The organism is Thauera sp. 2A1 (assembly GCF_009469595.2).
Classification (GTDB): Bacteria; Pseudomonadota; Gammaproteobacteria; order Burkholderiales; family Rhodocyclaceae; genus Thauera.
The window spans coordinates 1-56,523 of record NZ_SSXV01000026.1 but is presented as its reverse complement, the minus strand read 5'-3'; the positions used below and the strand labels follow the sequence as shown (position 1 = coordinate 56,523).

The following is a 56,523-nucleotide window of genomic DNA, read 5'->3' as shown; positions in this document are numbered from 1 at the left end:
GGCTTTCTGGTGGCGCAGTGGGCGGGAGGTTCGCCGACGGTCGCGAACCACGGTCTGGGCGACGCTTACAACGGCCGCATCAAGGTCATGATCGACGGCCGCACGGTCAACAGCCCGCTGCGCGGCAACACCAACTGGCGCGAGTTGCCGATCCGCGTCGACGACGTCGAGCGCATCGAGGTGGTGCGCGGCCCCAACGGCGCGGCCTACGGCGCGAATGCCTTCCAGGGCGTGGTCAACATCATCACCCGTGCGCCCTCGACCGAGGATGGGGCGACGCTGATCTCGCGCCTTGGCCAGGACGGCTTCTACGACCATGGCTTTCGCCTCAGCGGCGCGGCCGGCGGCGCCGTCGACTGGCGGCTGTCGGGCTCGCGGCGGGCGGCCACGACCTTCCGCTCCTTCGCCAGACGGGATGGCTCGGCGACCCCGGCCGAGCACCTGCTGGTCGATACGGTGAATTTCACCGCGTCGACCCAATTGACCCCCCACGACGAACTGCGCCTGCAGCTCGGCACCAGCGACGGCACCTACGAACGTGGCGTGCCGGGGATCCTGTCCGATGCGGACAATCAGGTGCGGTCTCGCGCCGACTACATCCACATGGCGTGGCTGCACAGCTTCGGCGCCGAGTCCAGCTTCGCGCTGCAGTATTACCGGCAGACCGAACATTCACGACCGGGCAGTCTCGCAGTGGTCGAGCTCGGCGGGAGCCAGACGAGGCTGGCGATGGTCGACGTCGACGTCGACACGACGCGCGACGATCTCGAGCTGCAGTATTCGACGCGGCTCGGCGCAGCCTGGCAGATCATGATGGGCGCCGGCGTGCGGCAAGAGAGCGCACGCTCGCCCGATACCTTCAACACCCGCGACACGCTGTACGCGCGGCATGCGCAGGTCTTCGGCAGCCTTGGCTGGCAGCCGCTGGAGTGGCTCAAGATCGATGTCGGCGGCACGTTCGAGAGGCACGACTACAGCGGCGAGCTGTTTTCGCCGCGGCTGGCGGTCAACCTTGCGCTGTCGCCACAGTCTTCGATGCGCCTGTCGGGAGGGGTGGCCTACCGTGCGCCGACGCTGCTGCAGTCCGACGCCGAACAGGTGTACCGCGAGGGCGGAGTGATCAAGGCCCTCGGCCTGCGCGCCACGCAGCAGCTTCAGCCGGAGCGGGTGCGCTATGCAGAGATCGGCTATGTCGCGTTGCTGGCGGACCTGGGGCTCAACCTGGATGTGCGCGTCTTCCACGAGCGCTACGACCGCTATCTGGACGATCGGACCTGCTGGAATCCGATCATCGCGCCCGACGGCAGCGTGGTCGCGCTGCGCCCCGGTGCCACCCCACGCCGACCGGACTGCAATGCGCCACCGCCGGCCGGCTATGTACCCTACCTGCAGAGCGGGCAGCAGCGTGCCTCGGAGTTCCTGAACTCGGGCTCCTTCGTCATGGACGGGGCCGAGTTCAGCATCGACTGGCGGCGACCCGGCTGGGGCCGCATCGTCCTGTCGCAGGCCTTCATCGAGATCGATGCCGGCAAGGGCGTGCTCGACCCGGATATCGTCGTAAGCGCGCCGCAGGCGGTGAGCTCGCTGCTGCTGATCAAGGACCTTCCCGATCGCTGGCGGGCGAGCATCGGCTACTACCACAACGAGAAGATGATGTGGCTCAACCAGGGCGACGTCGTGCCGTCGCGCGACCGGGTGGATGTCAAGCTCGCGCGCAGCTTCGGTCCGGCACGCTCGGACAATGAATTCGCGATCACCGCGCAGAGCGTGGGCGGGCGCTATCCCGAGTTCCACGAGGGCCGCTACCGCGCCGAGCCGCAACTGTTCGCGAGCTTGCGCTTGTCCTGGTAGGGCTCATGTCGCCAAGCCTGTGGCCGTCCCGGATCTGCAGCAGCCTTGCGGCCTGGGGACGGTCCGTGGGCGCGTTTCGCCGCGCCATCGTGCTCCTTCTCTTCGTCGTCTGCCTGCTGGCACCCGGGCTCGCGGCGCCGGCGCTGGCGATGCAGGTGGCGCTGGCGCTGCCGCAGGCGGGTGGCGTCCACCAGACTTTTGCCGAGGCGCTGCAGCGCGCGCTCGCGGGCAGCGGCCATACGCTGCTGGCGGCGGGCAATCTCGCCGACGGTCTGGATCAGGCGGTGCTTGAGCGGGCGGACCTGATCATTGCTGCCGGCTCGCAGACGGCCGCCACGGTGCTCGAACACTATCGCCGTCCCACGCTGGCGGTGATGCTCAGCCGCGGTCAATGGGAGACGCTGCGCGCGCGTCACCCGCATGCGGCGCTGTCGGCGATCTACCTCGACCAGCCGGCCGAGCGGCAGATGCGCCTGGTCGGCGCGGTGTTGCCGCGCGGTGGACGCATCGGCCTGCTGTACAGCAGCGGGAGCGGCGAGCCCGATCCCGAACTGGCGCGCGCCGCCACCGCTGCCGGCCTCAAGCTCGTGCCCGAGGGCGTTGCGCAGGCGGGCGAGGTCATCGCCGGCCTGGAGCGTCTGCTGCCGAACGTCGATGCCCTGCTGGTGCTGCCCGATCCGATACTGTCGGCGTCCAATCCGGCGCGCTCCATCCTGCTCACCAGTTACCGGTTCCGGCGGCCGATCTTCGCCTTTTCGCGCGCCTATGTCGAAGCCGGCGCGCTCGCCGCCGTGTTCAGCACGCCCGAGGATGTGGCGCTGGATGTCGCCGACTGGCTGCGCAAGCCCGCTCCGGGCACCGGCCGCCTGCCGCCGGCGCGGCCTGCGTCGTCCTGCGAGCTGGCGGTCAATCGCCAGGTGGCGCGCTCGCTCAACATCGGCGTTCCGCCCGATGCGCAGTTGCGGGAGCTGGTGCAGGGGTGCGCGTCATGAAGCCGCTGCGCACGATGACGCTCACGCAACGCGTGCTCATCACGGTGCTGGCGCCGGTCTTCCTGCTCGCGCTGCTGATCAGCGCGCTCTACCTCGACCGCGATGCCGAACTCGCCGAGCAGGCGACGCGCGAGCGCGGCCTGGCCATCGTCAGTTTCCTCGCCCCTGCCGCCGAGTACGGCGTGATCTCGGGTAACGCGGCAAGCATGCGCGGTCTGCTGGACGCTGCGCTGGCACAGCAGGACATTGCCGCGGCAGCGATCTATGGGCGTGATCGCGCGCAGGCCGCACTCGCCGGCACCGCGCTCATCGCCAACCTGGAAGCGCTGGCGGCTGCCAGCGCGCCGCATCTCATCTCCCATGGCGCCGGGCGTTACGGTTTCGCAGCGGCCGTCACCTCGCAGCCGGTCGCAGTGGACGAACTCGATTCCGGTGCGCTCGCCGCCAGGGCGGATGTCGTGCCGGAAGTGATCGGCTGGGTCTATGTGGAACTGGACACGAAATCCTACGTGGCGCGTCGGCGCGCGACGGTGCTGACGGTGCTCGCCGTCGTGCTGGCGACGATGATCGCCACCGGCGTGCTGGCGGTGCGCCTGGCGCGTTCGGTCGGCCAGCCGGTGAGCCGCCTGGTGGAAGCGGTGCGGCGCATGGCGGCGGGCGATCTCGACGTGCGCGTGACGGTGGGCGGTGGAGGCCAGGAGATCAGCGAGCTGCAGCAGGGTTTCAACAACATGGCGCGTTCCATCGCCGACGCCACCCACAACCTGGAGGCCCGCATCGCCGAAGCCACCGGCCAGCTCGCGCACCAGGCGCTGCACGACGCGCTCACCGGCCTGCCGAACCGGCGCGCCTTCGAGCAGGCGCTGGAAGAGGCGGTCAGGGCCTCGCGGCGTGCGGCGGACCACGGCGCGCTGTGCTTCGTGGATCTCGATCGCTTCAAGCAGGTGAACGACACCTGCGGCCATGCGGCCGGTGACGCGCTGCTGCACGAGATCGGCGAGCTGGTGCGGCATCGGGTGCGCGCCCAGGACCTGATCTGCCGCATCGGCGGCGACGAGTTCGCGCTCATCTTGCGCGGCTGCAGCCCGGAGGATGCGCGGCGCATCGCGGGGGATTTGCTCGAGGCCGTCGAAGGGCATGTCTTCACGTGGGAGGGGCAGATCTTCCGCGTGGGCGCGAGCATCGGCCTGACCTACATCGACGATCACGCGCAGAGCCCCTCGGCGGTGCTCAAGGCCGCCGACAGCGCCTGCTATGAGGCCAAGCGCGGTGGACGCGGCCGTGTGGTGGAGCGGGGCATCGGCGGCCCGCCGGCGGGGCAGCCTGCCTGAGCGGCGGATGGCACAATGGCGCCCTTCAGCAAGCGCCGCGCCGATGCTCCACCTCGCCTTCTCCAACCGCTTCGAGATCCTGCTCGACATGCTGCTTGACCGCCTGGGCGACGAGCAGCCCGGGCCCTTCGGCCTGCGCCATGTGTTGGTGCCCAGCAGCGCCCTGCGGCGCCGCGTCGAGCTGGCGCTGGCCGCGCGCGAGGGCGTGTGTGCCAACCTCGACTTCTCCTACCTGGCGCAGTGGCTGTGGGCGCAGATGGGCCGTGTGGTGGACGTGCCCGAGCGCTCGCCCTTCGCGCCGGCGCTGCTCGCCTGGCGCATCCATGGCCTGCTGGAAAGTGCGTCCGCCGACGGCTGGCTGGCGGCGCACCCGCGGCTGGCGGCCTACCTGGAGGGGGCGGATGCGCCGATGCGCTTCGAGCTGGCCGGGCGCATCGCGCGCGTCTTCGACCATTACCTGACCTACCGGCCGCGCTGGCTGGCGCTGTGGGTCGAGGGCAGGACGGCGTTGCAGGGCGGGGCGAGCGACGTCGAGCGCGCCGACGAAGCCTGGCAGGCCGAGCTGTGGCGGCGCATCCGCGCCGGCCTGCATCTGCGCGAAGAGCATCCTGCCGCGCTCTTCCTGCGCCGCGTCGGCGCCATGAGCGAGGACGGGCTGGCGGCCGCCGGCCTGCCGCGCACGGTGCATGTGTTCGGTTTGCCAGCCTTGCCGCCGCTTTACCTGGACATGCTGCGCGAGCTGGCGCGGGTGGTGGAGGTGCGCCTGTACGCGCTCAATCCCTGTCGCGAGTACTGGTTCGAGATCGTCGATGCGCGCCGCCTGTCCTGGCTCGCGAGCCGCCAGCAGGACATGTTCCACGAAACCGGCAACCGCCTGCTGGCGGCCTGGGGGCAGCAGACGCAGGCGCACCTCGGGCTGCTGTTCGAAGGCGAGCACGTCGTCGACGAGGAGGCGGTGTTCGCGCCGCATCCCGGACGGCACCTGCTGGCGCGGCTGCACAACGCCGTCCTCGACCTGCAGGAACTCGAGCCGGGCAGCGTGGCGCTGGCCGAGCGCGATCGCAGCGTCGAACTGCACGTCTGCCATTCGCGCACGCGCGAGCTGGAAGTGCTGCACGATAGGCTCCTGGGGCTGTTCGCCGGGCGCAACCCGCCGCGCCTGGACGACATCGTCGTGCTCACGCCCGACCTCGACGCCACCGCGCCGCTGATCGAGGCGGTGTTCGGCACCGCGCCCGTCGGGCGTCGCATCCCCTGGCGCATCACCGGCCTCGGCGGCACGCGTGAGAACCCGGTAGCGCAGGTGCTGGACCGCCTGCTGACGCTGCTGGCCGGCCGCCTGCCGGCGAGCCGGATCTTCGACCTGCTGCAGCAGCCGCCGGTGGCGGCACGGTTCGGGCTGGACGAGGCGGCGCTGGAAGCGGTGCACGACTGGATGCGTGCCGCCGGTATCCGCTGGGGCCTCGCGCATGACGCACCGGGCGGCGAGGACGCCGGGGCCGCCCGTCATACGCTGGAGGAGGGCCTGCACCGCCTCTACCTCGCCTGGGCCGCCGGCGACGCCGCGCAGGTGGCGCCGCTGGCCGGCCGCATCGGCGCCGCGGCGCCGGAGGGCAACGCTGCGCTCGCCCTCGGCCGCTTCTGGCGCTATGCGCAGACCTTGCGCACGCTGCGCGACGGCCTGCGGCGCCCGCATGACGCAGCAGGCTGGCGCAGCGCATTGGGCGAGGCGCTCGACGCATTGGTGGGCGACAGCGTGGCTTGGGCCGACGACCTGCGTGAAGTGCGTGCCGCCATCGCCGCGCTGGCGGACGCGATGGCAGGCGGCGACCTGTCCGCGCCGGTGCCGCTGGAAGTCGTCCATCCCGCGCTGTCGGCGCTGCTCGACGATCCGGCGCGCGGCGGCGTGCCGGGCGGCACGGTCACTTTCTCTGCGCTGTCTGCACTGCGCGGCCTGCCCTATCGGGTGGTGTGCGTGATCGGGATGGATCATGGCGCCTTTCCAGGCAGCGACCGCCCGGCCGAATTCGACCTCATGGCCGCACGACCCCAGCGCGGCGACCGCCAGCGCCGGCTCGACGACCGCAACCTGTTCCTCGACGTGCTGTTGTCGGCGCGCGAGGTGCTGCACCTGTCCTGCGTCGGGCGCAGCGTGCGCGACGGCAGCGCGTTGCCGCCGTCGGTGCTGGTGGACGAACTGCTCGACACGCTGGCCGCGGCCTGTGCGGCCGATCCCGCCGACCCCGGATCGATTGCCGCCGCGCGCCGCCGGCTGACCGTGGAGCATCCGCTGCAGGCCTTCGCCGCCGATTACTTCCTGCCTTCCGCGCAGCGCGATCCGCGCCTGGTCAGCTTCCACGAGGAGTACGCCCGGGCCCTGGCCGCCCGCCTGGCCGCGCCGCAGCGTGGGCAGGAGGACGCTTGGGGAATGGAAGAGGGTGAGATGGAAGCGGGCGAGGCGGAGGCTGGCGAAGCGGACGAGGGCGGCGGACACGCGGCGGCCGACGCGCAGCAGTCCGTCTTCTTCGCCGCGCCGCTGCCGCCGCCCGGCGAGGAGTGGCGCGAGGTGGCGTTGGAGCAGTTGATCCGCTTCTTTCGCAATCCCTGCCGTTACCTGCTGCGCGAGCGTGTTGGCCTCGACCTGCCCGAGGCGGACGAGGAGCTCGCGGATGTCGAGGGCTTCATCCCCGACTGGCCGGCGCAGCAGGCGCTTGCGCAGCGCCTGCTGCCGGTGCTGCTGGCCGGCGGCGATGCTGCGGCGGGCGAGGACGCTGCCGTGCCGACGCAACTGCTGGCGCTTGCGCGCGCGGGTGGCGAGTATCCGCCCGGCGTGCTGGGCGACGGTGCGCTGCAGGCCGAACTACACCGTCTGCGCGGCTTCGCCGCAGCGGTGTCGGCGGCGAGTGCGTCGCCTGCGCTGGCCCCGCAACTGTCCCGCATCGAAGTCGCACTCGGTGAGGAACGCTGGACGTTGACCGCGCCATTTCCCAGCCTGCGCCGCGACGGTCTGCTGCGCCCCCGCTATGACGACACCCGCGCGGCGGACTACCTGGCCGCATGGTTGATGCACCTGGCGCTCTGTGCGGCGCCGGTCGCCGGCGTCGCGTGCGCGACGCGCGGCCTGTCGCGCGACGGCGAATTCCGCTTCCGTGCCGTCGACGCGGGCGAGGCGCACCGCCTGCTGCGCGACGCGCTGGCGCTGTACCGCGAAGGCCTGATGCGGCCGCTGCATTTCTTTCCCAAGTCGGCGTGGGCGTACGTGACCAACGGTGACAGCCTCGCCAAGGCGCAGGCGCGCTGGATGGGCGGGCGGCCGGGACATGGCGAGGCCGGTGATCCGGCTTGCCGCCTCGCCCTGCGCGGCGTCGCGGTGCCGCTGGACGACAGCTTCCGCGCACTGGCCACGGGCGTGCTCGGCCCGCTGCTGCAGCACCTCGACGACGCGCGTCTGTAGGGTCCCGCATCGGTCGCGTGGCGGCCTGGAGGTCGACAGCGCAGCGCGCACGCACTACGGTTAGATCGACGGGCCGGCGCGAGCTGGCCAGGTTGTTGCCGCCACTGCGCGGCACGGAGGCAACGATGTCATCCCCCAGCGAACAGATAGTGCAGACGGTGGTGGCCGTGCGCCCCGAGCGCGAGATCCTCACCCATCAGCGCCTGCCGTATTTCGTCGGCATTTCCGGCGAGACGGCCGGCAGTCGTGGCCTGTCGATGCACATGGTGGTCATCCCGCCCGGCGGCGTGGCTGCGCCGCACCGGCACCGCGGCTACGAGACGGCGATCTACGTGCTTGAAGGCCGCGTCGAAACCCGTTACGGGCCGGGCCTGCAGCAGCGCGTCGTCAGCGCTGCCGGCGACTTCCTCTTCATCCCGGCCGACATGCCGCACCAGGCGTTCAACCTGAGCGACACCGAAGCGGCGCGTGCCATCGTCGCGCGCAATGATCCGGCCGAACAGGAGAACGTCGTACCGTACGATCCGGCCGCGGGCGGTTGAATCGGGACGCCCACCGGCTGCCGCTGCCGCCATCGCCAGCGAAGGAGCGGCCGATGCGGGATTAGTTCGCGCATTGCAGACTTTCGTCCGGGTAGAATCCGGAGCAATCGAAAGAATATGCAAAGGGCCGCCCCATGGCCGTCAAGCCCGGCGACAAGCCGTCCGAACTGCGCGCCGCCCTCGACGCGCAGAAGTCCCTGGTCAAGCAGGTCGTCTTCTTCAGCTTCTTCACCAACCTGCTGGTGATGACGCCGACCCTTTACATGCTCGAGGTGTATGACCGGGTTGTGAACAGCCGCAGCGGCATGACGCTGGCGATGCTCACCTTGCTGATCGTCCTCGCCTACGCGGTGATGGAGCTGCTCGAATGGGTGCGGAGCCGGATGCTTCATGAGGCCTCGCTGAAGTTCGATGCGCGCATCGCCAGCCGCGCCTTCGATGCGCTGTTCGAGGCGAGCCTGCGGCGCATGCCGGGGGTCAGCGCGCAACTCTTGAACGATCTGCGCACGGTACGCGAGTTCTTCCACAGCCCGGCCGCGACGGCGCTGATCGACGTACCCCTGGCCCTGCTCTACATCGTGGCGATCTTCCTCATCGATGCCGCGCTCGGATGGCTGTCCATCGCGGGCGCGCTGCTGCAGGTGGGGCTGGCCTGGCTGACCGAGCGCGACACCCGGCCGCCGCTGGAGCGGGCCAACAAGGCCGCGATCGCGGCGCAGAACTATGCCGCCAACAGCCTGCGCAATGTGCAGGTGATCGAAGCCATGGGCATGCAGGGAGGAATCCTGCGGCGCTGGCTGACGCGGCAGAACGAATTCCTCTCGCTGCAGGCGGATGCTTCCGACAAGGCGGGGTCCTACGCGTCGATGGCCAAGTTCGTGCAGCTCACCCAGTCGTCCTTGCTGCTGGGCGGCGCGTGCTGGCTGATCATCGCCGGCGATTTCCCCGGCGGCGGGGGCATGATGATCGTGGCCTCCACGCTCGGGGTGAGGGTGCTGGCGCCCATCGTGCAGGTGATCGGTGCCTGGCGACAGGTGGTCAACGCGCGCGATGCCTGGGCGCGGGTCGACCGGCTGCTCACCGCCGTCCCGGCGCGTGAGCCGGGCATGCCGTTGCCCGCGCCGCGCGGCCTGCTGTCGGTGGAAGGCGTGGTCGCGGCGGCGCCCGGATCGCAGCTTCCCATCCTGCGCGGCATCAGCTTGGCGGTGCCGCCCGGCAAGGCGCTGGCGATGATCGGCCCGGCTGCCTCGGGCAAGTCCACGCTGGCACGACTGATGGTCGGGGTGTGGCCGGCGTCGAGCGGCAAGCTGCGGCTCGATGGCGCCGACCTCTTCGCGTGGAACAAGGCCGAACTCGGCCCCCAGGTCGGATACCTGCCGCAGGATGTGGAGCTCTTTGCCGGCACCGTGGCCGAGAACATCGCCCGCTTCGGCGAGCCCGATGGCGACGCGGTGGAAACCGCGGCGCGCCTGTCGGGCGCGCACGAGCTGATCATGGCGCTGCCCGACGGCTACGACACCGACATCGGTGACGACGGCGCCATCCTGTCGGGCGGCATGCGCCAGCGCATCGGGCTGGCGCGGGCGATCTACGGCCAGCCGCGGCTGGTGGTGCTCGACGAGCCCAATTCCAACCTCGACGAGGCGGGCGAGCAGGCGCTGCTGCAGATGCTGCTTGCGTTGAAGGCCCAGGGCACGACGGTGGTCATCGTCACCCACCGCACCTCGGTGCTGCCGGCGGTCGACCTCATCCTGCTGCTGCAGGACGGCCAGGCCAAGGCCTTCGGCCCGCGCGACGAGGTTCTCGCCAGCCTGCAGCGCGGTGCGCAGCCGACTGCCGCAATGCCGCGACCGGTGGCCGCATGAACCGGTCGCCCGAGTCATCGAGGATGAACATGCCCGCCGCCGCCCTGCGCAGCCCCCTTGCCACGACCCTGTGGGGATTCCGGCGTGAGTTCGCCGCATGCATGGCCTTCTCCGTGGTCGTCAATGTGCTGATGCTGACGCCGACGATCTACATGCTGCAGGTGTACGACCGGGTGATGGTCAGCCACAGCAGCCTCACGCTCGCCGCGGTGACGCTGGTCATGCTGTTCTGCTTCGCGGTGATGGCCTTCGCCGAGTGGGTGCGATCGCGTCTGCTGGTGCGCATGGGCGTGCGCTTCGACGCGCTGCTGGGCACGCGCGTGTTCCAGGCGAGCTTCCAGTCCAGCCTGGGCGAGCGCAGCCGCAACCCGGCGCGCACCTTTGGCGACCTCACCAACCTGCGTCAGTTCATGACCGGCAACGGCCTGTTCGCCTTCATGGATGCGCCCTGGACGCCGATCTACATCGCCGTGCTGTTCATGCTGCATCCTTCGCTCGGCCTGCTGGGCGTGGGCTTCGTGCTGCTGCTGGCGGTGCTGGCCTGGCTGTCGCACCGCATCACGCAGCAGCCGGTCGAGGCGGCCGTCGAGGCCGGCTCGCAGGTCGGTGCCTATGTGCATGGCAAGCTGCGCAATGCCGAGGTGATCGAGGCGATGGGCATGCTGGGCAGCCTCAGGCGGCGCTGGCAGGTACGCCACCATCGGCACCTGGCGCTCAACGGACGGGCGGCCGATGCCAGCGCGCGTGTGCTCGCCCTGACCAAGTTCGTGCGCTACACCCTGCAGTCGCTCACGCTGGCGGCCGGCGCGGTGCTGGTGATCGAGGGCGAATTGACCGCCGGCGCGATGATCGCCGCCAACGTGCTGATGGGGCGTGCGACACAGCCGCTGGACCAGATCGTCGCGAGCTGGAAGCCCTTCCTCGCGGCGCGCCAGGCCTTCCGCAACCTCGATGCGCTGCTCGCCGCGCATCCGCTGCCCCAAGACGCGCCGCGCCGCGGCCTGCCCCGCGGGGACGTGCGCATCGAGAATCTGGTGGCGACGGCGCCCGGGCGTGCGCAGCCCATCCTGAAAGGCCTCACGGCCGCTTTCGAGCCGGCGCAGGTGACCGCCATCCTTGGCCCGTCGGGCTCGGGCAAGTCGACCCTGGCGCGTGCACTCGTCGGCATCTGGCCGCAGCGCGAGGGGTGCGTGCTGGTGGACGGTGAGCCCATCGAGGAATGGGACCGCGAGGAGCTCGGCCCCGCCCTCGGCTACCTGCCGCAGGATATCGAACTGTTCGAGGGCAGCATTGCCGAGAACATCGCGCGCTTTGGCGAGGTGGACGCAGAGAAGGTCATCCGCGCCTGCCAGCGCGCCGGCGTGCATGACATGATCCTGCGTTTCCCCAAGGGGTACGACACCCAGATCGGCGAGGCGGGCAGCATGCTGTCCGGCGGCCAGCGCCAGCGCATCGGGCTGGCGCGGGCGATGTACGGCGATCCGCGCATCATCGTCCTCGACGAGCCCAACTCCAACCTCGACGACGTCGGCGAGGCTGCCCTGGTGCGTGCGGTGCGGGACCTCAGGGAGCAAGGCAGCACGGTGTTCCTGATCACGCACCGGCGCGGCATCGTCGGCATTGCCGATCGCGTGCTCGTCCTCGATGACGGCGTGATCACCCGTGACGGTCCGCCTGCCCAGGTGCTGCCTGGCGGGGGGGCGGCCACGGCGTCGGGTTTCCCCGCCGGCGGTGGCATGGCGCCACAACCGGCCTGAGCCTGGCGGGCGGCAGGGCGCCGGATTCCTCAATCCCATACTCGGAAGTTCCTCATGGCAATTCGCAACATCGATCCTGGCAGGCCCGTGGGCGCCGATCGGCAGTCCCCGGCGCAGGTGGTCGACGCCGAACCGGGCCTGCCCACCGACACCGGGCGGCCGGCACGGCTGGGCATGTGGGTGCTGGGCCTGGGCTTCGGCGGATTCCTGCTGTGGGCCGGGCTGGCGCCGCTCGACGAGGGCGTGCCGACGGCCGGCATGGTCGCCATCGACACCAAGCGCAAGGCCGTGCAGCACCTGTCCGGGGGCATCGTCAGCGAGGTGCATGTGAAGGAAGGCCAGTACGTGCGCAATGGCGATCCGCTGTTGCGTATCGACGATGCGATGGCGGTGGCCAACTACGAATCGGTGCGCCAGCACTACCTCACGCTGCGCGCGATGGAAGGGCGCCTGCTGGCCGAGCAGGCGGATCGCGCGAGCGTCGCCTTTCACCCCGACCTGCAGGATGCGCCGGCCGATCCGCTGATCCGGCAGGCAATGGACAACCAGCAAAGCCTGTTCGCCGCGCGCCGCAGCGCGCTGAAGGCGGAACTGGACGCCATTCGCGAGAACATCCAGGGCGAGGAGGCGGCGATCCGAGGTTACGAGGGCATGCTGTCGGCGCGCCGGACCCAGCTCGAGCTGCTGCAGGACGAACTGAAGGGCCTGCGCGAACTGGTGCAGGAAGGCTATGCGCCGCGCAACAAGCAACTGGAGATCCAGCGCCTGGCGGCCGAGGCAGCCGGATCGATCGCCGACCTGCAGGGCAACATCCAGCGCGCGCGTCGCTCGATCGCCGAGATGAAGCTGCGTGCAGTGCAGCGCACGCAGGAATACCGCAAGGAGGTGGATGCGCAGCTCGCCGAGATCCGCCGCGAAGTGCAGGCCGATGCCGAAAAGCTGAAGGCTGCGGGCAACGAGCTGGCGCGCACGACGATACGTTCGCCCGCCGAAGGCCAGGTCGTCGGCCTGGTGTCGCAGACGGTGGGTGGCGTCATCGCGCCGGGCCAGAAGCTGATGGACGTGGTGCCGCGCGACGAAACCCTGCTGCTCGAGACCCGGGTGCCGCCGCACATGATCGACCGCGTGCAGCCGGGCATGGAGACGGACGTGCGCTTCTCGTCCTTCGCCCATTCCCCGGCGCTGGTCGTGCAGGGCAAGGTCGACTCGGTGTCGACCGACCTCATCACCGAGCCGGAGACCAAGCAGTCGTACTACCTCGCCCGCATCTCGTTGACGCCCAGGGGCATGAAGGAACTCGGCGACCGCCAACTGCAGGCGGGCATGCCTGCCGAGGTGGTGATCCGCACCGGCGAGCGCACCGTGCTGACCTATCTGCTGCATCCGCTGCTCAAGCGCATGGCCGCGTCGATGAAGGAGGAATGAGTCATGCCGAGGCGCAAGACCGGCCCCGCGGCCTTCATGTCGTGCCGGGCCGCCGCCGCGCTGGCCGGCGGCCTTGCACTGTCGCTGCTCGCCGCCCCTGCGGCCGCGCTCGATCTGCTCGACAGCTACCGGCTGGCGCTGCGCAACGATGCGCGCCACCAGGCGTCGATCGCGCAGGCGGCGGCAAGCCGTGAGGCCTTGCCGCAGGCGCGTGCGCAGCTCATGCCCAATGTGTCGGCAAGTCTCGCGCGCAGCCGTAACAGCACCGATCGCCAGGCGCTCGACATCTTCGGCCGCCCGAGCAGGGAGAATTTCGACTACATCAGCAGCAACTACGTGCTGTCGCTGCGCCAGCCGGTGTTCCGCATGTACAACTTTGCGCTTTACCGCCAGGCGCAGCGCCAGGTGGACGGGGCGGAGGCGACACTGGACCGCAGCCTGCAGGATCTGCTGGTCCGCCTCGCCGGTGCCTACTTCGAGGCTCTGCTGGCGCAGGATCAGCACGCGCTGGTGATCGCGCAGAAGGAGGCGTATGCCGGCCAGCTCGACGCGGCGAAGCGCTCGTTCGCGGCCGGGCAGGGCACGCGCACCGACATCGACGACGCGCAGGCGCGCTACGACCTCACCCTGGCGCAGGAACTCGAGGCGAGCCAGAACCTCGGCTACACGCGGCGCCAGTTGCAGACCATCGTCAATGAGCCGGTGGACAGCCTGGCGGTGCTCGATGCGGCGCGACTGGAACTGCAGGCGCCCACCCCGGCCAGCGCGGAGGAGTGGATTGCCCGCGGCGAAGAGGTGAACGCGGAATTGCGCGCACTGCGCGCCGACATCGAGGTGGCGCGGCAGGAACTCGACAAGGCGCGCGCCGGCCACTATCCGACGGTCGACCTCGTTGCCCAGCGCAGCAAGAGCGAAAGCGAGAACAACGTCTCCATCAACACGCGCTATCTGACCACGCAGGTCGGCGTGCAGGTCAACGTGCCGCTCTTCGCCGGCGGCTACGCCCTGTCGCAGACCCGCCAGGCGCTGGCCAACATCGAGCGCGCCGAGCAGTTGTACGAGGCACGTCGCCGCGAGGTCGCGCAGGAGATCCGCAAGGAGTTCCAGAACGTGGCCGAAGGCATCCTGCGGGTGCGTGCCCTGGAGCAGGCCCGACGCTCCGCCGAACAGGCGGTGCTGTCCAACCAGAAAGGCTTCCAGGCCGGCACCCGCAGCCGCATCGACATCCTCGATGCGCAGCAGCAGCGGGTGAGCGTCGAGCGCGACCTCGCCGTTGCCCGCTACCGCTACATCGTCGCCCGCCTGCGCCTGCAGAGCCTTGTCGGCTCGCTGGATGAGCCCGAGATCGAGGCGGTCAATGCCTGGCTGAAATCCTGAGGCTTCTGTGCTGTCAGGGTTCGGCGCGTGATGCCTGCCGGCACGCGGCGTCAGCGGACGATGGCCGTGCGTCCGCGGTTCGTGTGTCCGGCTCCGCCGCATCGGCCGCACGCACCGGCACGCGCCACAGGAAGAAGGCCAGCACGACGGCGATGCCGAGCAGCATCAGGCGGTGCCATGCCGACGGCACCATCAGCAGCGACACGCCGAAGGACACCGCCATCAGCCCGAATGCCCAGGGTTTGACGCCGGGCGGCATGCTGCGGTGCTCTTCCCATCCGCGCACGATCGGCCCGGCGATGCGATGCGCCAGCAGGTGGCGGTGGAGGCGCTCCGAGCCGCGGGCGAAGCAGGCCGCCGCCAGCAGCACGAAAGGGGTGGTCGGCAGCACCGGCAGGACGACGCCGAGCGCGCCGAGCAGCAGCGCGACGACGCCCAGCCACAGGAACAACGCGCGCATCAGGCGGGAGTCGTGCAGTTTCGACATCGGTGCCTGCCCTCGCGTCCTCATTGGCCGGGCGGTTCGCCGGCGGGGGCGGAGGCCGGGCTCTTGTGCGCGTCGCCGATCCATTCCCGCCACACCGCCATCAGCACCGCGAGGATCACCGGGCCGAGGAACAGGCCCACCAGGCCGAAGGCGGCGAGACCGCCGAGCACGCCGAACATGACCAGCAGGAAGGGAATGCGTGTCGCATTGCTGATGACCAGCGGGCGCACCAGGTTGTCCACCCAGCTCACGACCAGCGCGCCCCACAGCAGCAGGCCCACGCCCTCGGCAGTGTCGCCCCGCAGCAGCAGCCAGGCGCCGATCGAGCCCCATGCGAACGGCGTGCCGAACGGAACCATGGCGATCAGCGCCGTCACCGCGCCCAGCAGTACCGGCGCCGACAGGCCTGCCCACCAGTAGCCCAGCCCGGCGACGAGACCCTGCGCCAACGCGGTGGCGACCAGGCCCCACACCACCGCTTTGGTCATGCCGCCCACTGCGGCGAGGTAGTCGTCCACCCGCGCACCGAGGAAGCGATGCAGCACCCGCTGCACCTGGTCCAGCACGCGCTCGCCGTCGCGGTACAGGAAGAACACGGTGATCAGCGCGAAACCCAGCTTGGCGGCATTGCGGCCGACATCGCCGACCAGGGACACCAGGCGCTCGGCGCCCTGCCGCACCCATTCGGTGAGCTGGTTCTTGAAGCTCTCGACGTCGCCGGTCAGCGCGTCGAGCTGGCCCTGCAGGAAGTCGCCTGCCCAGGGCAGGTCCCGGATCAACCCGGGCAGCGTCGGTGGCCCCTGGCGGATCTGGGCCACGACCGCGGCGATGGCGTGGCCGATCTCGCCGCGCAGCAATGCGGCCATCCACAGCGCCGGCAGCACGAAGGCGGCAGTCAGCAGCAGCGTCATGATCAGCGCGCTCAGACCGGGAGAGCGCGGCAGCCGGGCACGCAGGACGAGGTAGAGCGGCCAGGTGGCGAAAGCGATGATGACCGCCCACGCCACCGGCACGATGAAGGGCTGCAGCACCGCGTAGCTCAGGATCAGCAGCCCGCCGAGCAGGAAGCCGACGATGGCCCGGCTCACGATGCGTTCGGCGACCTGATCGAGCATGTTGCGTTCTCCAAGTGACGGGGGGTGGAGGCCCCCTGCGGCGCCTCCACCCCCCGTTGCAGCGACGTGCCGCCGCTTACCCTTGCTGGATGCCTGCGAGCAGCCATCCCCCGGTGCCGTTGCGCGGCTTGACCAGGTGCCAGATCTCGGCGATGTGCTCGGGCGGGGCGTCGCGCTCTTCGCGGATCAGCCCACTGTAGCGCACGCTGACGATATAGCGCGAGGCTTCCTCGATCACTTCCAGCACCTCGGCATCGAGCTGCACGATGTCGGTCTGCTGCGGCGCAGTGCCGCGCGCGAGGATGTTGGTTTTCAGCTCGGCGAACATCTCGGGCGTGGTGAATTCGCGCAGGTCGTCGAGGTTGGCTGCGTCGTTGGAGGCCTGCAGGCGGATGAAATTCACCTTGGCCTGGCGCACGAAGGCCGCTGCGTCGAAGTCGGCCGGCAGGGCGGTGGCCGCTGCTGCGGGCTGCTCGACGCCGGTGCCGGAGAAGGCCGCATCGGCAGTGCGCGGTGTCGCCATGTCGCGAGCGCCGGGCGCCGGGCCCGCATACTGCATGCCGCTGCCGGCCGCCCCTGCGCCGGCCATGGCCGGCTGGGTGCCGCCGGCACGGCGGCGCATGATGAGGCCGATCACCACCAGCACGGCCATCACCAGCAGGCCGATCATCATCATCGAGGCCAGTTCCTCGCCGAAGCCGAAGTGGGAAGCCAGTGCCGCGAGGCCGAGACCGGCGGCCAGGCCGGCGATCGGGCCCATCCACGAACGCTTGGGCTGGGCCTGGGCCGGGGTTGCGGTCGCGGGGGACTTTGCCGCCGCCGCCCCCGCCGTCGGCGCCTGGGTGGGCGCCACTGCGGGCGAAGAGCGGTCGGGCGTGGTCATGCTGCGCTGCATGCCGGACGAGGTGCCGCCGCCCAGGCGTTTGGCCGCCTCGGCGTCGGGTACGGACAGCGTGAGGCCGAGTGCGAGCACGGCCGCCATCAGCGAGAAGGATTTCATGGCAACTCCATCGTGGAAGAGGGACAGACGGCGTAGAGGATAACGGCTGGCTGGCGAAAGAAAAACCAGATAAAGCGAGACCGATACTTCGGGAAAAACGAAATCAAGGCAGAGGCGGCCGGTGGCCGGTTGGATGATCATGATTTTCGATCATGACGCCTATTACCACTAGTGCATTGAGTCATATCGTCAGGATCTCTAATCTTTGGCTCCCGACGCGGCGTACAGGTTCATTGCTGCGCCAGCTATTTTGCGTACACGACAACGAGCGCCAAGCGTTGCAGCAGGCTCGACTGGCAATGCGGACAGGCGGAAGGCCTGACAAGGAGACGGCATGATCAAGGCAGACTGGAAGATTGCGGTGGTCGGTGGGGGCATCGGCGGCCTCACGCTGGCGCTGGCGCTGCGCCAGCGCGGCATCGAAGTCGACATCTACGAGCAGACGGGCGAGCTGAGGGAAGTCGGCGCGGCGGTGGCGCTGTCGGCGAATGCGACGCGCTTCTACGACCGCATCGGCCTGCGCGCGCAGTTCGACGAGGTGTGCTTCTCGATTTCGACGCTGATTTACCGCGACGGCCGCGACGGCCGCGTGATCGGCAAGCACAGCGGCGACTCGAGCTACGAGCGGCAGTTCGGTGCCTGCTATTGGGGCATCCACCGTGCCGACCTGCAGGCCATTCTGTCGAAGGCGGTGGGCATGGAGCGCATCCACCTCAGCAAGCGCCTGCGCGACCTGAAGGACAGCGGCAGCGAGGTCGTGCTCGAATTCGAGGACGGCAGCTCGGCGCGTGCCGACCTGGTGATCGGTGCCGACGGTGCACGCTCACTGGTGCGTCGCTGGATGCTTGGCTACGACGACGCGCTGTATTCCGGCTGTTCCGGCTTCCGCGGCATCGTGCCGCCGGAGATGCTGGACCTGCTGCCCGACCCGGACGCCATCCAGTTCTGGGTGGGCCCAGGTGGCCACCTGCTGCACTACCCGATCGGCAAGGGCGACCACAACTTCCTGCTGGTGGAGCGCAATCCGTCGCCGTGGCCGGTGCGCGAATGGGTGACCGCTGCCGAGCAGGGCGAGCAACTGCGGCGCTTCGGCGACTGGCATCCCGCGGTGGTGCAGATGATCAGCGCGGTGCCCACCAGCCAGCGCTGGGCGCTGTTCCATCGCCCGCCGCTCGGCCGCTGGACGCGCGGTCGTGTGACCTTGCTCGGCGATGCGGCGCACGCGCTGGTGCCGCATCACGGCCAGGGGGCCAACCAGTCCATCGAGGATGCGGTGGTGCTGGCTGCCAGCCTCGCCGATCACGGCCCGGGTCGCTTCGCCGAGGCCCTGGAGCACTACGAGAGCCTGCGTCGCGGCCGTACGCGCAAGGTCCAGTTCGCATCGATCTCCACTGCCGACGTGCTGCACCTGCCGGACGGGCCCGCCGCCGACACGCGCAATGCGCGGCTGGCCCAGCGCGACGAAGTGATGCACAACCTGGGCTGGATCCACGACTTCGATCCCGCGACCCAGGTTCCGAGCGAACGCCAGGGCGGCACCTGGCTCTGAGGCGGGAAGGTGTGGGTCACGGAGAGCCGGCGACCCACACCGCAAAAACAAGAAGGCCAGCTCGCGGGAACTGGCCTTCTTGTTTGAATTTGTTGGTGGGGGCACTAGGACTCGAACCTAGGACCAATTGATTAAGAGTCAACTGCTCTACCAACTGAGCTATACCCCCGTTGCCTTGCGGCGGATCGGATTGGTGCCCGATCAAAGAAGGCGGATTATATGCGTGTTTTTTGCGCGCTGCAACAGGTCTTGTCGACCATGAACATGCCGCCGGCGACCGCGTTTCTCCGGCTTTCCGTGCCGCTCAGCCGAGCAGGCGGCCGGCGCGGCGGCGGCTGCCCGTACCGGTGAGGCCGGCCAGGCCGTGGCCGCCATGGGCGTGGCAAATGGCGCAGGCGAGCGCGTCGGCGGCGTCGGGGCTGGGGCTGGCGTCGAGCGTCAGCAGGCGCTGCACCATGTGCTGCACCTGCTCCTTGGCGGCCTTGCCGTAGCCGACCACCGACTGCTTGACCTGCAGCGCGGTGTATTCATGAACGTCCAGGTCGCACGATACGGCACCGCAGATCACCGCGCCGCGCGCCTGGCCCAGCAGCAGGGTGGATTGCGGGTTGACGTTCACGAACACCTTCTCCACCGCGACCACGTCCGGCCGGTAGGTCTCGATCACCTCGCGCACGCCGTCGAGCAGCGTCTTCAGGCGACCGGGGAGTTCGCCATCGCGGGTCTTGATGCAGCCGCTGGCGACGTAGCGCAACTGGCTGCCGAGGGTGTCGATGAGGCCGAAGCCGGTGATGCGCAGGCCAGGGTCCAGGCCCAGGATGCGGGTGGCGACGGTGGCCGACGCGGCGCGCATGCGGCGCGGCTCAGACCTTCACCGCGGTGCCGCTGACGCACACCATCAGCATCCCGTTGTCCTGGCCGAGAACTTCGTAGTCGACATCGATGCCGATCACCGCGTTGGCGCCGAGCTTTGCCGCCGCCTCTTCCATCTCTTCCATGGCGATGCGGCGCGCATCCGCCAGGGTGCGCTCGTAGCTGCCGGCGCGCCCGCCGACCACGTTGCGGATCGAGGCGAACATGTCCTTGAAGATGTTGGCACCGATGATGGCTTCGCCGTTGACCACGCCGAGGTACTGGCGGATCGGCTGGCCGTCGAGGTTTGGGGTGGTGGTCATCAGCATGGTTCGCTCCTGAGGCGGGGAAGGAAGTACTGTTTCCAGGGCTTGGGCACCAGCCGCACTCCCGGCGCGTGCCCGCCAGCGAAGCCGGGCGCGCGCCGGGAGTACGGCCGCGTCGGGCTCAGGCCAGCGGCACCGGGGTGCCGGGGCTGACGCACAGCGAATGGTTGAGGGCGATGATCGCCTTCTTGTAGTCGCTGCGCTCGATGATGAATTGCATGTTCACCTGGCGCAGGGTCTGCGACACGCAGTTCACGTTCACCTGCGCCTCGGCCAGCGCCTGCGCCGCGCGCGCGAGCACGCCCGGAATGCTGATGTTGGAGCCCATCGCGCACACGATCGCGCTCGGCTTCACGGTCACCACCTGGTAGCGGGCTTCCAGTTCGGCGACGAGCTCCGGCGTCACCGAGCTCTCCCACAGCACATGCGCGATCGAGTTGGCGTTGGTGGCCTTCAGGATGTAGGAGATGTCGTGCCGGCAGAAGATCTCCATCAGCCCGAGGTCGAAGCCGACGGTGCCCACCATGCTCGGGTCGTGGATCTCGACCAGCGTGACCTTGTCGCTGCCGGTGACGATCTCGACGCGCGCACGCTCGCCGACGTAGTCCTTGGTGATCAGCGTGCCCGGGTGGTCCGGCTCGAAGGTGTTCTTCAGGCGGATCGGAATGTTGGCCAGCTCGATCGGCTTGGCGGCTTTCGGGTGGATCGCCTCCATGCCGACGTCGGCGAGCTGGTCCGCCACGTCGTAGTTGGTGGCGCCGACGATCACCGCGTTCTCGAGGCCGACGATGTTGGGGTCGGCCGAGGACAGGTGGAATTCCTTGTGGATCACCGCCTCCTTGGGACGCACTTCGACGGCGATCTTGCTGAAGGTGACCTCGGAGTAGCCGCGGTCGAACTCGCGCATGATGCCTTCCGTGCCCTTGGTGTAGCCGGTGGCCACGATCACGTTGTTGTCGAGGTCCAGCCCCTTGAAGCTGTGCTGGATGCGCTCGTCGATGGTCCACGCCTCGTCGTCCTCGAAGCCGGCCAGGTCGAGCAGGATCGCCTGCACGCCGTTGGCCTTGAGGATCTCGACGGTGTTGAATGCGCTGTGCGACTCGCCGATCGAGGCCAGCAGCTCGCGCGCGGCCAGCAGCACGTCGGTGCGGCTGATGTAGCCGCTGGCGAGCACGTGCTGCATTGCGTCCAGGTATTTCTTGACCTCGGCGATGCGGGTATCGACGAAGGCGTCGGCTACGTCCAGCGGCAGGCCCAGCCCGGCGAAGCCGGCGTTGAGCTTCTTGAGGCCGGCGGCGAGGCCGTTGAGCGCGCCGTGGTAGTCCGCGCCCTTCGCGAACAGGGCGTAGATCCCGGGCTCACCGGTCTTCTTGTGCTCCAGGAGCTGGTTGGTCACGCCCGAATAGGCCGAAACCACATAGATGCGACCATAGATGCGCGACTTGTCGTACAGCATGATGTGGCGCAGCACATCGCCGAACGCCGACATCGACGTACCGCCGATTTTTTCAACCGAGATCGAGCGTGTCCCCGAGTTTTGCATGACGTGAATTCCAGTTCTGATTGAGAGACCGACCTGAACCCGTCATCTTATTGACTTCACGTGCAATTCGACAATCCCGGAGGGTAATTCGGGCGTCGGCACGCGGTTTTGGCGAGGCGTCAGCGGTAGTGCCGATGCATGCGCATCAGCGTGCTCTTGCCGAACAGGCTTTCGACCAGGTCCACCGCCAGCTCGGCCGTCATGTTGCAGTGGTCGAGGGCAGGGTTGAGCTCGACGATGTCGAGCGAGGCGAGGCACTCGGTGTCGGCGATCATCTCCATGCACAGCTCGGCCTCGCGGTAGGTGGGGCCGCCGCGCACGGTGGTGCCCACGCCCGGCGCGATCGTCGGGTCGAGGAAGTCCACGTCGAGGCTCACGTGCAGGTGGGTGTTCTCGTCGATACCCGCCAGCGCCTGCTCCATGGTGGCGCGCATGCCGATCTCGTCGATGTAGCGCATGTCGAAGACTTCGACCTGCAGCTCGTGCAGGAAGCGCTTCTCGCCTTCGTCCACGCTGCGGATGCCGATCTGGCGGATCTGCTGTGGCGTGATCGCCGGTACGTGCCCGCCGATGCCGGTGAGCACCTCCGGCCCGTAGCCGCACAGGCAGGCCACCGGCATGCCGTGGATGTTGCCGGACGGCGTCATCGTCGCGGTGTTGAGGTCGGCGTGGGCGTCGAACCACAGCACGCGCAGCCGCTTGCCGGTGGCGCGGCAGTGGCGGGCGACGGCGCTGATCGAGCCGATGGCGAGGCAATGATCGCCGCCCAGCATGATGGGCAGGCGGCCTTCCTGCAGCTCCGCGTAAACGGCGTCGTGCAGGGTAGTGTTCCAGAGCGCGACTTCCGCGAGGTGGCGGAAACCGTCGACCGCCGGCAACTCGGGATTGGAGGGGCCGGAGAGATTGCCGCAATCACGCACCTCCGCGCCGAACGCCGCGATCGCCCGGCTGATGCCGGCCACGCGCAGGGCCTCCGGCCCCATGCTGGTGCCACGCACGCCTGCGCCCACATCGGTAGGCGCGCCTATCAGGCTGACTTTGAGCGATTCCATGCGCCTCAGATTACCTCAGCGGGTGCCTTGCATGCAGCCTTCCCCGCAGGGGCCTCGGCCGGGATGAAGCCGAACAGGTTCTTGGGATCCTCCAGCGCCGGAATCAGCGACAGTCCCTCGCCCATGCCCAGTTCCTGTGCCAGATCACGCATGTAGCGCAGTGCCGAGTAGTCCTCGAGTGCAAAGCCGACGGAATCGAAGATCGTGACCTGATCGGCACGGGTGCGACCCGGCGCCCGGCCGGCGAGCACCTGCCACAGCTCGGTGACCGGGAAATCCGCCGGCATCTGCTGCATGTCGCCCTCGATGCGCGACTGCGGCTCGAACTCGCAGAACACCGGGCCCAGGCGCAGCACGTCGGCATGCAGCTCGGTCTTGCCCGGGCAGTCGCCGCCCACCGCGTTGATGTGCATGCCAGGCTCGATCATGTCGGCGGTGAGGACAGCGGCGTTGGTCTTGGCGGCGGTCACCGTGGTGACGATGTCGCAGCCGCCCACCGCGTCGCGCACGCTGTCGAAGCAGGCGAAGTCGAGGCCCATGCGGGTCAGGTTCGCGGCCAGCTTGCGCGTGGCGGCGGCATCGAGATCGAACAGGTGGAAGCGCTCCACCCCCAGAAGGTGGTGGAAGGCCAGCGCCTGGAACTCGCTCTGCGCGCCATTGCCGATGAGCGCCATGCTGCGCACGTTGTCGCGCGCCAGCGCACGCGCGGCGACCGCCGACATGGCCGCGGTGCGGATCGCGGTGGTGAGCGTCAGCTCGCTGACGAGATCGGGCGTGCCGGTTTCCACGTCAGCGAGCACGCCGAAGGCCATCACCGTCGGCAGGTTGTAACGGTGGTTCGACGGATGGCCGTTCACGTACTTGAAAGCGTAGCTGCGCGTATCCGACACCGGCATCAGCTCGATCACGCCGACGTCGGAGTGGTGGGCGAGGCGGGCGCACTTGTCGAAGTCGTGCCAGCGCAGGAAGTCCTGGCGGATGTAGCCGGCGACACCGGCGATGCATGCGGCGAGGCCCTTGCGCCGCACGATCTCGGCAACGTGTTCGGCGCTCAGGTAGCGGGTCCGGGGGCGTCTTGCGGTCGAGGTGATCATGGCGATCCTCACTGCTCGGTCGTGGCGTGGTGAAACCACACAAACATCATGGAGGAATCGCGCGGCAAACAGAATCAGCAGTTCTGTACCGAAAACGTCAGTTTGTTGGCAGAATTGCCTGGGTTCGATGACGAAATGACGAAATGGATGCGCTCGACCAGCAACTGATCGGCCTGTTGCGCAGCAATGCGCGCCTGAGCATCGCGGCCCTTGCGCACAAGCTCAAGGTGTCCCGCGGGACCATCACCAATCGCATCGCCCGCCTGGAGGACGATGGGGTGATCGTCGGCTACACGGTGAGGTTGCGGCCCGACGCACAGCCGAACGAGATCCGCGCGTGGGCAAGCATCGCTGTGGAGGGGAACGAGGCGCGCGCCGTGATCGCCAGCCTGCTCGGCGAGCCCGCGGTCGCCGAGTTGCACGACACCAACGGGCGCTGGGACCTGCTGGTGGGCCTGCGCGCGGCGAATCTGACGGAGTTATCGACGGTGCTGGAACGCATCCGGCTGATCAAGGGTATCCGGAGCAGCGAAACCAGCATCCACCTCAAGACCTACCGGGTCTGACGCCGGCAGCGGGCCGCCTACGATCAGTCGGCGAATTCGGCCGATGTGTACACTTCCTGCACGTCGTCCAGGCTTTCGAGGGCGTCGAGCAGCTTCTGCATGCGCGCCGCCTCGTCGCCGGAAAGTTCGATGGCATTTTCGGGCTTCATCGTGACTTCGCCGAACTCGGCGGCGAAGCCGGCTTTTTCGAGCGCTTCCTTCACCGAGGTGAATTCCCACGGCCCGGTGACCACTTCGATCGAGCCGTCGTCGTTGGTCAGCACGTCCTCGGCGCCGGCTTCGAGCGCGGCTTCCATCAGCGCGTCCTCGTTCGTGCCGGGCGCGAACATCAACTGGCCGCAGTGCTTGAACTGGAAGGACACGCAACCGTCGGTGCCCATGTTGCCGCCGTACTTGGAGAAGGCGTGGCGCACGTCGGCCACGGTGCGCGTCTTGTTGTCGGTGAGGCAGTCGACCATCACCGCCGAACCGCCGATGCCGTAGCCTTCGTAGCGGATTTCCTCGTAGCTCACGCCTTCGAGTTCGCCGGTGCCCTTCTTGATCGCGTTGTCGATCTTGTCCTTGGGCATGTTCACCGCCTTGGCCTTGTCGACCGCCAGGCGCAATCGCGGGTTGAAGCCCGGGTCACCCCCGCCCATCTTGGCGGCGACGGTGATTTCCTTCGCCAGCTTGGAGAACGCCGCACCGCGCTTTTCGTCCTGACGACCCTTGCGATGCTGAATGTTGGCCCATTTGCTATGACCCGCCATATTGGAACCTCTGTGCTGCCCGAGCGATTGAAGAGGCGCGCATTATAGCGCCCGCCCGCCGGCCGCTGGGGCCACCTCGGCTTCCGGGCCCCTGTGGGGGCCGAAGCAAGACGTGAGCGGGTCGGGGCGCACGAGGGGGCCTGCGGGGCTGCTAAACTCGGCGCATTCCGAACCGATTTCCGAGGAGCATGAAATGGCCGACCCGATGCTGATCGCACGCGCGCACGACAAGGACCAGTTCAAGGACATCTGCCTGCTGCCGCGCCTGGCCAACCGCCACGGTCTCATCACCGGCGCCACCGGCACCGGCAAGACGGTGACGCTGCAGAAGATGGCGGAAAGCTTCGCCAGCATCGGCGTGCCGGTGTTCATGGCCGACGTCAAGGGCGACCTGTCCGGCATCGGCGCCGCCGGCATCAAGTCCGACAAGCTGATGCAGCGCCTGGCAGCGGTCGGCATCGGCGACTACACGCCGCGCGCCAACACCGTCGTGTTCTGGGACGTCTACGGTGAGCACGGCCACCCGGTGCGGGCGACGATCTCCGACATGGGGCCGATGCTGCTGGGGCGGCTGCTCAACCTCAACGACACCCAGGCCGGCGTGCTGCAGCTCGTGTTCAAGATCGCCGACGACAACGGCATGCTGCTGCTGGACCTCAAGGATCTGCGCGCGATGGTGCAATACGTCGGCGAGAACGCGAAGGACTTCACTACCCAGTATGGCAACATCGCCGCCGCCTCGATCGGCGCCATCCAGCGCAACCTGCTGACGCTCGAGCAGCAGGGCGGCGACGTGTTCTTCGGCGAGCCCATGCTCGACATCGCCGACCTGATGCAGACCGACGGCGACGGCCGCGGCGTGATCAACGTGCTCGCCGCCGACAAGCTGTACAACTCGCCCAAGCTGTATTCAACCTTCCTGTTGTGGATGCTGTCGGAACTCTTCGAGCAACTGCCCGAAGTCGGCGACCCCGACAAACCCAAGATGGTGTTCTTCTTCGACGAGGCGCACCTGCTGTTCAACGACGCGCCGAAGGCGCTGCTGGAAAAGATCGAGCAGGTGGTGCGGCTGATCCGCTCCAAAGGCGTCGGCGTGTATTTCGTCACCCAGAACCCGCTCGATGTGCCGGACACGGTGCTCGGCCAGCTCGGCAACCGCGTGCAGCACGCGCTGCGCGCCTTCACGCCGCGCGACCAGAAGGCGGTGAAGACGGCGGCGGAGACGATGCGCGCCAACCCGGCCTTCGACGCTGCGACTGCGATCACCGAGCTGGGCGTGGGCGAGGCGCTGGTGTCCTTCCTCGACGAGAAGGGGCGGCCCGAGATCACCGAGCGCTGCTTCGTCATCGCACCCGACTCCCGCCTCGGGCCACTCGACGCGGCCGAGCGCGACGCGGCGATCAAGGGCTCGGTAATCTATGGCCACTACGAGAAGGCGGTCGATCGCGAATCCGCCTACGAGCTGCTGCAGGCCAAGGCCGCCACCACGGCGGCGATCGAGGCCGGGCGCGAGGCGGCGAAGCAGGCCGGCGGCGAGACCGGCAGCGCGGTCAGCGACATCCTGTTCGGTTCCACCGGCCCGCGCGGCGGGCAGCGCGACGGCCTGGTGCAGATCGCCGCCAAGACGGTCACGCGCACCATCGGCAGCTCCATCGGCCGCCAGATCGTGCGCGGCATCCTCGGCTCGTTGCTCGGGGGGCGTCGCTGAGCGCGGCGCCGCCGCGCGCGGGCCTGGTCTTCGCGATCCTCGGCGCCACCGGCTTCTCCTTCAAGGCCATCCTGGTCAAGCTCGCCTACCGCCATGGCGTGGATGCGGAAACGCTGCTGGCGCTGCGCATGGGCTTCTCGCTGCCTTTCTTCATCGCCATGGGTATCGTCGCCAGCCGCCACGCGGCGGCGCCGTTGCCCGCGCGCGACTGGGGGTGGATGGCCGGGCTGGGCCTGATCGGCTATTACCTCGCGAGCTACCTCGACTTCCTCGGCCTCAACTACATCAGTGCCGCGCTCGAGCGGCTCATCCTGTACCTGTACCCGACGCTGGTGATCCTGCTGTCGGCGCTGTTCCTCGGCAAGCCGGTCACCCGCCGCATGCTCGGCGCGCTCGGCCTGTGCTACATCGGCATCGGCATCGCCGTCGGCCACGACCTGACGATCGCCGGCGATGCGGGCAACGTGGCCATCGGCAGCCTGCTGGTGTTCGCCAGCGCGGTGACTTTCGCGCTCTACCTGATGGGCAACGGCGAAGTCGTCACCCGCACCGGTTCCGCGCGCTTCACCGCCTATGCCACCAGCTTCGCCTGCCTCGGCTGCCTGGTGCAGTTCTTCGTGCTGCGGCCGGTGTCGGCGCTGGTGCAGCCGTGGCAGGTGTATGCCTTGTCCCTGACGATGGCGCTGGTGAGCACCGTGGCACCGGTGTGGCTCACCTCGGAGGCGATCCGCCGCCTCGGCGCCGGGCCGGTGTCGCTCACCAGCAGCCTGGGACCGGCGATCACCATCCTGCTCGGCTGGCTGCTGCTTGGCGAGGCGATCGGCCCGGCCCAGCTCGCGGGCACCGTGATGGTGATCGGCGGGGTGATGTTCATGGCGCGCAAGGCGGGCTGATCGTGCATCGGGCCACCGCGCTCCGCGCGGTGGCGGGCCGGCGGTTGCGCCGTCAGCGCGGACCGGTGCGCAACTGGCCCTGAACGTAGATGCAACTGCGGTTGCGCCCCGACTGCTTGGCCTGGTACAGCGCACGGTCGGCCGCATTCACCAGGGCGTCGGCGTCGGACATGCCTGCTTCGCGGCTGGCGATGCCGATGCTGATCGAGATCTGGATCACGGCGCTGCCCGCCGTGATGCGCAAGCTCTCGATCATGCGTCGCAGCCGTTCGGCGGCCATCAGCGCCGACTTCAGGTCGGCGTTCTGGCAGATCATCAGGAACTCCTCGCCGCCAAGGCGGCACACGCTGTCGTCCTTGCGTGCGGAGCGTTGCAGCGCCTGGGCCACTTCGCGCAGCACCGCGTCGCCGATGGCGTGGCCGTACGTGTCGTTCACGCGCTTGAAGTGGTCGACGTCGAGCACCATCACCGACAGCGGCTGGCTCGAGCGGTTTGCGGCGCTCCAGGCCTTGGCCAGCGAGGTCATGCCGGAGCGGCGGTTGGGCAGCGAGGTGAGCAGGTCGGTCATCGCCGCGTGCTCGAGGCGACGGTTGCTGATCGCCAGCTCGGCGGCGAACTGCTTGAGTTGCGCGCGGTCGCGTTCCCACGCTTCGAGCAATTGCACGTAGTGCCAGGCGGCGCGCAGGCGGGCGCGCAGGGTGCGAATGTTGACCGGCTTGGTGAGGAAGTCGTCGACGCCGGCTTCGAAGGCTTCGCTGATCTCGTCTTCCGATTCGACGCTGGTCAGCATGATGAGATAGATCGTCTGACCCCAGTCGGTGGCACGCAGCGCACGCGACAGCTCGAGCCCGCTCATGCCCGGCATCATCCAGTCGGTGATGACGATCTGCGGCAGCGCTTCCACCGCAACTGCCAGTGCTTCATGGCCGTTGCCGGCGCAGATCACCGAATGACCGAGCGCGCCCTCGAGCATCGCACGCGTGGTGGCGTCGTCGTCGACCAGCAGCACGCGCAGCGCCGCCGCGCTGCCGCTATCCTCGGGGCGCGGCGCATGCAGTGCCGACATCTGCGCAAAGGACGGCAGGGCCGAGGCCGGGACCTTCAGCAACTCGCCCCATTCGCGCCAGCCGCGCACGAGTTCGTCGATGGTGGCGCCGAGTTCGTCCGCATTGAGGCCGATCTTGCCACCCAGCAGCAGCAGTTCCGCCGTGCGGCCGTTGCGCTCGCATTCGGTGGCAACGCCCAGATCGGCGATGCACTTTGCGAGGTAGAACAGATGGACGAGCTGATGCGGGCGCGAACCCTCCGAAAAACCCGAAGCATCCGGAGTCTCGTGATGATAGATGGGTTCCACCAGCGCACTGGGGACGCCCCATTCGGTGAGCAGCGCGGCGCTCAGTTCGTTGTGGTCGGTGTGGAGATGGTCCTGTTCGAGCGCCGTGAGCTGAAGGTCCGGCGCTTGCCGCCGCAGCAGGTTCGTGTATTCCGACGGGTAGGCGGTGGCCAGCCCGAGGCAGCCGATGCGTGCCAGCAGGCCGCAGGCGAAGAGCTCGTCGGCCGTGCCGGCGTGGGTCATGGCGCAGACCTTCTGCATCGCCAGCCCCATCAGCAGCGAGTGCGACCAGAAGGTCTGGTAATCGAAGCCTTCGCAGGGCCCGTTCTGGTACTGGTCGACCAGCGAGAAACCCAGTGCCAGGTTGCGCACCGTGCTGAGACCCAGACGCAGGATGGCTTCGGTCACCGATGCGACCGGGCGGCGGCCGCCGTGGGCAGCGGAGTTGGCCTGGCGGATCAGGCGGCCGGCGAGCGCAGGGTCGGTCTGGGCAATGCGCGCGATCTCGGCGGCCGTGGTGTCGTCCTTGCGGCACATCTCGAGGATGGCCAGGGCCACCCCTTTCGGGCTGGGAAGTTCGCCGCTGATGGCGATGTTGTCGAGTTTCTTCATCTCTGTGCAGGCCGTCATGCCAACAGCGCAATTGCCTTCCAGCCACGGCAGCGCGTAATCATCGTCAAAGCTTACTCAATAATGCCGGGAATGTGCGTGCACCATTACGCTGCCATGCAACTTTCGCCCGTTCGCCAGCCCGGCGCGCGTGCCCCGCAAGGCGGAGTTCATCCCATTTCCGCGAGCAGGGAGCCGATTTCGTCGATCACGCGACGGTACTCGTCGCCGACATCGTCGATCGCATCGCGCGCGTCCTGCAAGCGCCCTTCCTTGCCCGAGAGCTCGACGTCCTTGAGCCGCGCCGCCAGCAGCGTCGCGCCCACGTTGGCCGAACTCGATTTCAGGCTGTGCGCCGCCTGGCGGATGGCTTCGGCATCGCCGCCCTGCGTCGCCTCCCGCAGCCGGTCCACAGCCTCGCCGCTGGTATCGGCATACACGCGCATGATGCGCGCAACCAGGCCCAGCCCGCCCGTCGGATCGAGTTCGCGGAACTGGACGAAGAAGTTGCGATCGATCGCGGCCGGCATTGCATCGGCCGGCCCGCAGCTCGCCATCGGCGTGGCGGGCACGCCCTCGGGCGTGGCCCGGGCCGTGGCGGCCTCGTCCTGCCGAGCGGGGTGGCGCACCACCATGTGACGCTGCAGCGTCTCGCGCAATTGGGCGAGGTCGTAGGGCTTGGACAGGAAGTCGTCCATGCCTGCCTCGAGGCAGCGACTGCGGTTGCCTTCCATGACGTCGGCCGTGAGTGCGACGATGGGTACGTGGCGCGCCTGACCCTGCTGCTGGCGGATCGCCGCGGTGGCCTCGTAGCCGTCCATCAGCGGCATGTGGCAATCCATCAGGATCACGTCGAAGTCCTGCGACGTCGCCAGGCGCAGCGCCTCGCGGCCGTTGCCGGCCACGTCGACCGCGATGCCGAGCTTGGCAAGCATGGCCTGCGCCACATGCTGGTTGGTCGGATTGTCCTCGGCCAGCAGGACTCGACCGGCAAGGACGGTCGTGTCCGCGAGGCCGCTCGAGGGGCTGATCGCGGCGGCCGCCTGCGGCCTGCGCGGGCTGCGCAATGCGCTGCACACCACCTGATGCAGCTCGGCCTGGCGGATCGGCTTGTGCACGCAGCGCAGGATGCCGGCGCGTTCGCGCTCGCGCACGCTGGCGCTGGAGTAGCTCGAGGTCAGCACGATGAGGCCCGTCGTCGCCAGTTCGGGCATGGCCTGGATCGCATTGGCCAGTTGCAGTCCGTCCATCTGCGGCATGTGCATGTCCAGCACCGCGAGCGCGAAGGGTTGGCCCCGGTCGTGCGCGCAGCGCATCCGCTCGAGCGCCTCCGCGCCGCTCGACGCGCATTCCACCTGCATGTGCCAGCCTTCGAGCTGGCGCTGGAGGATCTCGCGGTTGGTCGGGTTGTCGTCGACCACCAGCACGTGCACGCTGGCCAGACCGATGTCGCAGCACAGCGCGCCGACGGCGGTGGTGCCGGCCTCAAGCGGAATCTCGATCCAGAACTGCGCGCCCTCGCCCGGCGTGCTGCTGACGCCGATGCGGCCGCCCATCAGCTCCACCAGCCGGCGGCAGATCGCCAGGCCGAGGCCGGTGCCGCCGTACTGGCGGGTGGTCGAGCCGTCGAGCTGGGCGAAGTGCTCGAAGATCTTGCGCTGCGCCTCGAGCGGGATGCCGATGCCGGTGTCCTCGACACTGACGCGCAGGCGGCAGCGCTCGCCCTCCTCGGCGGCCAGGCGCACCCGCGCCACGACCTCGCCCTGCTCGGTGAACTTGACTGCGTTGCTGATCAGGTTGGCCACCACCTGGCGGATGCGGAAGGGGTCGCCACGCAGGCTGCGGCGCGCGTCCGGCGGAATGTCGGCCACCAGTTCGAGGCCTTTCTTTTCCGCCGGCTGGGCGAACATGGCGAGCGCGTTCTCGATCAGTTCGCCCGGCTCGAACTCGACGTCTTCCAGTTCCAGGTGGCCGGATTCGATCTTCGAGAAATCGAGGATGTCGTTGATGATGCCCAGCAGGTGGCGCCCCGAATTCTGCACCGCTTCGGCGAAGTGGCGCTGCTCGGCATTGAGCGAGGTGTCGAGCAGCAGCTCGGTCATGCCGAGCACACCGTTCATCGGCGTGCGGATCTCGTGGCTCATGGTGGCGAGGAAGTCGCTCTTGGCCTGGCTGGCGGCTTCGGCCGCCTCCTTCGCCCGCAGCAGCTCGTGCGTGCGCACCGCGACTTCTTCTTCCAACTGGTCGCGATGCGCCGCCAGGCGCGCGTCGCGCTCGGCGATCTGCGCCAGCATGCGGTTGAAGCCCTCGGCCAGCGAGTCGAGCTCGACGAGGCCGCTGGTCTCGGCCCGGGCCGCGTAATCGTCCTCGCGCGCCACCCGCGTGGTGAGCGAGGTCAGCGCGGCGAGCGGGCGCAGCACCACGCCGTGCAGGCGCCGCACCAGCGCGGTGGCCGCGGTGAGCGCCAGCAGCGCCGCCAGCACCATGATCGCTGCGTAGGTCGTCAGTTGCAGGTAGAGCGGCCCGAGTTCGACGTCGAGGCGGATTGCGCCCAGCACCTTCTGACCGCCGGCGATGGGTTGGGTCAGGCGCAGCCGGGAGAAATCGAATTGCGCCTCTTCGGTGAGTCCGGTAGGAGCTGACAGCGGTGTGTCGGTGGCGTTCTCGTAACGGGCGAACACTTTCAGCGCCGAGTCGTAGATCGCAGCCTGGGTGACGCTGGGCGAATTGCGCAGCGTGTCGAGCACGTCGGTGGCCGACTTCGGATCGCCGAACAGCAGGCTGGCCGACGCGTTGTCGGCGAGCACGCGGGCCATCGTGCGAGTGTCGGACTCGAGCGTGAGCGCGCTGACGACGAAGTTTCCCGCCAGCACGATGGCGGCGACGATGGCGAGCGTGACCCCGAGTGCCAGATGGTTGGCACGCCGGACCTGCTCGGCGAGCCGGATGCCGGGCGTGGGGGCCGCATTGTCGTCAGCAGCGGAACGCTTCATTGGATGACCTCGGTGGCGAGACGCAGCAGCTTTGCGCTCAGGTTCAGGTTCTGCCGCCGGGCTGCGGCGAGGTTGGCGGAGAAGCTCACCTTGCCGTCCGCCGTGTCCATGTTCAGCATCGCGCCTTGCTGCAGGGCGCCCGGACTGTCGGCCACGACCAGCGTCGGCGAGGCGCCCAGGCGGTCGAACACGCGCGACAGGTTGCCGATCATCGGCCGGGTGACGAACACCAGGTGGCAGCCTGCAAGGTTGTCGGCACTCACCGTGCGGCGCACCGCGATGCGGCGATTGCCGACTGACTGGCGGCTGAGCGCATCGATGTCGGCACCGAAGGGGTCATCGCCGTAGATGCAGACGGCCAGCGTGTTGCCGATCGAGTCGGGCCATTCGGTGAAGGTGGCGAAGTTGAACAGGTAGGCGGCCTTCAGGCGGTACTCGCTCACGCTGTCGGCCCCTGCCGGCTGCACCGCCGCCAGGCAGGCGGCGGCAAGCAGGCCGCAGATCAGGCGTCCCAGTCCGGGGCGCCCTGTTGCGAGCCGTGTGCGAGCGCTTCCCGGCATGGGCTCAGAAGCGGTAGTCGAGCGCCAGCCGCACGCTGCGGCCGTCCTGCTCGAAGACCGGCTGCCAGTTCAGCCCGGGGCCGCCGCTCGGATGCTCGTAGCGGCGGTCGAACAGGTTCAGCACGCTGAACGAGACTTCCAGCCCGCGCGCCCAGCGGTCGGCGATCAGGTGCAGGTCGGAGCGCCAGTACGACGCGACGGTGTCGCCGGCATAGTTGCGGCGTTCGCCGTCGTAGTGCAGCGCGTAGCCCAGGCGCATCTCCGTGGCGGGAATCGGGCTCGAGAACAGCAGCTTGCCCAGTACGTGGGGCGAGTTCTCGGCGGTTTGGCCGTCTGCCATGGTGGCCGACTGCACGGCGAGGCTCGCGCGCAGGCGGGCGCCCTGGCTCCAGTTGTGCAGGGCCGACAGCTCGACGCCCTTGGCGGTGACCTTGCCCATCTGCTGGTACTGCGGCAGGCCGCTTGCCGGGTCGGTGCCGAGGCCGATCAGATCATCCAGTTCCCAGCGATACACCGAGGCCCGCACCTGGAAGTCGCGCGTTAGCTGGTGATCGGCGACCAGCTCGAGGGTGTCGATGGATTCGCCGCGCAGCGCCGGGTTGGCGGCCTGCACGTCCGCTTCCGCATAGTCGCGTTCCCACGAATTGGGCGCGCGGTGCGCGCGGCCATAGAGCGCCTTCAGTGTGGTGCCCGCGCTTGGCTGCCAGATCAGCCCGGCGCGCGGGCTGAGCTTGGTGCCGGTGATGTCGTTGCGATCGATGCGCAGGCCAAGCGTGCTGGTCAACGTGTCGCCCAGCCGCCACTCGTCCTGAATGTAAAGGCCAGCGCGCCAGCCCTCGCGGCGGATGGCGACGTCGCTGGCCGGATCGGCCACGGCGTTGATGTGCTGGTCCATGCGCACATTGCGCTGGTATTCCAGCCCCAGCATCAGCTTGTGCGCGTCGACTGCGCTGGACACCAGCCGCAGTTCGGCGCCGTGCCAGTCGCCGGCAACCGGGTAGGCGTAGGCCGCGCCGTCGAACTGGAGCTTGCTGTCGTACCGGTAGCGGCCGGCGAAAGCGCGCGCGGTGAGCGACAGGGTGTCGCTCAACGTGTCCTCGTACTGCAGTTGCGCGTTGGTGAGGTGGTCCTGCTGGTACTGGCCGCGCGCCAGCGGGTCGGATCGATAGACGGCGGTGGGGTCGTCCTTGCGGCGATCGCCGTCGGCGAGGTCGAAGGTCCACGGGCCGCGTGCGACGCGGAAGTAGAAGTCCTTCTTGCTTTCGCCATCCATGTTGCGCGCGCGACCGCTGACGTCGGCGTCGCCGAAGTCGAAGAAAAGATCTTCGCCGCGCGAACGGAACACCGAGGCCGACACCAGCACGTCGATGTCGTTGTCCAGTCGCTTGCCCCAGGTGGCGCGCGCCTTGCGGCCGGCCTGTGGCCATTGCCAGTATCCGGACAGCTCGCCGCCGTCGACGCCGGCGCCGCTGCGGGTGACGATGTTGACCACGCCGAACATGGCGTTCTGGCCATAGACGGCGCCGCCCGGGCCGGGGATGAACTCGATGCGTTCGACCAGGCTCAGGTCGATGGGCAGCGTGTTGCCATAGGGCGCACCGTCATAGACGTTGTCGTTCAGCCGATTGCCATTCAGCGTGAACAGCACGCGGGTCACGTAATCGCCGGGCAGGGCGAAGCCGCGGACGCCGAGGTAGGCATACTGGCGGTCGTACGTGTGATGCGTGCCGGGCAGGCTCGCCAGCGCCTCGTCGATCGTGCGCCAGCCGAAGGCGCGGATCTCGTCGCGGGTGATGACCGTGACTGCGGCAGCGACCTCGCTCTGTTTCTGCTCGTATTTCGACGCGCCCACCACGGTGACCGCCATCAGTTGCTCCAGGCTGAGCTCGGTCAGCTCGGCGGCGATCGACGGCACCGGCGTGTGCAGCAGCGCAAGCGCCACCAGCCAGGTCGCGTGGCGGGCGGCTGCAGCTTGCGGGCGGGTGTGGCGGTGCGGGCGGCCGGGGACGGCGCACCCCGGCGTACGGGTATCCGGATTCATGAGGCGGTGGCGCGATGCCGTCCGTGCCGATGCGACCGGCGGCCAGGCGTGATGTTGTTGGGCTACGATGTGTTACGGCATCGCGCCCGCCTTCTTGAATGCTCTGCTCATCCCGCGCGACCGGTTCCGCCGTCGGCCGTCAGGCGTGGCGTTCGCCCTCAGCCGCCCAGGCCGAGGCGCCTGCAGATCTCGGTCGTCGGCCCGGCCATGTTCATGCTGTAGAAGTGCAGGCCGGGCGCGCCTTCGGCAATCAGCCTCTCGCACAGGCGGGTCACCACGTCGAGGCCGAAGGCGCGGATGGAGTCGGTGTCGTCGCCGTAGCTCTCGAAAGTCTTGCGCATCCAGCGCGGGATCTCGGCGCCGCAGGCGTCAGAGAAGCGCGCCAGCTTGCTGAAGCTGCTGATGGGCATGATGCCGGGCACGATGGGGAGGGTGACGCCCAGCTTGCGCACCGCGTCGACGAAGTTCAGGTAGGCGTCGATGTTGTAGAAGTACTGGGTGATCGCCGAATTGGCGCCGGCCTCGGCCTTGCGCTTGAAGGCGAGCAGGTCGTCCTTCGGGCTTCTCGCCTGGGGATGCCATTCGGGGTAGGCGGCCACCTCGATGTGGAAGCGGTCGCCCGTCTCCTGGCGGATGAACTCCACCAGCTCGCTGGCGTAGCGGAACTCGCCCGCCGCGCCTGCACCGGAAGGCAGGTCGCCGCGCAGCGCGACGATGCGGTGGACGCCGGTCGCGGCGTACTGGTGCAGGATCTCGCGGATGCTGTCGCGGGTGGAGCCGATGCACGACAGGTGCGGCGCGGCCTCCAGCCCGGCGGCGGCGATGTCCCTCACCGCGGCAAAGGTGCGCTCGCGGGTGGAGCCGCCGGCACCGTAGGTCACGGAGAAGAAGGCCGGCTTCAATGCAGCCAGCTTCGCGCAGGTGGCCTGCAGTTTCTCGGCGCCTTCGGTTGTCTGCGGCGGAAAGAACTCGATCGAGATTTCAGTGCTCATGATGTGTGCGGTGCAGTGTCGCCAGCCGTGGCGCGGATGGCGTGAAGGAAGAATTCGCGGTTGCCGTCGCCGCCGGTGATGGGCGAGTCGAACCAGTCCAGGATGCGCAGGCCGGCCTCGTGCGCCGCGGCGCGCAGGCGCGCCTCGACTTCGGCGTAGAGGCTGGCGTCGCGCACGATGCCGCCCTTGCCCAGGTTCTGCGGACCGACCTCGAACTGTGGCTTCACCAGCGCCAGCACATGGCCGCCGGGTGACAGCAACGCCGGCCACTGCGGCATCAGCAGCGCCAGCGAGATGAAGCTGGCATCGCAGACGAGGAGGTCGAAGCCATGCGGCGGAAAATGCCCGCCCAGGTCGGCAGGCGTGAGCTGGCGGGCGTTGAGCCCCTCCAGCGTGATGCAGCGCCGCTCGTGGCGCAGGCGCGCGTGCAACTGGTCGTGACCGACCTCCACGCCCACCACCTTCGCCGCGCCCGCCTGCAGCAGGCAGTCGGTAAAGCCGCCGGTGGATTGGCCGATGTCGAGGCAGGTGATGCCATGGATGTCGAGCAGGCTGCGCCTGAGTGCCCCTTCCAGCTTCAGCGCGCCGCGCGACACGAAGCGGTCGCTGTCGTCCGGCGTCACCGCCAGCCGGGCGTCGGGCGGCAACTCCAGCGCCGCCTTGGTGACCGGCTCGCCCTCGTGGCTGACACGCCCGGCATCGACCAGCGCGCGCGCCGCGGTGCGCGAGGCCGCCAGGCCCTGCGCCACCAGCAACTGGTCGACGCGCAGCAGGCCGTGGCGGTCGACCGGCTTGCGGCTGTCCGCGGCGGGCCGCGGTCGCCCGTGGCGGGCGTGGAAGGAGTTCATGCTCATGGCGGAGGCGTCAGTCAGGTCTGGCTGTTCGATATCGCGGTCAAGCCCGCTCCTACGCCTCTGCATCGCCGTAGGAGCGGGCCTGACCGCCATCACTGGCCGGCGCCGCTCAGTAGCGGTACGAGTCCGACTTGTACGGGCCTTCCTTCGGTACGCCGATGTAGGCGGCCTGCGCGTCGGTCAACACGCTGAGCTGGGCGTTGAGCTTCTTCAACTGCAGGCGCGCGACCTTCTCGTCCAGGTGCTTGGGCAGGGTATAGACGCCCACCGGGTACTTGTCGGTGTGCTGGAAAAGCTCGATCTGCGCGATCGTCTGGTTGGCGAAGGAGCTCGACATCACGTAGCTCGGGTGGCCGGTGGCGCAGCCCAGGTTCACCAGTCTGCCCTTGGCGAGCAGGATGATCCGCTTGCCGTCGGGGAAGATGATGTGATCGACCTGCGGCTTGATCTCTTCCCACCGGTACTGCTCGACCGAGGCGACGTCGATCTCGTTGTCGAAGTGGCCGATGTTGCAGACGATGGCCTGGTCCTTCATCTTCGCCATGTGGTCGTGGGTGATCACATGGTAGTTGCCGGTGGCGGTGACGAAGATGTCGGCCTTGTCGGCGGCGTAGTCCATCGTGACCACACGGTAGCCTTCCATCGCCGCCTGCAGCGCGCAGATCGGGTCGACCTCGGTGACCCAGACCTGGGCCGACAGCGCGCGCAGCGCCTGGGCCGAGCCCTTGCCCACGTCGCCGTAGCCGCAAACCAGCGCAACCTTGCCGGCGATCATCACGTCGGTGGCGCGCTTGATGCCGTCGACCAGCGACTCGCGGCAGCCGTACAGGTTGTCGAACTTGGACTTGGTCACCGAGTCATTGACGTTGATCGCCGGGAACTTGAGCTCGCCGCGCGCGTGCATCTGGTACAGGCGATGCACGCCGGTGGTGGTTTCCTCGGTGACGCCCTTGATGTGAGCCAGCCGCGTCGAATACCAGGTGGGATCCTGCGCCAGCTTGGCCTTGATGGCGGCGAAGAGGATCGTCTCTTCTTCCGAGCCCGGATTTGCCAGCACCGAGAGATCCTTCTCGGCGCGCGCGCCGAGGTGCAGCAGCAGCGTGGCGTCGCCGCCGTCGTCCAGAATCATGTTCGAGTAACCGCCATCCGACCACTCGAAGATGCGGTGGGTGTACTCCCAGTAGTCGGTCAGCGATTCGCCCTTGACGGCGAACACAGGGATGCCGTCCTTGGCGATGGCGGCCGCGGCGTGGTCCTGAGTGGAGAAGATGTTGCACGACGCCCAGCGCACCTGGGCGCCGAGTGCGGTCAGCGTCTCGATCAGCACCGCGGTCTGGATTGTCATGTGCAGCGAGCCGGTGATGCGCGCGCCCTTGAGGGGCTGGCTGGCGGCGTATTCCTCGCGGATCGCCATCAGGCCGGGCATCTCGGTCTCGGCGATGCGGATTTCCTTGCGGCCCCAGTCGGCGAGCGACAGGTCGGCAACAACGTAGTCTTGAATGTCAGCCACAGCGTTCATGTGAAGCTCCGTGCTATGGCCGGGAGGGAGGGGGTACGGCAGCATGCTCACCCGACATCCCGAACCCGGCAGGGTTGAGAGTAACGACCAGGTGAGCGCCGTTGAACTGCCCCGTCGGATTGCAGCGGGAGACGGGTTCCGAGCCTGGGGGCCGCTGCAGGGGGTGCAGCCGGCGCCTCGCAGCGCTCCTCGGAAACTGAAATTATAGCTTCAGATTCGCGGGTTTATTGCGCCTGTTTGAGTTCGCAATGGAGCAGGTCTGGCGGCGGGGGATGCGCGGAGCGGACGAGCACTGTCCGAGTCCCGAGCGCAGCGAGGTCGAGTTGCGCAGGACGTGGAGCGCATCCCCCGTCGCCAGACCGGATTTGTCGCAAACGATTCATCCGGCGACAGTCGGCCGGTGCTGCTAACCGCCTGCCGCGCCGAGTGTTTGCTCCGCGGGCTGCGCCGCTGCGCGGCGCTTGCGGAGGGCACGCAAATGAGCGCCCTCGCTTCGCTCGGTGCTCGGACAGTCCTCGCCCGCTCCGCAAACACCCGACACGGCAGGCTTGGCGTTGTTGCGTTACCCTTCTGCCTTCGCTTTACAGTCCAGCGTCCGCGCGCAGCGCGGCCGCCTTGTCGGTCTGCTCCCACGAGAACTCCGGCTCGTCGCGGCCGAAGTGGCCGTAGGCGGCGGTCTTGGAGTAGATCGGGCGCAGCAGGTCCAGCGTCTGGATGATCGCCTTCGGGCGCAGGTCGAAGTGGCGGCCGATCAGTTCGACGATCCTGTCGTCGGCGATCTTGCCCGTGCCGAAGGTGTTCACCATCAGGCTCACCGGGCGCGCCACGCCGATCGCGTAGGCCACCTGCACCTCGCACTTGTCGGCCAGGCCGGCGGCGACGATGTTCTTCGCCACGTAGCGGCCGGCGTAGGCGGCCGAGCGGTCGACCTTGGACGGGTCCTTGCCCGAGAACGCGCCGCCGCCGTGGTGGGCCGCGCCGCCGTAGGTGTCGACGATGATCTTGCGCCCGGTCAGGCCGCAGTCGCCGTGCGGGCCGCCGACGACGAAGCGGCCGGTCGGGTTCACCAGGTAGCGCACGTTGCCCTGCATCAGCTCGGGCGGCAGCACCGGCTTGATGATCAGCTCGATCACCGCCTCGCGGATCTGCTCCTGGGTGACGTCCGGGTCGTGCTGCGTGGATACCACCACGGTGTCGATCGCCACCGGCTTGCCGTCGACGTACTTCACCGTGAGCTGGCTCTTGGCGTCCGGGCGCAGCCACGGCAGGCGGCCGTCCTTGCGCACTTCGGCCTGGCGCTGCATCACGCGGTGCGCGTAGTAGATCGGCAGCGGCATCAACGCGGCGGTTTCATTGGTGGCGTAGCCGAACATCAGGCCCTGGTCGCCGGCGCCCTGGTCGAGCGGGTCGTCGTTGGCGGCATTCACGCCCTGGGCGATGTCGGGCGACTGGCGGTTGATTGCCGCCAGCACCGCGCAGCTCTTGTAGTCGAAGCCGATGTCGGAGTTGTCATAGCCGATGCGGCGGATGACTTCCTGCGCGATCTCGCGGTAGTTGGGGTGGGCAGTGGTGGTGATCTCGCCCGAGATCACGACGAGGCCGGTGGACACCAGCGTCTCGCAGGCAACGCGCGCCTTCGGGTCTTCGGTGAGGATGGCGTCCAGCACGCCATCGGAGACCTGGTCGGCGACCTTGTCGGGATGGCCTTCAGAAACGGATTCGGAAGTGAAGAGGTAGGTATTGCTCAAGATGCTGCTCCAAAAACGCGAAATCCCCGATTCGCACTGGCCTTGCGTCGCGGCCGGCTCCGGGGATGCTTTCGAGCAGCCGACGCTTTAGCAGAACTTGTTTTGCCGATCGGGACGCTTCGCCCCGCGGTGGCCGCCCTGCAAGTTGTCGAGTTAACTCGGCGGCTAAGTCATAATTATACGAAGCTGCATCCGGAGGTCAAATGCTCCGGCCCGCCGAGCGTGATTTCCTGCTGAGCGACGTGATCGTCCAATCCCTGTTCCGCCTTCTCGCCCGTCTTCCCCTGTCCTGGCTGCACCGCCTTGGTGCCTGGGCTGGCTGGATCACGTACGCGACATCGCCAACCTACCGCCGCCGCCTGCGGCAGAACCTGTTCAACGCCCTCGGCCGCGAGGACGAGCGCCTGCTGCGCGCGGCGATCGCCGAGACCGGCCGCCAGTTCATCGAGATCGCCTGGGTGTGGCTGCGGCCGGTCGAGGAAGTCATGCAGAAGGTGCGCGTCGAAGGCTGGGAGCTGGTCGAGGAGGCGCGCCGCGACGGTGCCGGGCTGCTGTTCATCACGCCGCACCTGGGCTGCTTCGAGATCAACGCGCAGTACATCGCCACGCGCGAACCGATCACCGTGCTCTACCGGCCGCCGCGCAAGTCGGCGCTGGCGCCGCTGATGGAGGAAGGGCGCAGCCGGCCGCAACTGCGCGCGGCGCCGGCCGACCTGTCGGGCGTGCGCCAACTGGTGAAGACACTGCGCGGCCGCGGCGCGGTGGGCATGCTGCCCGACCAGGTGCCGGGCGCGGGCGAAGGCGTGTGGGCGCCGTTCTTCGGCCGTCCGGCGTGGACGATGACCCTGGCGGCGCGCCTGGCCGAGGTGAAGGGCGTGCGGACGATCTACTGCTGGGTCGAGCGCCTGCCGCGCGGCGAAGGTTTCGTGATGCGCCTCTACCCGCCGACGCAGCCGCTGGAAGGCGATCTCGAGGCGCGCTGCGCCACCATCAACCGCGAAGTCGAGCGCCTGATCATGCTGCGTCCCGAGCAATACCTGTGGGGTTACAACCGCTACAAGAAGCCGCGCTCGGCGCAGGCCGAAGGGGTGGCCGCGGAAGAGCCTGCGCGCGATGCCGGCGCCGGTGCGGCTGAGGGCAGGGCGGGTGATGGCGCGGCGGGAGGGGAGCGATGAGCCATCTCGTCGTCGGCCTGATCTGGCTGCTGCACCTGCTGCCGCTGCCGCTGCTCGTGCGGCTGGGGCGCGGCTTCGGCCTGATGCTGTATCCGTTCGCGCGCTGGCGCCGCCATGTGGTGCTCACCAACCTGCGGCTGTGCTTCCCGGACCTCGACGACGTCGCGCGCCGGAGTCTGGCACGCCAGCACTTCGCGCTGCTCGGCCGCAGCCTGCTCGAGCGTGGCCTGCTGTGGTGGGCGAGCGCGGAACGCCTGCGGGAGCTGGTGCCCATCGACGGCCTGGAGCATCTGCGGCGGGCGCAGGACGAGGGCCGCGCGGTGATCCTGCTGGCGCCGCATTTCCTCGGCCTCGACATGGCCGGAACCCGGCTCACGCTCGAGATCAACGCCGTCAGCATCTACGCGCGGCAGAAGAACAAGGTCTTCGACCGCTGGCTCTATCACGGCCGCAGCCGTTTCGGCGACCAGTTGCTGCTGTCGCGCAGCGATGGCGTGCGCAGCACGGTGAAGGCGATGAAGTCGGGGCGGCCCTTCTACTATCTGCCCGACCTCGACTACGGCCCGCGCGAATCGATCTTCGTGCCCTTCTTCGGCATTCCGGCCGCTACCATCTCCGGCCTGCCGCGACTGGCGCGGCTGGCGGATGCGGTGGTGCTGCCCTGCGTCGCGCGCCTGCGGCCGGAAGGCGGCTGCGTGCTGCACATCGGCGCACCGTGGGACAATTTCCCCGGCGCCGATGTCGAAGGCGACGTGGCGCGCATGAACGCCTGGCTCGAGGGTGTGATCCGCACCATGCCCGAGCAGTACTACTGGGTGCATCGCCGCTTCAAGACGCGGCCCCCCGGCGAGCCCAAGCTGTACTGAGCTGAAAACCTCCGGACCCCTCAGATGAAACTGCACTTCACCAAGATGCACGGCCTCGGCAACGACTTCGTCGTGATCGACGCCACCCGCGGCGCGGTCGACCTCACGCCCGCGCGCGTCACCGCCATCGCCGATCGTCATTTCGGCGTGGGCTGCGACCAGTTGCTGGTGGTCGAGCCAGCGACCCAGCCGGGCGTGGATTTCCGCTACCGCATCTTCAACGCCGACGGCGGCGAGGTGGAGCAGTGCGGCAACGGCGCGCGCTGCTTCGTGCGCTTCGTGCACGACCACGCGCTCACCGACAAGCGTGAGATCCGCGTCGAGACGCGTGCCGGCATCATCGCGCCGCGCCTGCGCGACGATGGCCTGGTGACGGTGGACATGGGCGTGCCGGTGCTGAAGCCGGCCGACGTTCCCTTCGTGTCCGAGTCCGACGCGGTGGTACAGCCGCTGCAGGTCGGCGCCGACACGGTGGCGATCACTGCGGTGTCGATGGGCAACCCGCACGCGGTGCAGGTGGTGGCCGACGTCGACGCCGCGCCGGTCGTCGCGCAGGGCGCGCTGATCGAGCGCCACGCGCGCTTTCCGGCGCGCGTCAATGCGGGCTTCATGCAGGTGGTAGATGACCATCACATCCGCCTGCGCGTGTTCGAGCGGGGCGCGGGCGAGACGCTCGCCTGCGGCACCGGCGCCTGCGCGGCGGTGGTCGCCGGCATCCTCCGCGGCCTGCTGGAATCGCCGGTGCGCGTGGATACCCGCGGCGGCGCGCTGGAGATCGCCTGGGCGGGCGAGGGCGCGCCGGTGCTGATGACCGGCCCCGCGATGACCGTGTTCGAAGGCGAGATGGAGCTCGCCTGAGTCTGCACCGAAATTCTGCCATTTCCTGCCGGAACTGATCCGGCCTTGATCCGGGCCCGCTGCGCCCGGCTGGAGCTGCCTTGATGAATGCCGAAGACGTCGCCCGCTACCTGCGCGACAACCCCGATTTCCTCAGCGAGCACGGCGAGCTGTTCACCCGCCTGACGGTGCCGCATCCGACCCACGGCGGCCAGGCAATCTCGCTTGCCGAGCGCCAGTTGCACGCGTTGCGCGACAAGATCGGGCAGCTTGAGCAAAAACTGTCGGAGCTGATCCGCTTCGGCGAAGAGAACGACGACATCAGCGAGAAGGTGCACCACCTCGCCGTGGCGCTGCTCGAGGGGCGCAGCCTGGCCGGCTTGCGGCATGCCGTGTTCGCCAGCCTGCAGGAGGATTTCTCGGTACCGCACGTCGCGCTGCGGCTGTGGCGCGACGCGGCCGCGGAGGATGCCGACGCTGCGGTCGGCCAGGCCGTGCGCAATCACGTCGAAGGCCTGCGCCATCCCTACTGCGGCGCGCCGGACAGCATCGAGGTGCTGAGCTGGTTCGGCGAAGCCGCGCCGCATGTGCGCTCGATCGCGTTGATCCCGCTGCGCCATCGCGGCGAGACGGTGGGCGCGCTGGCCCTGGGCAGCGCCGAACCCGAGCGCTTCTACCCGGAGATGGGCACGCTCTACCTCGGCCGCATCGGCGACCTGGTGGCCGCCGCCTTGACGTGCGTGAGCGCCTGAACGAAGACGCCGGAGCCGCGGCCCTGCCTCCGGCCGGCGAGGAGTGGCTCGCCTGGCTGGCGACGCAGCGCCGCGCTGCGCCGCTGACGCTGCAGGCCTACCGCAAGGACCTGGCCGCGCTGCAGCGGCTCGCTGACGGGCGCGACGTCGCCGTGCTCACTGCGCACGACATCCGCCGCTTCATCGGCCGCCTGCACGCGGGGGGCCTGTCAGGACGATCCATCGCGCGCTGCCTGTCGGCGTGGCGCGGCCTGTATCGCTGGCTGATCCGCCACCGTGGCCTGCGTGCCAACCCGGTCGATGGCCTGCGCGCGCCGAAGTCGCCGGCGCGCCTGCCGCGCGTGCTGTCGCCGGACCAGGCGCAGGCCCTGCTCGACCCGGCGCCCGACAGCGTGCTCGAAGTCCGCGACCTGGCGATGTTCGAGCTGTTCTACTCCTCCGGCCTGCGCCTGGCCGAACTGGCTGCGCTGGATGTGGGCAAGGGCCTGGATGCGGCGGAAGGCATGGTCACCGTCACCGGCAAGCGCGGCCGCAGCCGCAGCGTGCCGGTCGGCGAGAAGGCGTGGGCCGCACTGCGCGCCTGGTCGGCGGCGCGCGCGCAACTGCCCTGCGCGGCGGAGCCCGCGCTGTTCGTCACCCGCAGCGGCCGGCGCATGAGCGCGAGCGCCATCCGCAGCCGGCTGGCGTTGCGTGCCAGCAGCCTGGGTCTGGGCGTGCATGTCCATCCGCACATGCTGCGCCACAGCTTCGCCAGCCACCTGCTGCAGTCGAGCGGCGACCTGCGCGCGGTGCAGGAACTGCTCGGCCACGCCAGCATCCGCAGCACCCAGGTGTACACCCATCTCGATTTCCAGCATCTCGCCAAGGTGTATGACGCGGCCCATCCGCGAGCGAAAAAGTCTGGCCCTGCTTCATAAGAAGTATTCAAGCGCCCACTTTGGGTACTTGGTCACAGGGGCTGCCGCCTGGCTTCGGATATCCTCGCGCTCCAAGATTAGAAAATGATCGAAACCTAATAACAAAGGCACGATTGTCGGTCGGTGGGTCAAGCGCACACCGTTTTTTACCGTAAACGCGGACATGCCCACCAGAAACGATAAAAATGCGGCCGCAACTGATGCGGCCTGCGCCGACCCGTCACCCACGCGCCTTCTCAAGCCGGTCGCGCTGCTGCTCGCGCGACACGAGATCCGAAACCTCAAGCGCTGGTTCGAGGAGTTCGATCGCGACATCCTGCTGCCCATCCTGCTTGGTGAAATCGCGCTGCACAATATTGGCGCGAGGGAGAACGGCGACCACGATCCCAAGTCGGAAGAGCCCTGTACTGGTCCGCAAGACTGTCTGTTGCGCCCCTGCAATGCCTATTCGATCGCGGCCGCCACCGGCCTGCCGCGCGAGACGGTGCGGCGCAAGATCTCCCGCCTGATCGAGCTGGGCTGGATCAGCCGACGCGAGAATGGCCACCTCTTCGTCACGCATGAAGCGCTGACTCACTTCGGTTCGCTGCTCGCGTCGCGTCAGCTTGGCGAGATCGTCGAAACCGCGGATCGGGCTCGGCGGCTGCTGGGCGAGTGAGTCGACGCGCGGCGCCGGGTATCGGACAGAATGCGCCGGGACGGATCACTGCCGCTGTGCGGCCGGCGGGCGGTAGTCGGGGTTGGGCGTCGGTACGGCCGTCACCAAGGCCGCGGCGATCAGTGCCAACGCCAGCGCCAGCAGCATGAAGTGGCGCCGTTGCGCCGCAGGGCCGGGCAGGCGGCGCCTGTCGCTGTAATAGAAATTCTGCAGATAGTTCGCCCCCGCTGCGGCCGTGGCGAGCAAGCCGCCGCCCAGCAGGCGCGAGGCGGTGGCGCCGAACTGCCAGCCGCTTGCCGGGTTCCAGCGGTCGGGCATGAAGAAATCCGGCGCCTGCGTCACCAGGTAGAGGCCGCCGACCAGGCACAGCGTGAACATCAGTACCTGAAAGCTGCGCATGAGGTGCGGCGCTATTGTCCGAACAAGTCGGCGCCACCGGCGCGCGGTGGCGCCAGGCCGAAATGCTGCCAGATCGAATGCGTCGCCATGCGTCCGCGCGGCGTGCGTTGCAGGTAGCCCTGCTGGATCAGGTAGGGCTCGATGACGTCCTCGATGGTGTCGGTCGATTCGCCGATCGCTGCGGCGATGTTGTCCAGGCCGACCGGCCCGCCGCCGAATTTCTCCAGCATCGCGCCGAGCAGCTTGCGGTCCATCAGGTCCAGTCCGAGCGAATCCACGTCCAGCATCTTCAGCGCCGCATCGGCCACCCTGCTGCTGATGTGTCCGCTGGCCTTCACCTCGGCATAGTCGCGCACGCGTCGCAGCAGGCGGTTGGCGATGCGCGGCGTGCCGCGCGCGCGGCGCGCGATCTCCAGCGCGCCGGCATCGTCGATGGCGACGTTGAGCAGGCGCGCCGAGCGGCTGACGATGAAGGCCAGTTCCTCCGGCGTGTAGAACTCCAGCCGCGACACGATGCCGAAGCGGTCGCGCAGCGGGTTGGTCAGCATGCCGGCGCGGGTGGTGGCGCCGACCAGCGTGAAGGGCGGCAGGTCGAGCTTCACCGAGCGTGCCGCCGGGCCCTCGCCGATCATGATGTCGATCTGGAAGTCTTCCAGCGCCGGGTAGAGGATCTCCTCCACCACCGGCGACAGGCGGTGGATCTCGTCGATGAAAAGCACGTCGTGCGGTTCGAGGTTGGTGAGCAGCGCGGCGAGATCGCCGGCGCGCTCCAGCACCGGGCCGGAGGTCTGGCGCAGGTTCACGCCCATCTCGGCGGCGACGATGTGGGCCAGCGTGGTCTTGCCCAGGCCGGGCGGGCCGAACAGCAGCACGTGGTCGAGCGCTTCCTGGCGGCGGCGCGCGGCCTGGATGAAGATCTCGAGTTGCTCGCGGATCTTGCTCTGGCCGACGTACTCGGCCAGGCGCTTGGGGCGCAGCGCACGCTCGATCGCGTCTTCCTGGCGGTCCGCCGGCTGGGCGGAGATCAGGCGCTCGGGCGTGCCGGCGCGGAGCTTGTCGGTCTCGATCATGGCTATCTTGACGGTGCGGTCTGCACGGTGGGCGCGGACCTGGGCGCGATTGGGCGCCGGTTGCGGCCAGGTCCGTTCCTGCTTGAAGTAGGCGCGCGCCGGGTCATGATTTCGACAAGGCCTTCAGCGCCTGACGGATGCCCTCGGACACGCCCACGTCCTCGGCCAGGCCCTTCATCGCGCCCAGCGCCTCGCGTTCGTTGTAGCCCAGCGCCAGCAGGGCGTTGAGGATGTCGCTCCTGGCGTCCGGCGCCGCGTCTGGCAGGGCGGCGAGGCGCGCGCCGGCGACGCTGGGCAACGCCTTGCCGAGCTTGTCGCGCAGTTCCAGCAGCAGGCGCTCGGCGGTCTTCTTGCCGATGCCGGGAATCTTCACCAGTCGCCCGGCCTCCTGCAGCGCCACCGCCTGCGCGAGGTCATTCACCGACAGCCCGGACAGCACCGCCAGCGCCATGCGCGCGCCGATGCCCGACACCTTGAGCAACTGGCGGAAGGTGGCGCGCTCTTCGTCGGTGGCGAAGCCGAACAGGAAGTGTCCGTCCTCGCGCACGACGAAGTGGGTGCGCAGGCTCACCTGCGCGCCGACGGCCGGCAAGCCGTAGAAGGTGCTCATCGGCACGTCCAGCTCGTAGCCGACGCCGTGCACGTCGACGAGGATCTGCGGCGGGTTCTTTTCCAGCAGGGTGCCGGTGAGGCGTCCGATCATGATGTTCCGGGCGAGGCTGTTTGCGCGAAGTCTACCAGCGCGCGCCGAGGCTTACGCGCGGAAAGTGAATCTTTGTACAGGCGCGCATGCCACCGCCTGGGTGGCAACGCCGGCCTCATCGCCCCCAGGCCAGCGCTGCGGCGAGGAGCAGGCCATGCAGGTTGGTGGCGAGTATGGTGCGCTTGATCGCCGGCGCCAGTGCCGGCGGGTCCTCCGCGTGGTGCAGCAGCTCGCGCGCCGCGGAAAACGACAGCACCAGCGTCATCGCTGCCGCAGCGGTCTGCTGTGGCAGCACCTCGCGTGCCACCATCGCCACCAGCCAGCCGTAGGCAAAGATGGCGATCAGCAGGTAGCCCCATTTCGCCACCTGCGGACCGAGCCGCACCACCAGCGTGCGCTTCGCGGCCGCGGCATCGCCATCGTGGTCGGGGAACTGGTTGATGAACAGCAGGTTCGCCACCAGCAACGCATACGACAGCCCCGCCGCGAGCGGCAGTGGCGCGAAGGCGTGGCGCTGCACGTAATCGCTACCGACCACCACCAGCAGCCAGCCGGCGGTGATCGCCAGCTCGCCCAGGCCGCGGCTCATCAGCGCCAGCGGCGGCGCGGAGTAGGCCCAGCCGACGAAGAGCCCTGTGGCGCCTATGGCGAGCAGCCCCGCGCCCGCCTGCCAGGCGAGCAGCAGTCCGGCCGGCACCACCGCGCCGAGCAGCAGGTAGCCGTAGCGGCCGACGGCACGCTCGCTCAGCACACCGTTCTGGATGAAGCGGCTGCCGCCGGTGAAGGGAAACAGGCGACGGGTGTTGGCCGCGTCGGCGCCGTTGCGTGCATCGTGGTAATCGTTGATGACATTCACGCCGGCATGCACGACCAGGGCCAGCAGCACCGTGCCCAGCGCTGTCAGCGCCTCGATGCCCACGCCGTCGCGGTGCGCGGCGGCGAGCCCGATCAGGCAGCCGACCAGCGTCACCGTCAGGAAGGCCGGCCGCGTCGCGGCGAAGTAGCGGGCGAGTCCGCTGCGCAACTGCGCGGCCTGTGGTTCGCGTGGAGGTGCGCTGGAGGTCACGGCGCGGCTACAGCAGCACGATGTCGAACTGCTCCTGCGTGTAGCTGGCCTCGGCGTGCAGCGAGATCTTCTTGTCGATGAAGTCCGACAGCATTGCCAGCGACTGGCTTTCCTCGTCCAGGAAGAGGTCGATCACGTCCGGCCCGGCGAGCACGCGGAACTCCTTGGCGTTGAACTGGCGTGCCTCGCGAATCAGTTCGCGCAGGATCTCGTAGGCCACGGTGCGTGCCGTCTTCACCTCGCCGCGCCCGCCGCAGGTGGGGCAGGGCTCGCACAGCAGGTGGGCGAGCGATTCGCGGGTGCGCTTGCGCGTCATCTCCACCAGGCCGAGCGCGGTGAAGCCGTTGATGCTCATCTTGGTGTGGTCGCGCGACAAGACCTTGCGGAACTCGTCGAGCACCATCTCGCGGTGCTCGACGTTCTCCATGTCGATGAAGTCGATGATGATGATGCCGCCGAGGTTGCGCAGCCGCAGTTGGCGCGCGATGGCATGGGTGGCCTCGAGGTTGGTCTTGAAGATGGTGTCGTCGAAGTTGCGTGCGCCGACGAAGCCGCCGGTGTTCACATCGACGGTGGTCATTGCCTCGGTCTGGTCGATGATCAGGTAGCCGCCGGACTTGAGATCCACCCGGCGCGCGAGCGCCTTCTGGATCTCCTCTTCGATGTTGTAGAGGTCGAACAGCGGGCGGTCGCCGCTGTAGTGCTCGAGCAGCGGCAGCACCTTGGGCGTGTATTCGGCGGCGAAGGCGCCGAACCTGTGGAAGTTCTCGCGCGAATCGATGCGGATGCGGCTGGTGTCGTCGGTGACCAGGTCGCGCAGCGTGCGCTGGCCCAGGCCGAGATCTTCGTGCAGTACCTTGGGTGGAAACGCGCCGGTGGTGCTGTTGCCGATCTCGCGCCAGAGCTTGCGCAGGTAGGCGATGTCGGCGGCAAGCTCGTCGTCGGAGGCGGATTCGGCCATCGTTCGCACGATGAAGCCGCCCGGTTCGTCGGCCGGCACCAGGCGGGTGAGCCGCGCGCGCAGCGCCTCGCGCTCGGCCTCGTCCTCGATGCGCTGGGAGATGCCGATGTGCTTCTCCTGCGGCAGGTAGACCAGCAGCCGGCCGGCGATGCTGATCTGCGTAGACAGCCGCGCGCCCTTGGTGCCGATCGGGTCCTTCAGCACCTGCACCATCAGGCTCTGGCCTTCGGCGAGGATCTTCTCGATCGGCCGCGCGCCCTCGCCGTTCTGGCGGTCGCTCCAGATGTCCGCCACGTGCAGGAAGGCGGTGCGCTCCAGGCCGATGTCGATAAATGCCGACTGCATGCCCGGCAGCACCCGCACCACCTTGCCGAGGTAGATGTTGCCGACAATGCCGCGACTCGCGGTGCGTTCGACGTGCAGTTCCTGCACGACGCCCTGTTCGACGATCGCCACCCGCGTTTCCTGCGGCGTGCAGTTGATGAGGAATTCGATGCTCATGGCGCGCTGGGACAATGGGAAATGCGCAATGGCGCACGCGTGGCTTGCGTGCGCCATTGCGCATGGCTCATCGTGGGCGCGGGCCGGCGTCGGCCCTGCTGAGACCGCGCGCGAAGTTACAGAGGATAGCCGAAGGCGTCGAGCAATTGCGCGGTTTCGAACAGCGGCAGGCCCATGATCCCGGAGTAGCTGCCGCGGATCTCCTCGATGAAGATCGCCGCGTGGCCCTGGATGCCGTAGGCGCCGGCCTTGTCCATCGGCTCGCCGTTGGCGACGTAGTGGCGGATGTCTTGGTCGCTGAGGGTGCGGAAGCGCACATCGCTTACCGACAGGCGGCTGCGCGTGCGCTCGCCGTCGCTCATCGCCACCGCAGTCAGCACGCGGTGGCTGCGTCCTGAAAGCCGCCTGAGGATGGCGTGGGCATCGGCCGCGTCGGCTGGCTTGCCGACGATCTCGCCATCGACCTCGAGCGTGGTGTCGGCCGACAGCACCGGCTGGCGCAGCATCTTGCGCCACAGCACGCGCCGCACGCCTGCCTGGGCCTTGGTCAGCGCGATGCGCTCGACATAGCGCTCGACGTCCTCGTCTGGCAGCGGGGATTCATCCACGTCAGCGTCGTCACCGCGCTCGCCGGCGCGGAAGGTCAGCACGTCGAAATGCACGCCGATCTGCCGCAGCAGTTCGCGGCGGCGCGGGCTCTTGGAAGCGAGATAGATGCGAGGTGGATTCATCTGCGAGGGGCGGTGTTGACCAGACCAGCAACGGATCGGGGTAGGCAGACGGCTTGACCGCATTCTACGCGCATTTGTGCGTGGCGCCTTGCGGGTAGGCGCGTGCTGCGAATCCGGCCTGGCGGCGGGTGAGGTGCTCCGTCAGACTGCGCAACTCGACCTCGCTGCGCTCGGGACTCGAGCAGTGCTCGTCTGCTCCGCACCTCACCCGCCGCCAGGCCTGCAGCGTTGCTGGCGCCTCATTTTCCGGTCTCTACTCGCGATGGTAGGGATGGTTGCGCAGCACCGACCACGCGCGGTAAAGCGCCTCGGCCAGCAGCGGGCGCACCAGGGCGTGGGGCAGGGTCAGGCTGGACAGGCGGATGGCTTCATGCGCGCTGGCCTTGAATGCCGGCGCCAGGCCGTCCGGGCCGCCCACGATGAGCGCCACGTCCTGGCCTTCGCCCTGCCACGCCTCCAGCCGGCGGGCCAGCGCCATGGTGGTGAGATCGGCGCCGCGTTCGTCCAGGATCACGCGGCGGCAGCGCGGCGGCAGTGCGGCTTCGATGCGCGTCGCTTCGGCCGTCATCATCGCGTCCACCGTCTTGCCGCCGCTGCGCGGTTCGGCCTTCACCTCGACGAGCTGCAGCGGCAGCTCGCGCGGCATGCGGCGGGCGAACTCGTCGAAGCCGGCCTCCACCCAGGACGGCATGCGATGGCCGACAGCGACGACGTAGAGCTTCATGCGCGATGCAGTGGCGCGAGGGCCGACAGCGGCGGAATCAGGCCGCGCTGCGCCGGCTCGCCGGCGTCGTGGACCACAGCTCCTCGAGCTTGTAATAGGAGCGCACTGCCGGCTGCATGATGTGCACGACGATGCTGCCGAGATCCACCAGCACCCATTCGCCGCTGTCCTCGCCCTCCACGCTGATCACCTCGCCGCCGGCTTCCTTCACCTTGTCGACGACGTTGCGCGCCAGCGCCCGCGTCTGGCGGCCGGATTCGGCACTGGCCACGACGATGGCGTCGAACAGCGCGGTGACCTTGCTGGTGTCGATGGTTTCGATGTCGCGCGCCTTGATGTCCTCGAGGGCGGAAATGACGAGCTGCTGCAACTGGAGTGTGTCCATGGAATGTCTGCTTGGGGTCAGCGATAGAGGTTGTGCGAATCAATATAGTCGAGAACCGCGTCCGGCAGCAGGTAACGGGCGCTGTGGCCGTTGCGCAGCAGGTCGCGGATCAGCGAGGCGGAGATCGCCAGCGGCGTCATGTCGAAGGGGATCACGCGGCCGGCCGGCTGGTAGCGCAAGTCCGCCGCGTCGTTGGTGACGCGGCCGCCGCAGGCTGCATCCAGCTCGGGCGACAGCACCGACGGCCAGCGCCGGCCGTGCGGCGCGTAGCCCGGGCGGTTGGCCACCGCGACGTGGGCGAGCGCGAAGATTTCGCTCCAGCGGTGCCAGGTCGGCAGGCCGGCAAAGGCGTCGGCGCCGAGGATCAGCACCAGCGGTCGTTGTGGCCCGAGCTCGGTGCGCAGGCGCTCCAGCGTCAGCACGGTGTAGCTCTTCTGCGCCGAGCGCACCTCGCCGTCGTCGATCTCCAGGCCCGGATTGCCCGCCACCGCCAGGTGCGCCATCGCCAGGCGATCATCGGCGGTGGAGCCGGGGGCGCCGCGGTGCGGCGGCTGGCCGGCCGGGATCAGGCGCACGCGCGCCAGCGACAGCGCCTCGCGCGCTTCCTCGGCAAGGCGCAGGTGGGCGAAGTGGATGGGGTCGAAGGTGCCGCCGAGCACGCCCAGCGGACCGGCGGCGCTGCCGCCTGCGCGCGTTTCAGCCGGCATCGCCGGGGTGATCCTCGGGCGGCGTGTCGCCGGGCACGGCGGTTGCCAGGACATCGCCCGGCAGGCCGAACACCTCGCGCGCATTCACGTAGAAACTGGCGAACACCACCGGCACCAGCACCAGCGGCACCGGGACGGACAGCAGGGTGGCCAGCGTCGGCGACACCATGCCGATCACCCCGACGATCAGCCCGGGCAGCAGCGCGCCGAACACCGCCAGCGCGATCGAATAGGCCAGGAAGGGGCGCCAGTTGCGCAGGCAAGCGTAGAAGCTGAAGAACAGCGCCTTCGCCGCGGGCAGCTTCCACCAGCCGGCCAGCAGCGGCGCAAACCAGTAGGCCATCATCACCGGCGTCGACAGCACCAGTGCCACGATCAGGGAGACCGTCAACGCAGGCTCGGCTGCTGCGGCCTCGTCGATCTTGCCGCCGGTCATCACCCGCATCAGCGTGCCGCCATCCACCAGCGTGGTCAGGAACAGCACCGCGAAGCTCGCCACCAGGTAGAGGCCGCCGATCTTGATCAGCTCGGGCAGGTTGCCCTTGAAGCCGGAGAACAGCACGTCCGGCCCGACCTTGCGCCCGGCGTCCACCGCGCGGCAGGCGTTGAGCACGCCGAGCGACAGCACCGGCATCAGCAGCGAGGCGATGGCCTGGCCGACGAAGGGGAACATGCTGACGACGAGCAGCGCCAGCAGGTAGCCGAAGGCGGCGAAGGTCAGCAGGGCGGGGTTGCGCAGCCACAGGGCGAGGCCGTCGCGCAGCCAGGCCCAGCCGCGCTGCATGGGGAGTTGGTTTGCTTGCATTGGGGGTCTGAAAGGCTAGGCCACGGGTGGCGCGTCGTCGTCCTGCGCACGCGCAGGTGCGGATGTGGGCGCAGGCAGCGCGGGGCGGGCGTGGAAAGTGTCCTGCCAGGCTTCGAGCAGGGCACCGGCCAGCACCGGCACCAGCACCAGCATGCCGAGGCCGGCCGGGAGCATCGCCACCCACACCAGCACGTAGAGCATCGCGGCCAGCACGACGAAGGTCAGCAGGTTGCGGAAGCAGGCCTGGGCGGAGAGCTTCATCGCCTCGAGCGGAGCGACGTCGTGCAGCATCACCAGCGCCGGCGCGAACCACAGCGCCATCATCAGCAGCGACCACAGCACGGTGAACACCAGCACGCCGAACATCATGCCGCCGGCGGCCATGCCCATGCCGGCAAAGGCGCCCACCAGCATGCCGGTGAGCACCGCGCTGCCGCCGATGGCCGCAGCGATCAGCGCCGCGAGCAGCGTGCCGAGCAGGTGGAATCCGCCCACCATCAGCAGGTTGCCGGCGTGACGGCGCAGGCCGTCGAACAGATGGCCCACGCGCAGCGCCTCGCCGCGCTCCAGCGCCAGCGCGCCCGACAGCATGCCGGCGCTCAGCACCGGCAGCGCCACCGGCGTGACCGCCCAGCCGATGAAGGGCACGAAGCCCAGCGCGGCCAGAATGACGATGAAGACGGCCGACTGCGCCAGCCACACGCCCGGGCTCTTCATGAACAACTGCCAGCCGGTGGCGAGCCACTGCAGCGCCTGGGCGGGCGTCACCGTGCCGGGCTGGGGATGGTTGTGCGGATGCGGGGTACGGGTCATCGGATTCGGAGGCGTTCAGGGCGGGCGGGTGGGCGAGGGCTGGCGTTCGAAAGCCGTCGGCGACGATGCCCGCCGTCGATGCTAGCCCATGGCCAGGGCGAGTTCAAAGGCGGGTCGTCACGGCAGCGGCGGCACGCCGGCGGCGCGCAGGCGCAGGATGTCGCGGTATTCGTCGGGGTTCTTCACCAGCACCATCTCGCCAGCGCGCGGCAGGTGGAAGTCGGCGGCGCGCGACATCCAGAAGCGGAACGCGGCTGCGCGCAGCATCGCCGGCCACGCCGTGCGCTCGGCGGCGGTGAAGGGGCGCTCGGCGTCGTAGGCCTGCAGCAGCGCGGTGCAGCGGGCGAAGTCCAGCGTGCCGTCGGCGTTGGCGCACCAGTCGTTCACCGTGACGGCGACATCGAACAGCAGCGCGTCGTAGCCGGCGAAGTAGAAATCGATCACGCCGCCGATGTGCGCGTTGCCGGCCTCATCGGCGTCCCACAGCACGTTGTCGCGGAACAGGTCGGCATGGATTGCGCCGGCCGGCAGTTCGGCGGCATTCACCCGGGCCTGGAAGGCCACTTCCGCGTCGAGCAGGGCCTGCTCGTCGGCCGGCAGGAAGCTGCGCACCGCCTGCGCGGTGGCCGCGCGCCAGGCCGGGCCGCGCGGATTGTCCTGGCGACGGCCGTAGGACTGGCCCGCCAGGTGCAGGCCGGCCAGCATGGCGCCGACCTTCTCGCAGTGCTGGGTGCCGGGTTCCATCACCGAGGTGCCGGACAGCCGCACCACCAGGGCGGCAGGCCGCTCCTGCAGCGTGCCGAGGTATTCGTTGTCGCGGTTGGCGATCGGTGCCGGCACCGGCAGGCCGTGGCGCGCGAGATGCGCCATCAGGTGCAGGTAATAGGGCAGCTCGGCGCGCGGAATGCCTTCGAACAGCGTCAGCACGTAGCGCCCGAGCGTGGTGGTGACGAAGAAGTTGCTGTTCTGCACCCCGGCCGAAATGCCCTTCAGCTCGACGAGGCGGCCGATCGCATAATTCTTGAGCCAGTCGGCGAGGACGGATTCGGGAACGGAAGTGAAGACGGACATGGCGTGCGAGTGGTTGCAGAGGTTGCTGGAGTTGCTGGGGTTGCGACGGACAAATGAATGTTGGGCGGCGGCTCAGGCGGCGTACGCCAGTGCGTGCGGGCGCGGTGTCGAGGCGGCCTCGGCATCGGCGAGAGCCTCGCGCACTGCCTGCCAGGCGGCGAGCTTGGCGGCGAAGTCGCGCGCCGCATGCGCCGGACTGGTCGAGGGCAGTCGTGCGAAGCGCAGCGGCCGCAGCCCCGGCGGCAGACGCACATGGCGGCGGAAGGCCGCTTCGGCTGTGCCGCCGTTGAAGAAAACATGCCTGATCTGCGGGCAGGCGCCGAACAGGCGAGCGAAATCGTTGGCCTCGACGCTGTCGCGGTCGATCGCGCTGTCCAGGCTGCCCGGGCGGCGGCAGCGCGCGATCACGTCCCACAGCGCGACGCCGGCATCGTTGAGCCGCGCCAGGCGCTCGGCGTAGGGTAGCTCGAGTCCGGCGCCGAACAGCCGGCCCATGATGGGCCAGAACGCGTTGCGCGGATGGGCGTAGTACTGCGCCGCCGCCAGCGAAGCCTCGCCCGGCATGCTGCCGAGGATCAGCACCCGCGCATCGGCACGGCACACCGGCCCAAAGCTGCAGACCTGCGGCGCAGTCCTCACCAGGACTTGATCACCCACATCGGCACCGACAGCGTCGGCGCGGTGTCGTCGCGCACCATCTGACCGGTGCCTTCCTTGTCGATCAGGTAGTAGGGCACGCCGTGCGGCGGCGTCACCTTCACCATGTAGAGCTTGCCGCGGATGCGGTACTCCTGCACCGTGTCCTCGCCGCGTTTGACGATGGTCACCTGCGGCTCTTCGATGTCGCTCATGCCGGGCGGCGGCGGGGGCGGCTCGGGAATGGGCTCGAGTTGCGGTCGCTGCTGCGCAAAGGCCGGCAGCGCGGCGGCAAGCAGCAGGGCGATCAGGGTGCGGCGCATGGTGTTCTCCTGGATATGCGCCAATTCTAGCCGGTTCGCGGGGCGAAGGCTGCAGCGCGGCGGCTTCCGGGTCGCGGTCAAGCCCGCTCCTACGACGGGGTGAGCGCTTCCGCCTGTGCAGGAGATGTAATGGACGCCTCCCTCCCGCCTCAGGTATGGGTCCGCAGTGCTCTTCAATGAGAAGAGCCCTCCTGTTACCTGACGGCATCGATGTGCCAAAGTGGAAGTGTCGAAACGACCACAAAC

Annotated in this window: 50 protein-coding genes, 1 tRNA gene and 1 riboswitch (1 of these 52 only partly in view); of the genes, 19 read left to right on the top strand and 32 right to left on the bottom strand. The window is 68.8% G+C overall.

Translation table 11 applies throughout. The features are described 5' to 3' along the window. The 9 genes from GH664_RS19105 to GH664_RS19065 form a co-directional block, all read left to right on the top strand. On the top strand, positions 1 to 1,851 hold the 3' portion of the coding sequence (locus GH664_RS19105) for a TonB-dependent siderophore receptor (protein WP_153169657.1). Its footprint begins 237 nt before the window's first position; the window shows 1,851 of its 2,088 coding nt (coding positions 238–2,088); the start codon falls outside the window, past its left edge; it ends in the stop codon at positions 1,849 to 1,851. A gap of 65 nt (positions 1,852 to 1,916) precedes the next feature. Beyond that, positions 1,917 to 2,843, top strand: a complete 927-nt coding sequence (locus GH664_RS19100) for an ABC transporter substrate-binding protein (protein ID WP_194270447.1) — start codon at positions 1,917 to 1,919, stop codon at positions 2,841 to 2,843. Continuing rightward, entirely contained in the window at positions 2,840 to 4,174 is a 1,335-nt protein-coding gene (locus GH664_RS19095) for a diguanylate cyclase (protein WP_228111622.1), read from the top strand. The genes GH664_RS19100 and GH664_RS19095 overlap by 4 nt, the downstream gene beginning before the upstream one ends. A 43-nt stretch (positions 4,175 to 4,217) precedes the next feature. Next, positions 4,218 to 7,628 carry an exodeoxyribonuclease V subunit gamma gene (gene recC / locus GH664_RS19090; RefSeq protein ID WP_153169655.1) on the top strand — a complete coding sequence of 1,137 codons (3,411 nt, stop codon included), beginning with the start codon at positions 4,218 to 4,220 and terminating at the stop codon, positions 7,626 to 7,628. Between the two features lie 125 nt (positions 7,629 to 7,753). Further along, positions 7,754 to 8,170: a cupin domain-containing protein gene (locus tag GH664_RS19085; protein ID WP_153169654.1), complete on the top strand. Its 417-nt coding sequence runs from the start codon at positions 7,754 to 7,756 to the stop codon at positions 8,168 to 8,170. A 134-nt stretch (positions 8,171 to 8,304) separates the two neighbouring features. Then, positions 8,305 to 10,035: a type I secretion system permease/ATPase gene (locus GH664_RS19080; protein WP_153169653.1), complete on the top strand. Its 1,731-nt coding sequence runs from the start codon at positions 8,305 to 8,307 to the stop codon at positions 10,033 to 10,035. Between the two features lie 23 nt (positions 10,036 to 10,058). Further along, positions 10,059 to 11,792 (top strand): type I secretion system permease/ATPase, encoded by a 1,734-nt coding sequence (locus GH664_RS19075; RefSeq protein ID WP_153169652.1) that lies wholly within the window; start codon positions 10,059 to 10,061, stop codon positions 11,790 to 11,792. Between the two features lie 54 nt (positions 11,793 to 11,846). Further along, positions 11,847 to 13,217 (top strand): HlyD family type I secretion periplasmic adaptor subunit, encoded by a 1,371-nt coding sequence (locus GH664_RS19070; protein ID WP_153169651.1) that lies wholly within the window; start codon positions 11,847 to 11,849, stop codon positions 13,215 to 13,217. 3 nt (positions 13,218 to 13,220) lie between these two features. Next, positions 13,221 to 14,594, top strand: a complete 1,374-nt coding sequence (locus tag GH664_RS19065) for a TolC family outer membrane protein (protein WP_228111621.1) — start codon at positions 13,221 to 13,223, stop codon at positions 14,592 to 14,594. A 13-nt stretch (positions 14,595 to 14,607) separates the two neighbouring features. Here the strand turns inward: GH664_RS19065 and GH664_RS19060 are convergent, their stop codons facing one another. The 3 genes from GH664_RS19060 to GH664_RS19050 form a co-directional block, all read right to left on the bottom strand. Beyond that, on the bottom strand, positions 14,608 to 15,081 hold the full coding sequence (locus tag GH664_RS19060; protein ID WP_228111620.1) for a YbaN family protein: 474 nt from the start codon (positions 15,079 to 15,081) through the stop codon (positions 14,608 to 14,610). Positions 15,082 to 15,101: 20 nt separating this feature from the next. Continuing rightward, complete coding sequence (locus GH664_RS19055) at positions 15,102 to 16,196, bottom strand: AI-2E family transporter (RefSeq protein ID WP_153169650.1); 1,095 nt, start codon at positions 16,194 to 16,196, stop codon at positions 15,102 to 15,104. Between the two features lie 76 nt (positions 16,197 to 16,272). Next, on the bottom strand, positions 16,273 to 17,196 hold the full coding sequence (locus GH664_RS19050; protein WP_153169649.1) for a Tim44 domain-containing protein: 924 nt from the start codon (positions 17,194 to 17,196) through the stop codon (positions 16,273 to 16,275). 334 nt (positions 17,197 to 17,530) lie between these two features. On the opposite strand from GH664_RS19050, the gene GH664_RS19045 reads away from it, so the two are divergent. Further along, on the top strand, positions 17,531 to 18,745 hold the full coding sequence (locus GH664_RS19045) for an FAD-dependent monooxygenase (protein ID WP_153169648.1): 1,215 nt from the start codon (positions 17,531 to 17,533) through the stop codon (positions 18,743 to 18,745). A 93-nt stretch (positions 18,746 to 18,838) separates the two neighbouring features. Here the strand turns inward: GH664_RS19045 and GH664_RS19040 are convergent. The 6 genes from GH664_RS19040 to GH664_RS19015 form a co-directional block, all read right to left on the bottom strand. Further along, positions 18,839 to 18,914 (bottom strand) — tRNA-Lys (locus GH664_RS19040). Positions 18,915 to 19,049: 135 nt separating this feature from the next. Beyond that, positions 19,050 to 19,598, bottom strand: coding sequence for a crossover junction endodeoxyribonuclease RuvC (ruvC, locus tag GH664_RS19035; RefSeq protein ID WP_153169647.1), 549 nt, complete (start codon positions 19,596 to 19,598; stop codon positions 19,050 to 19,052). 10 nt (positions 19,599 to 19,608) lie between these two features. Then, positions 19,609 to 19,926, bottom strand: a complete 318-nt coding sequence (locus GH664_RS19030; protein ID WP_153169646.1) for a heavy metal-binding domain-containing protein — start codon at positions 19,924 to 19,926, stop codon at positions 19,609 to 19,611. Positions 19,927 to 20,044: 118 nt separating this feature from the next. Beyond that, on the bottom strand, positions 20,045 to 21,466 hold the full coding sequence (locus tag GH664_RS19025; protein ID WP_153169645.1) for an aspartate kinase: 1,422 nt from the start codon (positions 21,464 to 21,466) through the stop codon (positions 20,045 to 20,047). A gap of 119 nt (positions 21,467 to 21,585) precedes the next feature. Beyond that, entirely contained in the window at positions 21,586 to 22,518 is a 933-nt protein-coding gene (gene rocF, locus GH664_RS19020; protein WP_153169644.1) for an arginase, read from the bottom strand. 5 nt (positions 22,519 to 22,523) lie between these two features. Further along, a complete protein-coding gene (locus GH664_RS19015; protein ID WP_153169643.1) occupies positions 22,524 to 23,612 on the bottom strand; it encodes an ornithine cyclodeaminase in 1,089 nt (362 codons plus the stop codon). Positions 23,613 to 23,755: 143 nt separating this feature from the next. Here GH664_RS19015 and GH664_RS19010 point away from each other — a divergent pair, with 143 nt between their 5' ends. Further along, a complete protein-coding gene (locus GH664_RS19010) occupies positions 23,756 to 24,178 on the top strand; it encodes an Lrp/AsnC family transcriptional regulator (RefSeq protein ID WP_153169642.1) in 423 nt (140 codons plus the stop codon). A 23-nt stretch (positions 24,179 to 24,201) separates the two neighbouring features. Here GH664_RS19010 and GH664_RS19005 read toward each other — a convergent pair whose 3' ends face one another. Further along, a complete protein-coding gene (locus GH664_RS19005) occupies positions 24,202 to 24,927 on the bottom strand; it encodes a YebC/PmpR family DNA-binding transcriptional regulator (protein ID WP_153169641.1) in 726 nt (241 codons plus the stop codon). 193 nt (positions 24,928 to 25,120) lie between these two features. Here GH664_RS19005 and GH664_RS19000 point away from each other — a divergent pair, with 193 nt between their 5' ends. Next, positions 25,121 to 26,635 (top strand): helicase HerA-like C-terminal domain-containing protein, encoded by a 1,515-nt coding sequence (locus GH664_RS19000; protein ID WP_153169640.1) that lies wholly within the window; start codon positions 25,121 to 25,123, stop codon positions 26,633 to 26,635. Then, positions 26,632 to 27,528 (top strand): DMT family transporter, encoded by an 897-nt coding sequence (locus tag GH664_RS18995; RefSeq protein WP_153169667.1) that lies wholly within the window; start codon positions 26,632 to 26,634, stop codon positions 27,526 to 27,528. Before GH664_RS19000 ends, GH664_RS18995 begins: the two co-directional genes overlap by 4 nt. Before the next feature lie 52 nt (positions 27,529 to 27,580). Here GH664_RS18995 and GH664_RS18990 read toward each other — a convergent pair whose 3' ends face one another. From GH664_RS18990 to metK, 8 genes are all read right to left on the bottom strand, one after another. Beyond that, a complete protein-coding gene (locus GH664_RS18990) occupies positions 27,581 to 29,473 on the bottom strand; it encodes a diguanylate cyclase (RefSeq protein ID WP_153169639.1) in 1,893 nt (630 codons plus the stop codon). A 167-nt stretch (positions 29,474 to 29,640) separates the two neighbouring features. Continuing rightward, complete coding sequence (locus GH664_RS18985) at positions 29,641 to 32,463, bottom strand: response regulator (protein ID WP_153169638.1); 2,823 nt, start codon at positions 32,461 to 32,463, stop codon at positions 29,641 to 29,643. Next, entirely contained in the window at positions 32,460 to 33,023 is a 564-nt protein-coding gene (locus tag GH664_RS18980; protein ID WP_153169637.1) for a YfiR family protein, read from the bottom strand. Before GH664_RS18980 ends, GH664_RS18985 begins: the two co-directional genes overlap by 4 nt. Before the next feature lie 4 nt (positions 33,024 to 33,027). Beyond that, positions 33,028 to 35,064: a TonB-dependent siderophore receptor gene (locus tag GH664_RS18975; RefSeq protein WP_153169636.1), complete on the bottom strand. Its 2,037-nt coding sequence runs from the start codon at positions 35,062 to 35,064 to the stop codon at positions 33,028 to 33,030. 158 nt (positions 35,065 to 35,222) lie between these two features. After that, positions 35,223 to 36,056 carry a methylenetetrahydrofolate reductase [NAD(P)H] gene (gene metF / locus GH664_RS18970; protein ID WP_153169635.1) on the bottom strand — a complete coding sequence of 278 codons (834 nt, stop codon included), beginning with the start codon at positions 36,054 to 36,056 and terminating at the stop codon, positions 35,223 to 35,225. Beyond that, positions 36,053 to 36,910 carry a TlyA family RNA methyltransferase gene (locus GH664_RS18965; protein WP_153169634.1) on the bottom strand — a complete coding sequence of 286 codons (858 nt, stop codon included), beginning with the start codon at positions 36,908 to 36,910 and terminating at the stop codon, positions 36,053 to 36,055. Before GH664_RS18965 ends, metF begins: the two co-directional genes overlap by 4 nt. A gap of 109 nt (positions 36,911 to 37,019) precedes the next feature. Then, on the bottom strand, positions 37,020 to 38,429 hold the full coding sequence (gene ahcY, locus GH664_RS18960; protein ID WP_153169633.1) for an adenosylhomocysteinase: 1,410 nt from the start codon (positions 38,427 to 38,429) through the stop codon (positions 37,020 to 37,022). A gap of 86 nt (positions 38,430 to 38,515) precedes the next feature. Further along, positions 38,516 to 38,626, bottom strand: a riboswitch (S-adenosyl-L-homocysteine riboswitch). Positions 38,627 to 39,010: 384 nt separating this feature from the next. Further along, the gene (metK, locus tag GH664_RS18955; protein WP_153169632.1) at positions 39,011 to 40,177 is read right to left on the bottom strand and encodes a methionine adenosyltransferase; all 1,167 of its coding nucleotides are present in this window, start codon (positions 40,175 to 40,177) and stop codon (positions 39,011 to 39,013) included. 203 nt (positions 40,178 to 40,380) lie between these two features. On the opposite strand from metK, the gene GH664_RS18950 reads away from it, so the two are divergent. The 6 genes from GH664_RS18950 to GH664_RS18925 all read left to right on the top strand — a co-directional run bounded on the left by GH664_RS18950 (position 40,381) and on the right by GH664_RS18925 (position 45,382). Then, complete coding sequence (locus tag GH664_RS18950) at positions 40,381 to 41,352, top strand: lysophospholipid acyltransferase family protein (protein WP_153169631.1); 972 nt, start codon at positions 40,381 to 40,383, stop codon at positions 41,350 to 41,352. Further along, complete coding sequence (locus tag GH664_RS18945) at positions 41,349 to 42,218, top strand: lysophospholipid acyltransferase family protein (protein ID WP_153169630.1); 870 nt, start codon at positions 41,349 to 41,351, stop codon at positions 42,216 to 42,218. Before GH664_RS18950 ends, GH664_RS18945 begins: the two co-directional genes overlap by 4 nt. Positions 42,219 to 42,242: 24 nt before the next feature. Next, a complete protein-coding gene (gene dapF / locus GH664_RS18940) occupies positions 42,243 to 43,076 on the top strand; it encodes a diaminopimelate epimerase (protein ID WP_153169629.1) in 834 nt (277 codons plus the stop codon). Between the two features lie 83 nt (positions 43,077 to 43,159). Continuing rightward, on the top strand, positions 43,160 to 43,807 hold the full coding sequence (locus tag GH664_RS18935; RefSeq protein ID WP_153169628.1) for a DUF484 family protein: 648 nt from the start codon (positions 43,160 to 43,162) through the stop codon (positions 43,805 to 43,807). Further along, positions 43,792 to 44,724, top strand: coding sequence for a tyrosine recombinase XerC (locus tag GH664_RS18930; RefSeq protein ID WP_153169627.1), 933 nt, complete (start codon positions 43,792 to 43,794; stop codon positions 44,722 to 44,724). The genes GH664_RS18935 and GH664_RS18930 overlap by 16 nt, the downstream gene beginning before the upstream one ends. A 163-nt stretch (positions 44,725 to 44,887) precedes the next feature. Beyond that, the gene (locus GH664_RS18925; protein ID WP_228111619.1) at positions 44,888 to 45,382 is read left to right on the top strand and encodes a hypothetical protein; all 495 of its coding nucleotides are present in this window, start codon (positions 44,888 to 44,890) and stop codon (positions 45,380 to 45,382) included. A 45-nt stretch (positions 45,383 to 45,427) separates the two neighbouring features. Here the strand turns inward: GH664_RS18925 and GH664_RS18920 are convergent, their stop codons facing one another. From GH664_RS18920 to GH664_RS18855, 14 genes are all read right to left on the bottom strand, one after another. After that, a complete protein-coding gene (locus GH664_RS18920; RefSeq protein ID WP_153169626.1) occupies positions 45,428 to 45,781 on the bottom strand; it encodes a hypothetical protein in 354 nt (117 codons plus the stop codon). Positions 45,782 to 45,792: 11 nt separating this feature from the next. After that, on the bottom strand, positions 45,793 to 46,851 hold the full coding sequence (gene ruvB / locus GH664_RS18915) for a Holliday junction branch migration DNA helicase RuvB (RefSeq protein ID WP_153169625.1): 1,059 nt from the start codon (positions 46,849 to 46,851) through the stop codon (positions 45,793 to 45,795). Between the two features lie 103 nt (positions 46,852 to 46,954). Then, a complete protein-coding gene (ruvA, locus tag GH664_RS18910) occupies positions 46,955 to 47,554 on the bottom strand; it encodes a Holliday junction branch migration protein RuvA (RefSeq protein ID WP_153169624.1) in 600 nt (199 codons plus the stop codon). Between the two features lie 115 nt (positions 47,555 to 47,669). Continuing rightward, positions 47,670 to 48,620 (bottom strand): prenyltransferase, encoded by a 951-nt coding sequence (locus tag GH664_RS18905; RefSeq protein ID WP_153169623.1) that lies wholly within the window; start codon positions 48,618 to 48,620, stop codon positions 47,670 to 47,672. A 7-nt stretch (positions 48,621 to 48,627) separates the two neighbouring features. Further along, the gene (gene rng / locus GH664_RS18900) at positions 48,628 to 50,082 is read right to left on the bottom strand and encodes a ribonuclease G (protein ID WP_153169622.1); all 1,455 of its coding nucleotides are present in this window, start codon (positions 50,080 to 50,082) and stop codon (positions 48,628 to 48,630) included. 116 nt (positions 50,083 to 50,198) lie between these two features. Next, positions 50,199 to 50,813 carry a nucleoside triphosphate pyrophosphatase gene (locus GH664_RS18895; protein ID WP_153169621.1) on the bottom strand — a complete coding sequence of 205 codons (615 nt, stop codon included), beginning with the start codon at positions 50,811 to 50,813 and terminating at the stop codon, positions 50,199 to 50,201. Positions 50,814 to 51,066: 253 nt separating this feature from the next. Continuing rightward, positions 51,067 to 51,537, bottom strand: a complete 471-nt coding sequence (gene rlmH / locus GH664_RS18890; protein ID WP_153169620.1) for a 23S rRNA (pseudouridine(1915)-N(3))-methyltransferase RlmH — start codon at positions 51,535 to 51,537, stop codon at positions 51,067 to 51,069. Between the two features lie 37 nt (positions 51,538 to 51,574). Beyond that, the gene (gene rsfS, locus GH664_RS18885) at positions 51,575 to 51,922 is read right to left on the bottom strand and encodes a ribosome silencing factor (RefSeq protein ID WP_153169619.1); all 348 of its coding nucleotides are present in this window, start codon (positions 51,920 to 51,922) and stop codon (positions 51,575 to 51,577) included. A 17-nt stretch (positions 51,923 to 51,939) separates the two neighbouring features. Further along, positions 51,940 to 52,629, bottom strand: coding sequence for a nicotinate-nucleotide adenylyltransferase (nadD, locus tag GH664_RS18880; RefSeq protein WP_153169618.1), 690 nt, complete (start codon positions 52,627 to 52,629; stop codon positions 51,940 to 51,942). Next, the gene (locus tag GH664_RS18875) at positions 52,619 to 53,434 is read right to left on the bottom strand and encodes a BPSS1780 family membrane protein (RefSeq protein ID WP_153169617.1); all 816 of its coding nucleotides are present in this window, start codon (positions 53,432 to 53,434) and stop codon (positions 52,619 to 52,621) included. Before GH664_RS18875 ends, nadD begins: the two co-directional genes overlap by 11 nt. A 15-nt stretch (positions 53,435 to 53,449) precedes the next feature. Then, the gene (locus GH664_RS18870) at positions 53,450 to 54,247 is read right to left on the bottom strand and encodes a BPSS1780 family membrane protein (RefSeq protein ID WP_153169616.1); all 798 of its coding nucleotides are present in this window, start codon (positions 54,245 to 54,247) and stop codon (positions 53,450 to 53,452) included. Between the two features lie 117 nt (positions 54,248 to 54,364). Next, positions 54,365 to 55,318, bottom strand: coding sequence for a homoserine kinase (locus GH664_RS18865; protein ID WP_153169615.1), 954 nt, complete (start codon positions 55,316 to 55,318; stop codon positions 54,365 to 54,367). Positions 55,319 to 55,390: 72 nt separating this feature from the next. Then, positions 55,391 to 55,975, bottom strand: coding sequence for a DNA-deoxyinosine glycosylase (locus GH664_RS18860; protein ID WP_228111618.1), 585 nt, complete (start codon positions 55,973 to 55,975; stop codon positions 55,391 to 55,393). Further along, entirely contained in the window at positions 55,954 to 56,277 is a 324-nt protein-coding gene (locus GH664_RS18855; protein WP_228111617.1) for a DUF2782 domain-containing protein, read from the bottom strand. The genes GH664_RS18860 and GH664_RS18855 overlap by 22 nt, the downstream gene beginning before the upstream one ends. Positions 56,278 to 56,523: the final 246 nt, after the last annotated feature.

Coding starts and splice junctions, on each gene's coding strand:
- metF (WP_153169635.1), bottom strand. CDS start 36,056: ATGAGCACTGAAATCTCGATCGAGTTCTTTCCGCCGCAGACAACCGAA.
- GH664_RS19005 (WP_153169641.1), bottom strand. CDS start 24,927: ATGGCGGGTCATAGCAAATGGGCCAACATTCAGCATCGCAAGGGTCGT.
- GH664_RS19030 (WP_153169646.1), bottom strand. CDS start 19,926: ATGCTGATGACCACCACCCCAAACCTCGACGGCCAGCCGATCCGCCAG.
- ahcY (WP_153169633.1), bottom strand. CDS start 38,429: ATGAACGCTGTGGCTGACATTCAAGACTACGTTGTTGCCGACCTGTCG.
- GH664_RS18865 (WP_153169615.1), bottom strand. CDS start 55,318: ATGTCCGTCTTCACTTCCGTTCCCGAATCCGTCCTCGCCGACTGGCTC.
- nadD (WP_153169618.1), bottom strand. CDS start 52,629: ATGCCGGCTGAAACGCGCGCAGGCGGCAGCGCCGCCGGTCCGCTGGGC.
- GH664_RS19060 (WP_228111620.1), bottom strand. CDS start 15,081: ATGTCGAAACTGCACGACTCCCGCCTGATGCGCGCGTTGTTCCTGTGG.
- GH664_RS18985 (WP_153169638.1), bottom strand. CDS start 32,463: ATGAAGCGTTCCGCTGCTGACGACAATGCGGCCCCCACGCCCGGCATC.
- rng (WP_153169622.1), bottom strand. CDS start 50,082: ATGAGCATCGAATTCCTCATCAACTGCACGCCGCAGGAAACGCGGGTG.
- GH664_RS18875 (WP_153169617.1), bottom strand. CDS start 53,434: ATGCAAGCAAACCAACTCCCCATGCAGCGCGGCTGGGCCTGGCTGCGC.
- GH664_RS18980 (WP_153169637.1), bottom strand. CDS start 33,023: ATGCCGGGAAGCGCTCGCACACGGCTCGCAACAGGGCGCCCCGGACTG.
- rlmH (WP_153169620.1), bottom strand. CDS start 51,537: ATGAAGCTCTACGTCGTCGCTGTCGGCCATCGCATGCCGTCCTGGGTG.
- GH664_RS19065 (WP_228111621.1), top strand. CDS start 13,221: ATGCCGAGGCGCAAGACCGGCCCCGCGGCCTTCATGTCGTGCCGGGCC.
- GH664_RS18965 (WP_153169634.1), bottom strand. CDS start 36,910: ATGAGCATGAACTCCTTCCACGCCCGCCACGGGCGACCGCGGCCCGCC.
- GH664_RS19025 (WP_153169645.1), bottom strand. CDS start 21,466: ATGCAAAACTCGGGGACACGCTCGATCTCGGTTGAAAAAATCGGCGGT.
- GH664_RS19075 (WP_153169652.1), top strand. CDS start 10,059: ATGAACATGCCCGCCGCCGCCCTGCGCAGCCCCCTTGCCACGACCCTG.
- GH664_RS19010 (WP_153169642.1), top strand. CDS start 23,756: ATGGATGCGCTCGACCAGCAACTGATCGGCCTGTTGCGCAGCAATGCG.
- GH664_RS19055 (WP_153169650.1), bottom strand. CDS start 16,196: ATGCTCGATCAGGTCGCCGAACGCATCGTGAGCCGGGCCATCGTCGGC.
- ruvC (WP_153169647.1), bottom strand. CDS start 19,598: ATGCGCGCCGCGTCGGCCACCGTCGCCACCCGCATCCTGGGCCTGGAC.
- recC (WP_153169655.1), top strand. CDS start 4,218: ATGCTCCACCTCGCCTTCTCCAACCGCTTCGAGATCCTGCTCGACATG.
- GH664_RS18895 (WP_153169621.1), bottom strand. CDS start 50,813: ATGAATCCACCTCGCATCTATCTCGCTTCCAAGAGCCCGCGCCGCCGC.
- GH664_RS18935 (WP_153169628.1), top strand. CDS start 43,160: ATGAATGCCGAAGACGTCGCCCGCTACCTGCGCGACAACCCCGATTTC.
- GH664_RS19085 (WP_153169654.1), top strand. CDS start 7,754: ATGTCATCCCCCAGCGAACAGATAGTGCAGACGGTGGTGGCCGTGCGC.
- GH664_RS19015 (WP_153169643.1), bottom strand. CDS start 23,612: ATGATCACCTCGACCGCAAGACGCCCCCGGACCCGCTACCTGAGCGCC.
- GH664_RS18950 (WP_153169631.1), top strand. CDS start 40,381: ATGCTCCGGCCCGCCGAGCGTGATTTCCTGCTGAGCGACGTGATCGTC.
- rsfS (WP_153169619.1), bottom strand. CDS start 51,922: ATGGACACACTCCAGTTGCAGCAGCTCGTCATTTCCGCCCTCGAGGAC.
- GH664_RS19080 (WP_153169653.1), top strand. CDS start 8,305: ATGGCCGTCAAGCCCGGCGACAAGCCGTCCGAACTGCGCGCCGCCCTC.
- GH664_RS18925 (WP_228111619.1), top strand. CDS start 44,888: ATGCCCACCAGAAACGATAAAAATGCGGCCGCAACTGATGCGGCCTGC.
- GH664_RS18975 (WP_153169636.1), bottom strand. CDS start 35,064: ATGAATCCGGATACCCGTACGCCGGGGTGCGCCGTCCCCGGCCGCCCG.
- GH664_RS19000 (WP_153169640.1), top strand. CDS start 25,121: ATGGCCGACCCGATGCTGATCGCACGCGCGCACGACAAGGACCAGTTC.
- ruvB (WP_153169625.1), bottom strand. CDS start 46,851: ATGATCGAGACCGACAAGCTCCGCGCCGGCACGCCCGAGCGCCTGATC.
- GH664_RS19070 (WP_153169651.1), top strand. CDS start 11,847: ATGGCAATTCGCAACATCGATCCTGGCAGGCCCGTGGGCGCCGATCGG.
- GH664_RS18945 (WP_153169630.1), top strand. CDS start 41,349: ATGAGCCATCTCGTCGTCGGCCTGATCTGGCTGCTGCACCTGCTGCCG.
- GH664_RS19050 (WP_153169649.1), bottom strand. CDS start 17,196: ATGAAATCCTTCTCGCTGATGGCGGCCGTGCTCGCACTCGGCCTCACG.
- rocF (WP_153169644.1), bottom strand. CDS start 22,518: ATGGAATCGCTCAAAGTCAGCCTGATAGGCGCGCCTACCGATGTGGGC.
- GH664_RS19045 (WP_153169648.1), top strand. CDS start 17,531: ATGATCAAGGCAGACTGGAAGATTGCGGTGGTCGGTGGGGGCATCGGC.
- GH664_RS18855 (WP_228111617.1), bottom strand. CDS start 56,277: ATGCGCCGCACCCTGATCGCCCTGCTGCTTGCCGCCGCGCTGCCGGCC.
- GH664_RS19095 (WP_228111622.1), top strand. CDS start 2,840: ATGAAGCCGCTGCGCACGATGACGCTCACGCAACGCGTGCTCATCACG.
- dapF (WP_153169629.1), top strand. CDS start 42,243: ATGAAACTGCACTTCACCAAGATGCACGGCCTCGGCAACGACTTCGTC.
- GH664_RS18920 (WP_153169626.1), bottom strand. CDS start 45,781: ATGCGCAGCTTTCAGGTACTGATGTTCACGCTGTGCCTGGTCGGCGGC.
- ruvA (WP_153169624.1), bottom strand. CDS start 47,554: ATGATCGGACGCCTCACCGGCACCCTGCTGGAAAAGAACCCGCCGCAG.
- GH664_RS18870 (WP_153169616.1), bottom strand. CDS start 54,247: ATGACCCGTACCCCGCATCCGCACAACCATCCCCAGCCCGGCACGGTG.
- GH664_RS18990 (WP_153169639.1), bottom strand. CDS start 29,473: ATGAAGAAACTCGACAACATCGCCATCAGCGGCGAACTTCCCAGCCCG.